Source organism: Streptomyces sp. NPDC002795, from assembly GCF_042888725.1.
Classification (GTDB): Bacteria; Actinomycetota; Actinomycetes; order Streptomycetales; family Streptomycetaceae; genus Streptomyces.
In genome coordinates, this window is record NZ_JBIAQB010000020.1 from 1 (window position 1) to 55,592 (window position 55,592).

54 protein-coding genes, 1 tRNA gene and 1 pseudogene (1 of these 56 running past the window's edge) are annotated in these 55,592 nt (G+C 70.0%); 18 read left to right on the forward strand and 38 right to left on the reverse strand.

From position 1 onward, the window contains the following. Positions 1-205 precede the first annotated feature (205 nt). The 4 genes from ACFYWS_RS38190 to ACFYWS_RS38205 all read left to right on the forward strand — a co-directional run bounded on the left by ACFYWS_RS38190 (position 206) and on the right by ACFYWS_RS38205 (position 4,141). Positions 206-1,243 carry an ABC transporter ATP-binding protein gene (locus tag ACFYWS_RS38190; protein ID WP_389284193.1) on the forward strand — a complete coding sequence of 346 codons (1,038 nt, stop codon included), beginning with the start codon at positions 206-208 and terminating at the stop codon, positions 1,241-1,243. Between the two features lies 1 nt (position 1,244). Continuing rightward, positions 1,245-2,015: an ABC transporter permease subunit gene (locus ACFYWS_RS38195; protein ID WP_389284195.1), complete on the forward strand. Its 771-nt coding sequence runs from the start codon at positions 1,245-1,247 to the stop codon at positions 2,013-2,015. 135 nt (positions 2,016-2,150) lie between these two features. Then, positions 2,151-3,311, forward strand: coding sequence for an ABC transporter ATP-binding protein (locus tag ACFYWS_RS38200; protein WP_389284197.1), 1,161 nt, complete (start codon positions 2,151-2,153; stop codon positions 3,309-3,311). Continuing rightward, on the forward strand, positions 3,308-4,141 hold the full coding sequence (locus ACFYWS_RS38205) for an ABC transporter permease subunit (protein ID WP_389284198.1): 834 nt from the start codon (positions 3,308-3,310) through the stop codon (positions 4,139-4,141). The genes ACFYWS_RS38200 and ACFYWS_RS38205 overlap by 4 nt, the downstream gene beginning before the upstream one ends. A gap of 29 nt (positions 4,142-4,170) precedes the next feature. Here ACFYWS_RS38205 and ACFYWS_RS38210 read toward each other — a convergent pair whose 3' ends face one another. After that, on the reverse strand, positions 4,171-4,512 hold the full coding sequence (locus tag ACFYWS_RS38210; protein ID WP_389284200.1) for an ATP/GTP-binding protein: 342 nt from the start codon (positions 4,510-4,512) through the stop codon (positions 4,171-4,173). A gap of 211 nt (positions 4,513-4,723) precedes the next feature. Here ACFYWS_RS38210 and ACFYWS_RS38215 point away from each other — a divergent pair, with 211 nt between their 5' ends. After that, on the forward strand, positions 4,724-5,758 hold the full coding sequence (locus tag ACFYWS_RS38215) for an LLM class flavin-dependent oxidoreductase (protein WP_389284202.1): 1,035 nt from the start codon (positions 4,724-4,726) through the stop codon (positions 5,756-5,758). A gap of 93 nt (positions 5,759-5,851) precedes the next feature. Here ACFYWS_RS38215 and ACFYWS_RS38220 read toward each other — a convergent pair whose 3' ends face one another. Then, complete coding sequence (locus ACFYWS_RS38220; RefSeq protein WP_389284204.1) at positions 5,852-6,244, reverse strand: SCO5389 family protein; 393 nt, start codon at positions 6,242-6,244, stop codon at positions 5,852-5,854. Between the two features lie 298 nt (positions 6,245-6,542). Here ACFYWS_RS38220 and nucS point away from each other — a divergent pair, with 298 nt between their 5' ends. Beyond that, positions 6,543-7,214 (forward strand): endonuclease NucS, encoded by a 672-nt coding sequence (gene nucS, locus ACFYWS_RS38225; protein ID WP_389284206.1) that lies wholly within the window; start codon positions 6,543-6,545, stop codon positions 7,212-7,214. 124 nt (positions 7,215-7,338) lie between these two features. Here the strand turns inward: nucS and ACFYWS_RS38230 are convergent, their stop codons facing one another. From ACFYWS_RS38230 to ACFYWS_RS38245, 4 genes are all read right to left on the reverse strand, one after another. Beyond that, positions 7,339-9,807, reverse strand: coding sequence for an ATP-binding protein (locus ACFYWS_RS38230; protein ID WP_389284207.1), 2,469 nt, complete (start codon positions 9,805-9,807; stop codon positions 7,339-7,341). Positions 9,808-10,037: 230 nt separating this feature from the next. Beyond that, positions 10,038-10,361 carry an STAS domain-containing protein gene (locus tag ACFYWS_RS38235; RefSeq protein ID WP_266714147.1) on the reverse strand — a complete coding sequence of 108 codons (324 nt, stop codon included), beginning with the start codon at positions 10,359-10,361 and terminating at the stop codon, positions 10,038-10,040. A gap of 203 nt (positions 10,362-10,564) precedes the next feature. After that, the gene (locus ACFYWS_RS38240) at positions 10,565-11,416 is read right to left on the reverse strand and encodes a 3-hydroxyacyl-CoA dehydrogenase family protein (RefSeq protein ID WP_389284209.1); all 852 of its coding nucleotides are present in this window, start codon (positions 11,414-11,416) and stop codon (positions 10,565-10,567) included. A 169-nt stretch (positions 11,417-11,585) separates the two neighbouring features. Next, on the reverse strand, positions 11,586-12,104 hold the full coding sequence (locus ACFYWS_RS38245) for a TetR/AcrR family transcriptional regulator (protein ID WP_389284302.1): 519 nt from the start codon (positions 12,102-12,104) through the stop codon (positions 11,586-11,588). A 215-nt stretch (positions 12,105-12,319) separates the two neighbouring features. Between ACFYWS_RS38245 and ACFYWS_RS38250 the strand changes: the two are divergent. The 3 genes and pseudogenes from ACFYWS_RS38250 to ACFYWS_RS38260 form a co-directional block, all read left to right on the forward strand. Further along, positions 12,320-12,973: pseudogene (locus ACFYWS_RS38250) on the forward strand (ABC transporter ATP-binding protein); the annotation flags it as partial. Positions 12,974-12,984: 11 nt separating this feature from the next. Continuing rightward, entirely contained in the window at positions 12,985-13,734 is a 750-nt protein-coding gene (locus ACFYWS_RS38255) for an ABC transporter permease (protein WP_389284304.1), read from the forward strand. Positions 13,735-13,747: 13 nt separating this feature from the next. Beyond that, a complete protein-coding gene (locus ACFYWS_RS38260; protein ID WP_389284211.1) occupies positions 13,748-14,320 on the forward strand; it encodes a cob(I)yrinic acid a,c-diamide adenosyltransferase in 573 nt (190 codons plus the stop codon). On the opposite strand, the gene ACFYWS_RS38265 is transcribed toward ACFYWS_RS38260, so the two are convergent. Further along, entirely contained in the window at positions 14,317-14,868 is a 552-nt protein-coding gene (locus ACFYWS_RS38265; protein WP_389284212.1) for a hypothetical protein, read from the reverse strand. The two genes, ACFYWS_RS38260 and ACFYWS_RS38265, sit on opposite strands and share 4 nt — an antisense overlap. A gap of 349 nt (positions 14,869-15,217) precedes the next feature. Here ACFYWS_RS38265 and ACFYWS_RS38270 point away from each other — a divergent pair, with 349 nt between their 5' ends. The 3 genes from ACFYWS_RS38270 (at position 15,218) to ACFYWS_RS38280 (ending at position 19,030) form a co-directional block, all read left to right on the forward strand. Next, complete coding sequence (locus ACFYWS_RS38270) at positions 15,218-16,390, forward strand: sensor histidine kinase (RefSeq protein WP_389284214.1); 1,173 nt, start codon at positions 15,218-15,220, stop codon at positions 16,388-16,390. Beyond that, positions 16,387-17,034, forward strand: coding sequence for a response regulator (locus tag ACFYWS_RS38275; protein WP_389284216.1), 648 nt, complete (start codon positions 16,387-16,389; stop codon positions 17,032-17,034). The genes ACFYWS_RS38270 and ACFYWS_RS38275 overlap by 4 nt, the downstream gene beginning before the upstream one ends. A gap of 136 nt (positions 17,035-17,170) precedes the next feature. Continuing rightward, entirely contained in the window at positions 17,171-19,030 is a 1,860-nt protein-coding gene (locus ACFYWS_RS38280; protein ID WP_389284218.1) for a glycosyl hydrolase family 18 protein, read from the forward strand. Positions 19,031-19,095: 65 nt separating this feature from the next. Here ACFYWS_RS38280 and ACFYWS_RS38285 read toward each other — a convergent pair whose 3' ends face one another. The 25 genes from ACFYWS_RS38285 to ACFYWS_RS38405 all read right to left on the reverse strand — a co-directional run bounded on the left by ACFYWS_RS38285 (position 19,096) and on the right by ACFYWS_RS38405 (position 45,398). Beyond that, positions 19,096-19,551, reverse strand: coding sequence for a DUF2550 domain-containing protein (locus ACFYWS_RS38285; RefSeq protein ID WP_389284220.1), 456 nt, complete (start codon positions 19,549-19,551; stop codon positions 19,096-19,098). Between the two features lie 160 nt (positions 19,552-19,711). After that, entirely contained in the window at positions 19,712-20,086 is a 375-nt protein-coding gene (locus ACFYWS_RS38290; protein ID WP_266714129.1) for a F0F1 ATP synthase subunit epsilon, read from the reverse strand. Positions 20,087-20,201: 115 nt separating this feature from the next. Continuing rightward, positions 20,202-21,638 (reverse strand): F0F1 ATP synthase subunit beta, encoded by a 1,437-nt coding sequence (gene atpD, locus ACFYWS_RS38295; protein ID WP_389284222.1) that lies wholly within the window; start codon positions 21,636-21,638, stop codon positions 20,202-20,204. After that, positions 21,638-22,564, reverse strand: a complete 927-nt coding sequence (locus ACFYWS_RS38300; protein WP_389284224.1) for a F0F1 ATP synthase subunit gamma — start codon at positions 22,562-22,564, stop codon at positions 21,638-21,640. The genes atpD and ACFYWS_RS38300 overlap by 1 nt, the downstream gene beginning before the upstream one ends. 20 nt (positions 22,565-22,584) lie before the next feature. Next, positions 22,585-24,177, reverse strand: coding sequence for a F0F1 ATP synthase subunit alpha (gene atpA / locus ACFYWS_RS38305; protein ID WP_389284226.1), 1,593 nt, complete (start codon positions 24,175-24,177; stop codon positions 22,585-22,587). A 120-nt stretch (positions 24,178-24,297) separates the two neighbouring features. Beyond that, the gene (locus ACFYWS_RS38310; RefSeq protein ID WP_389284228.1) at positions 24,298-25,119 is read right to left on the reverse strand and encodes a F0F1 ATP synthase subunit delta; all 822 of its coding nucleotides are present in this window, start codon (positions 25,117-25,119) and stop codon (positions 24,298-24,300) included. Beyond that, entirely contained in the window at positions 25,116-25,673 is a 558-nt protein-coding gene (locus tag ACFYWS_RS38315; protein ID WP_389284230.1) for a F0F1 ATP synthase subunit B, read from the reverse strand. The genes ACFYWS_RS38310 and ACFYWS_RS38315 overlap by 4 nt, the downstream gene beginning before the upstream one ends. A gap of 37 nt (positions 25,674-25,710) precedes the next feature. Next, positions 25,711-25,950: an ATP synthase F0 subunit C gene (gene atpE / locus ACFYWS_RS38320; protein WP_266714117.1), complete on the reverse strand. Its 240-nt coding sequence runs from the start codon at positions 25,948-25,950 to the stop codon at positions 25,711-25,713. Positions 25,951-26,025: 75 nt separating this feature from the next. Next, entirely contained in the window at positions 26,026-26,796 is a 771-nt protein-coding gene (gene atpB, locus ACFYWS_RS38325; protein WP_389284232.1) for a F0F1 ATP synthase subunit A, read from the reverse strand. A 273-nt stretch (positions 26,797-27,069) separates the two neighbouring features. Further along, on the reverse strand, positions 27,070-27,528 hold the full coding sequence (locus tag ACFYWS_RS38330) for a hypothetical protein (protein WP_389284234.1): 459 nt from the start codon (positions 27,526-27,528) through the stop codon (positions 27,070-27,072). 273 nt (positions 27,529-27,801) lie between these two features. Continuing rightward, positions 27,802-29,148, reverse strand: a complete 1,347-nt coding sequence (locus ACFYWS_RS38335) for an MraY family glycosyltransferase (protein ID WP_389284236.1) — start codon at positions 29,146-29,148, stop codon at positions 27,802-27,804. 139 nt (positions 29,149-29,287) lie between these two features. After that, positions 29,288-30,550, reverse strand: a complete 1,263-nt coding sequence (gene glyA, locus ACFYWS_RS38340; protein ID WP_389284237.1) for a serine hydroxymethyltransferase — start codon at positions 30,548-30,550, stop codon at positions 29,288-29,290. Between the two features lie 209 nt (positions 30,551-30,759). Then, complete coding sequence (locus ACFYWS_RS38345; protein ID WP_389284238.1) at positions 30,760-31,422, reverse strand: protein-tyrosine-phosphatase; 663 nt, start codon at positions 31,420-31,422, stop codon at positions 30,760-30,762. Then, the gene (locus tag ACFYWS_RS38350) at positions 31,419-32,066 is read right to left on the reverse strand and encodes an L-threonylcarbamoyladenylate synthase (protein WP_389284240.1); all 648 of its coding nucleotides are present in this window, start codon (positions 32,064-32,066) and stop codon (positions 31,419-31,421) included. The genes ACFYWS_RS38345 and ACFYWS_RS38350 overlap by 4 nt, the downstream gene beginning before the upstream one ends. 74 nt (positions 32,067-32,140) lie before the next feature. After that, a complete protein-coding gene (gene prmC, locus ACFYWS_RS38355) occupies positions 32,141-32,980 on the reverse strand; it encodes a peptide chain release factor N(5)-glutamine methyltransferase (protein ID WP_389284241.1) in 840 nt (279 codons plus the stop codon). A gap of 88 nt (positions 32,981-33,068) precedes the next feature. Next, a complete protein-coding gene (gene prfA / locus ACFYWS_RS38360) occupies positions 33,069-34,145 on the reverse strand; it encodes a peptide chain release factor 1 (protein ID WP_389284243.1) in 1,077 nt (358 codons plus the stop codon). Between the two features lie 106 nt (positions 34,146-34,251). Further along, a complete protein-coding gene (gene rpmE / locus ACFYWS_RS38365) occupies positions 34,252-34,473 on the reverse strand; it encodes a 50S ribosomal protein L31 (protein ID WP_389284245.1) in 222 nt (73 codons plus the stop codon). A gap of 132 nt (positions 34,474-34,605) precedes the next feature. Continuing rightward, positions 34,606-35,709 carry an LCP family protein gene (locus ACFYWS_RS38370; protein WP_389284247.1) on the reverse strand — a complete coding sequence of 368 codons (1,104 nt, stop codon included), beginning with the start codon at positions 35,707-35,709 and terminating at the stop codon, positions 34,606-34,608. 331 nt (positions 35,710-36,040) lie between these two features. Then, entirely contained in the window at positions 36,041-38,143 is a 2,103-nt protein-coding gene (gene rho / locus ACFYWS_RS38375) for a transcription termination factor Rho (protein WP_389284248.1), read from the reverse strand. Between the two features lie 397 nt (positions 38,144-38,540). Then, entirely contained in the window at positions 38,541-39,458 is a 918-nt protein-coding gene (gene thrB, locus ACFYWS_RS38380) for a homoserine kinase (protein ID WP_389284250.1), read from the reverse strand. Positions 39,459-39,793: 335 nt separating this feature from the next. Beyond that, positions 39,794-40,852, reverse strand: a complete 1,059-nt coding sequence (gene thrC / locus ACFYWS_RS38385; RefSeq protein WP_389284306.1) for a threonine synthase — start codon at positions 40,850-40,852, stop codon at positions 39,794-39,796. Positions 40,853-40,866: 14 nt separating this feature from the next. After that, on the reverse strand, positions 40,867-42,159 hold the full coding sequence (locus ACFYWS_RS38390; RefSeq protein ID WP_389284251.1) for a homoserine dehydrogenase: 1,293 nt from the start codon (positions 42,157-42,159) through the stop codon (positions 40,867-40,869). Between the two features lie 112 nt (positions 42,160-42,271). Continuing rightward, the gene (gene lysA / locus ACFYWS_RS38395; protein ID WP_389284253.1) at positions 42,272-43,666 is read right to left on the reverse strand and encodes a diaminopimelate decarboxylase; all 1,395 of its coding nucleotides are present in this window, start codon (positions 43,664-43,666) and stop codon (positions 42,272-42,274) included. Between the two features lie 32 nt (positions 43,667-43,698). After that, positions 43,699-44,781 (reverse strand): ArgS-related anticodon-binding protein NrtL, encoded by a 1,083-nt coding sequence (nrtL, locus tag ACFYWS_RS38400; protein ID WP_389284254.1) that lies wholly within the window; start codon positions 44,779-44,781, stop codon positions 43,699-43,701. Positions 44,782-44,873: 92 nt separating this feature from the next. After that, positions 44,874-45,398, reverse strand: a complete 525-nt coding sequence (locus tag ACFYWS_RS38405; RefSeq protein WP_389284255.1) for a response regulator — start codon at positions 45,396-45,398, stop codon at positions 44,874-44,876. Positions 45,399-45,513: 115 nt separating this feature from the next. On the opposite strand from ACFYWS_RS38405, the gene ACFYWS_RS38410 reads away from it, so the two are divergent. Next, positions 45,514-45,585, forward strand: a tRNA-Arg gene (locus tag ACFYWS_RS38410). A 73-nt stretch (positions 45,586-45,658) separates the two neighbouring features. Here the strand turns inward: ACFYWS_RS38410 and ACFYWS_RS38415 are convergent. The 4 genes from ACFYWS_RS38415 to ACFYWS_RS38430 are packed head-to-tail and all read right to left on the reverse strand — an operon-like array spanning position 45,659 to position 49,444. After that, on the reverse strand, positions 45,659-46,117 hold the full coding sequence (locus ACFYWS_RS38415) for a MaoC family dehydratase (RefSeq protein WP_389284257.1): 459 nt from the start codon (positions 46,115-46,117) through the stop codon (positions 45,659-45,661). A gap of 5 nt (positions 46,118-46,122) precedes the next feature. Beyond that, a complete protein-coding gene (locus tag ACFYWS_RS38420) occupies positions 46,123-47,616 on the reverse strand; it encodes a long-chain fatty acid--CoA ligase (RefSeq protein ID WP_389284258.1) in 1,494 nt (497 codons plus the stop codon). Between the two features lie 11 nt (positions 47,617-47,627). Further along, positions 47,628-48,503: an amidohydrolase family protein gene (locus ACFYWS_RS38425; RefSeq protein ID WP_389284259.1), complete on the reverse strand. Its 876-nt coding sequence runs from the start codon at positions 48,501-48,503 to the stop codon at positions 47,628-47,630. Then, on the reverse strand, positions 48,503-49,444 hold the full coding sequence (locus ACFYWS_RS38430; RefSeq protein ID WP_389284261.1) for an SDR family NAD(P)-dependent oxidoreductase: 942 nt from the start codon (positions 49,442-49,444) through the stop codon (positions 48,503-48,505). Before ACFYWS_RS38430 ends, ACFYWS_RS38425 begins: the two co-directional genes overlap by 1 nt. 112 nt (positions 49,445-49,556) lie before the next feature. Between ACFYWS_RS38430 and ACFYWS_RS38435 the strand changes: the two genes are divergently transcribed. Next, positions 49,557-50,018, forward strand: coding sequence for a MarR family winged helix-turn-helix transcriptional regulator (locus ACFYWS_RS38435; RefSeq protein WP_389284263.1), 462 nt, complete (start codon positions 49,557-49,559; stop codon positions 50,016-50,018). A gap of 228 nt (positions 50,019-50,246) precedes the next feature. Next, entirely contained in the window at positions 50,247-51,398 is a 1,152-nt protein-coding gene (locus tag ACFYWS_RS38440; RefSeq protein ID WP_389284264.1) for an acyltransferase family protein, read from the forward strand. Positions 51,399-51,485: 87 nt separating this feature from the next. On the opposite strand, the gene ACFYWS_RS38445 is transcribed toward ACFYWS_RS38440, so the two are convergent. Continuing rightward, complete coding sequence (locus ACFYWS_RS38445; RefSeq protein ID WP_389284265.1) at positions 51,486-52,436, reverse strand: Ku protein; 951 nt, start codon at positions 52,434-52,436, stop codon at positions 51,486-51,488. A gap of 72 nt (positions 52,437-52,508) precedes the next feature. Between ACFYWS_RS38445 and ligD the strand changes: the two genes are divergently transcribed. After that, positions 52,509-53,390: a non-homologous end-joining DNA ligase gene (ligD, locus tag ACFYWS_RS38450; RefSeq protein WP_389284267.1), complete on the forward strand. Its 882-nt coding sequence runs from the start codon at positions 52,509-52,511 to the stop codon at positions 53,388-53,390. Positions 53,391-53,528: 138 nt separating this feature from the next. Here ligD and ACFYWS_RS38455 read toward each other — a convergent pair whose 3' ends face one another. Then, positions 53,529-54,332 (reverse strand): nuclease-related domain-containing protein, encoded by an 804-nt coding sequence (locus ACFYWS_RS38455; protein ID WP_389284268.1) that lies wholly within the window; start codon positions 54,330-54,332, stop codon positions 53,529-53,531. Positions 54,333-54,443: 111 nt separating this feature from the next. On the opposite strand from ACFYWS_RS38455, the gene ACFYWS_RS38460 reads away from it, so the two are divergent. Beyond that, positions 54,444-55,109, forward strand: a complete 666-nt coding sequence (locus tag ACFYWS_RS38460; protein WP_389284270.1) for a hypothetical protein — start codon at positions 54,444-54,446, stop codon at positions 55,107-55,109. Beyond that, positions 55,106-55,592, forward strand: the beginning of a protein-coding gene (locus ACFYWS_RS38465) for an ATP-binding protein (RefSeq protein ID WP_389284272.1). It continues 797 nt past the right edge of the window; the window shows 487 of its 1,284 coding nt (coding positions 1-487); its start codon is at positions 55,106-55,108; the stop codon falls past the right edge of the window. Before ACFYWS_RS38460 ends, ACFYWS_RS38465 begins: the two co-directional genes overlap by 4 nt.

Genomic DNA, 55,592 nt, shown 5'->3' on the forward strand with positions numbered 1-55,592 from the left:
GGGGTGTTGCGCCCCGGGGGGGCGGGGGGCCCCCCCCCGGAGCGCAACCCCTCCCCGGGGCTGAGGCCGCGGGGCTCCGCCCCGCACCCCGCGCCTCAATCGCCGGCGGGGCTTGATTCGCCTCGCCGCACGCTACGGGCGGGCTTGATCGGCCCCCGGTCCCACTTAAGTGGCCGGGGGCTTTGTCACGTTCTAGCGTGGCCGCATGATCGAGCTCTCGGGGCTGACCAAGCGCTACGGCGAGAAGACAGCCGTGGACGACCTCACCTTCTCCGTCCGGCCAGGGATCGTCACCGGGTTCCTGGGCCCCAACGGCGCGGGCAAGTCCACCACGATGCGGATGATGCTCGGCCTCGACAACCCGACGGCGGGCGACGTCCGGATCGACGGCAAGCACTACGCCCAGCTGAAGGACCCGCTGCGCTACATAGGCGCGCTGCTGGACGCGAAGGCGATGCACGGCGGCCGCAACGCCTACAACCACCTCCTCTGTCTGGCGCAGTCCAACGGCATCCCCAAGAGCCGCGTGGACGAGGTGCTGGACACGGTCGGCCTCACGGCCGTGGCCCGTAAGAAGGCGAAGGGGTTCTCGCTCGGCATGGGGCAGCGGCTCGGCATCGCAGGCGCACTCCTCGGCGACCCGCGGATCCTGATGTTCGACGAGCCGGTCAACGGGCTCGACCCCGAGGGCATCCACTGGATCCGCAACCTGATGAAATCCCTCGCGACCGCGGGCCGTACGGTCTTCGTCTCCTCCCACCTGATGAGCGAAATGGCGCTCACCGCCGACCACCTGGTGGTCATCGGGCAGGGCCGCCTCCTTGCCGACATGTCGATGCCGGACTTCATCCGGCAGAACTCGCGCTCGTACGTCCGGCTGCGCTCGCCGCAGCGCGAGCGCCTGCTCGACGTGCTGCACCGGGCCGGCATCACGGTCGTGGAGTCCGGCGGCGCCCTTGAGGTGGACGGCCACCCCGCCGAGGAGCTCGGCGAGCTCGCCGCACGGAACCAGCTCGTCCTGCACGAACTGAGCCCGCAGCAGGCATCCCTGGAAGAGGCGTTCATGCAGCTGACGGCGGAGTCGGTGGAGTACCACGCGCACACGGACACACCGGAGCAGCAGAACCCGCAGGGCGGCCCTCAGGCCCCGCAGGCCCCGCAGAACCCGCAGAACCCACAGAGCCCGCCGCAGTCGGGCTGGGGTTCGAGCTGGAACCAAGCGAACCGAGAGAAGGGCGCCTGAGATGGCCGCGGCCCAGGTCCTCCGCTCCGAGTGGACCAAGATCAAATCGGTGAACTCGACGGCCTTCACGCTCGGCCTCGCGGTGCTCGTCTCCGTCGGCCTCGGCATGCTGATCAGCGCGTTCACCGGCAACGAGTTCGACAAGATGTCGACCGGGGACAAGCTGACCTTCGACCCGACCTTCATCTCCTTCTCCGGCCTCACCCTCGGCCAGCTCGCGATGCTGGTCTTCGGGGTCCTCGTGGTCGCGAGCGAGTACAGCACGGGCATGATCCGCACCTCGCTCGCGGCGGTACCGCAGCGCGGCACGTTCCTCTTCTCCAAGATCCTGGTCGCCGCGCTGCTCGCGCTCGTCGTCGCGCTGATCATCAGCTTCGCGTCGTTCTTCCTCGGCCAGCTGATGCTGGGCGATCACGGCACCGACCTGGGCGCCCCGAACGTGCTGCGCGCGGTGTTCGGCGCCGCCGTCTACATGACGCTGATGACGATGTTCTCCATGGGCGTCGCGGCGATGCTCCGCTCCCCCATGCTCTCGCTCGGCATCCTGATGCCGTTCTTCTTCCTGGTCTCGCCGATCCTCGGCAGCGTCTCGGCCACGAAGAAGGTCGCCCAGTACTTCCCCGACCAGGCGGGCCTGAAGGTCATGCAGGTGGTGGACCCGCCGAGCGACGACTCTCCGTACGGGCCGTGGGGCGGGCTCGCGATCCTGCTGGTGTGGGTGGCGGTGGCGCTGATCATCGGATACGTGCTGCTGAAGAAGCGGGACGCGTAGGAAAGGCCCCCGCCCCGCCCGACGCTCAACTCACTCTTGGCCGGAACCGTCAGCACACGTATACGCTCCTAACCCTTACGGGGGCGTCTGCCCCGACGTCCTGAAACTCTCAGAACCTTCCGATGGGTGCGGAGAATGATCGAGGCAGTCGGCCTGACGAAGCGCTATGGCGCGAAGACAGCCGTGTACAACCTTTCCTTCCAGGTGCGGCCGGGGACCGTGACCGGGTTCCTCGGGCCGAACGGCTCGGGCAAGTCCACGACCATGCGCATGATCCTCGGCCTCGACCGGCCGACCGCGGGCCATGTGACCATCGGCGGCTATCCGTACAACAAGCTCCCGAACGCGCCGCGCCAGGTCGGCGCGCTGCTCGACGCGAAGGCCGTGCACGGCGGCAGGACCGCCCGCAGCCATCTGCTGAGCCTGGCCCAGCTCTCCGGCATCCCGGCCCGCCGCGTCGACGAGGTGCTCGGCGTCGTCGGGCTTCAGGACGTCGCGAAGCGCCGCTCCAACGGGTTCTCGCTCGGCATGGGGCAGCGGCTCGGCATCGCCGCCGCGCTCCTCGGCGACCCGCAGGTGCTGCTCTTCGACGAGCCGGTCAACGGGCTCGACCCCGAGGGCATCCTCTGGGTCAGGAACCTGATGAAGACGCTCGCCGCCGAGGGGCGCACGGTCTTCGTCTCCTCGCACCTGATGAGCGAGATGGCGCTCACTGCCGAGCACCTGATCGTGATCGGGCGCGGGCAACTGCTCGCCGACATGAGCGTGCGGGACTTCATCGCGCACAACTCTGCCGGCTTCGCGCGGGTGCGCACCCCCGACAGCGAGCCGCAGCAGCGCGAGAAGCTCACGGCGTCGCTGACCGAGGCCGGCGGCCAGGTGATGCCCGAGCAGGACGGCGGGCTGCGCGTCACCGGCCTGACGCTGCCGCGCATCAGCGATCTGGCGCACGGCGCCGACGTACGGCTGTGGGAGCTGTCGCCGCACCAGGCCTCGCTGGAGGAGGCGTACATGCGGATGACGCAGGGCGCCGTCGACTACCGCTCGACCGCCGACCAGCGCACGGGTCTTCAGGAACCGGTGGCGCCGGGCATGATGCCGCCGCAGCAGATGCCGGTGCCGGGCCAGGGCCAGCCGGGCTGGTACGCCCCGCCGCCGCCCCAGGCGCCGGTCCAGCCGCCGGTCCAGCCGCCCGTCCAGCCGCCGGTTCAGCCCGTCGCGGACCAGAACCCGTACGCGACCCCGATGGCCCCGCCGGCCCCGCCCGCCCCGCCGATGGACAAGGACGCCCGATGAGCACGCCGCCCCCGCCCCTCGCCGCACCCGGCGTCTCGTACGCCTCGCCCATCCCGGCCCGCAAGGCGCACCTCGGCGACGCGCTCGCCTCGGAGTGGACGAAGATCCGTTCCGTGCGCTCCACGATGTGGACGCTGGGCGTGATGATCGTGCTGATGGTCGGCCTCGGTCTGGGCTCGGCCGCGGTGGTCGCCGCCGACGACGGCTCGTCGCCGAGCAGCAACCAGGTGCTCGGCCTCGGCTTCTTCGGCACGCTGCTCGGCACCATCTGCGTGATGACCCTCGGCGTCCTGACCATCGCGTCCGAGTACGGCACCGGCATGATCCGTACGACGATGACGGCCTGCTCCAGCCGGAGCCGGGTGCTCGCCGCCAAGGCGATCGTCTTCTTCCTGCTCGTCGCGGTGCTGACCACCGTGTTCGCCGCGCTCGTCGGGGCGCTCCAGGTGGGCATCGTGGGCGTGGACTCGCCCGAGGCCGGCACGTGGGCGAAGTCGACCTTCGGCGTCGGCCTGTTCGTCGCGCTGCTCGGCCTGCTGGGCCTCGCCGTCGGCACGCTCGTACGGCACTCGGCGGGCGCGATCACCATCATGGTCGGCGTCGTGCTGCTGCCGCTCGTCATGGCGATCTTCATGTTCTCGCAGTCGCTCAGGGACCTTCAGCAGGCGCTGCTCGAGTACTCGATCCCCAGCCAGCTCGCCGTGCTCTACGACAACTCGGTGACCGCGGGATCGGGCCCGACCGGCTGGCAACCGCTGTGGATCATGGCGGCGATCACCGCGGTGGCGCTCGGCGGCGCGTTCCTGTCGCTCAACAACCGCGACGTATAGGGGGCTTGGGGCCCACAAGCCCGGGCCCTTCAGTACCTCGGCGCGTTCCTGGACCGCTGCACCTTCGTGGTGCGGCGGTCCTTCGCGTTCCAGCACGCCTTGTGCCAGTGCCGGCGATCGTCCACTCCCCCGTACTCAGGCCAGGCCACGACATGGGCGACCCCAGAGGGGATCTGCTGGTCGCAGCCGGGGCAGCGGTACGTCTTCCCGGCCGCGCTCGCGCCCGCCACATGGCGCACACACCACTGATCGCCCTGCCAGCTCTCCGTGGACTGGAACCCGCCGTAGCGCCTCGCTTCGTCCCCACTGCTGGTGGACTCGCTGCTGCTGGACGATCCGCCTGCCTTGGGACGGTTGCGGCGCGGAGACACGTCTCACCTCGGGTTGTCTGAACGGAGCGGGAGGGCGTATCCAGCCTACGCCGACGGGTGGGGGGTACCCGGAGACCGTGCTGCGGGGACCTCGTCAAGACTTGCCGGAAAATCTGCCAATCTTCTTGGGAGGCCGTGTCCTTGGCACTTGCCAACCGTTATTGCCTTCAGGGGGAGTGCCCGCGTCGGCGCCAAGGAAGGCAGGAGTGCGATGCGTGTAGGGACGTTTGTACTGGCGGCCCAGTTTCCGGGCCAGGGGCAGGGAGAGGCACTGCACCGCGCGGTGCGGTCCGCCGAGGTCGCCGAAGAGGCGGGCCTCGACTCGGTGTGGCTCGCCGAGCACCACTTCGTGCCGTACGGGACCTGCCCCTCGGCCGTGACGCTGGCCGCGCTGCTGCTCGGCCGGACCAACACCCTGCGGGTCGGTACGGCGGTCAGTGTGCTGCCGACCGCGCACCCGGTCGCCCTCGGCGAGCAGGCGGCGTTGCTGCACGTCACATCCGGCGGCCGGTTCTCGCTCGGCGTCGGCAGGGGCGGGCCCTGGGTGGACCTGGAGGTCTTCGGGGCGGGCGTCGAGGCGTACGAGAAGGGGTTCCCGGAGTCCCTCGACCTGCTCCTCAAGTGGCTGCGGGACGAGCGCGTCGGCGGCGCCGGGGAGCGCTTCGCCTTCCGCGAGGTCCCGGTCGTTCCGCGCTCGACCGAGGCGATCGGCGGGGCGGCCCAGGAAGGGCCGGAAGTGATCGTTGCCTGTACGTCACCGAAGAGCGTGCGGCTCGCCGCCGAGCGGGGTCTGCCGATGCTGCTCGGCATGCACATCGGGGACGAGGAGAAGGCCGAGATGGTCGGCCTGTGGCGGCGCTGCGCGCGCGAGGCCGGGCGCTCGGTCGAGGAGATCTACGCGGCGGGGCACGTGTCCGCCGGTGTCGCCCAGATCGGTGACAGCGAGTCGGAGGCCGCGGAGACACTCCTGAAGGCGATGCCGGGCTGGCTGAAGCAGGGGCTTGACGCCCATGTGACGGTGGACGGCAGGGCGCGGACGATGCGCGACCCGCACGCGTACACCGAGCTGCTGTGCTCCCTGCACCCGGTCGGTACCCCGCAGTTGTGCGCCGACCGGCTCGCGGCCACATCGGAGCGGACGGGGATCACCCGGTTCGCCCTGCTCGTCGAGGGCTCGGGGGATCTCACGGCGACGGAGGAGAACGTGCGGCGCCTGGGAGCCGAGGTACTGCCGCAACTCGACTGAGGCTGTGGGTATTTCGCCTCGGCGCCCGCCGGCCCGTACAGATGCACCTCCCGCGTACGGGCCGACAGGCAAAGGCTGTTACGCCCTCAACGCTCAGCAGTCACGCAGTTCCGGTGACTGGTTGAGCAGCTGGTTGCGAGCCGAGGTGAAGCGGGCGAGCGTCTCGTCCACCGACGGGTCCTGCGGGAACACCGCGACCCGGTGGCAGTTCTGGAACGCGAGGCGGACACCGAAGTGCCGCTGCAGCGCCCCGCGTATCGCGTCACTCGCGAGCGCACGCAGAAGCTGTCCACGTGCCTGCTCGTCCGGGGGCGGCGTCTGGTTGTCGGCGAACGATCCGCCGTCGACCTTCAGCTGAGCCACCAGGGAGCTGATCATCTCCCATGCGTATGGCAGGGAGGTCCGGACGCAGTCGACGAAGTCCTTTTCGTCGACCTCGCCTCGCTCGGCCTGATCCAACAGTGCCGGTGAGACGTCGAGCGACATGGGTTCTCCTCTCGCACCCCCGGGGAGCGGGGGCTGACGGACAGGGCAGAAGTCCTCGGCACGCACGGGCCCGTGGAACACGCAGCGTGCACGCGCCGCGACCTCCTGTCTTCTACGGTAGGCAACGTGTCCGAACCGCAACAGGGCGTAGGGGTAATCGTTCGTACACAACCGGCCAATGGCGAACGCGTGCTTACTGGAATTAAAGGGGCGCACGGCAGGGGCTCGGGTAGGGCGGTGGGGGGAGACGGGAGGGAGAAGTGCATAGCCCGGTGGGGTTCGAGTAGCGTTGCCGACCATGCGTCTCGTCATCGCCCGTTGCTCCGTGGATTACGCGGGCCGGCTCACCGCCCACCTCCCGTCGGCGCCTCGCCTCATCCTCGTGAAGGCGGACGGCAGCGTCTCGATCCACGCGGACGACCGCGCCTACAAGCCCCTCAACTGGATGTCACCGCCCTGCACCCTGAAGGAGGGCAGCGGAGACGACGAGGGCAAGTGGACCGTCGTCAACAAGGCGGGTGAGAAGCTCATCATCACGATGGAGGAGATCCTCCACGACTCCTCGCACGAGCTCGGCGTGGACCCCGGCCTCATCAAGGACGGCGTCGAGGCCCACCTCCAGGAGCTGCTCGCCGACCGCATCGACACGCTCGGCGAGGGCTACACGCTCATTCGCCGCGAGTACATGACGGCGATCGGCCCGGTCGACATCCTGTGCCGGGACGGCGACGGGCAGACCGTGGCCGTCGAGATCAAGCGCCGTGGCGAGATCGACGGGGTCGAGCAACTCACGCGCTACCTGGAGCTGTTGAACCGGGATCCGCACCTCGCCCCGGTGCGGGGTGTCTTCGCGGCGCAGGAGATCAAGCCGCAGGCGCGGGTGCTCGCGGCGGACCGGGGTATCGGTTGCGCCGTGCTGGATTATGACGGGCTTCGGGGTATCGAGGACGACAAGCTGCGGCTCTTCTGAGGGTTGCGGGGGTCCGGGGTTGACGCCTCGGGGCTCCGCCCCGGACCCCGCGCCTCAAACGCCGGCGGGGCTTGGATGTCCCCCAGCCAACGCTGGGAGGTGCCCCCTGCCGGGCTGGGAAACCTCACATGACGGAGCCGCTTCCGCTCGGTGTCGTCGTGATCGGGCCGCTTGCCGTGTCCGACGTGTCCGGGGTCGTCGGCGGGGCCGTCGTCGTCGGAGTGGTGGACGTCGGCGGCGGCTCGCTCGTCGGCGGGGGCGTCGTCGGAGGCGTAGTAGGCGGCTTCGTCGGGGACTTGGTCGGCGATTTCGTCGGGGACTTCGTGGGCGACTTGGTCGGCGACTTCGTCGGGTCGTCCGGGGTCTTGGAGCCGCTCGGCGTACCGGAGGGCTTCCCGCTCGCACCGCTCGACGAAGTCGGGTCGTCCGCCGTGCCGAGGACGCCGTCCTCACCCGGGTCGGTCGGCGCCGCGCTCGTCCTGCCGTCGCCGCCGCCCGCCTCGTCGGCTCCGAGGTCTCCGCCGTTCTCCCCCGCCGTCGCCGACGGTTTCGTGTCGACCTTGTCCGACGGCGGGTCGTCGTTGCCCGACGTGGCGCCGAGCGTGACGACCGTGCCGAGCACCGCCGCGAGCAGCGCGCCCGCGCCCGCCGCCACCATGTTGCGCCGGGCTCCGCCGGCCACCGATGTGCGTGAGGGCGCCTTGCCTCCGACGACGGTCGGGGCGGGCGGCGTGGGAGCGGCGGCCTTGCGGGTCACCAGGGTGTCGGGCTCGCTCGGCGGCGCTTCGGACTGTGCGTACGCGGGGACTCCGCCGGGCGGCGAGGCCGACTCCTCGTACATCGCGTCCGGGACCTCCTCCCCCGCCGCCGTACGCCCGCCGGGCAGCGCGCCGCCCGAGCGGTCGGCGACCAGGGCGAGGGCCCGGCGCCCGGCGATCGTGCCGCGCTTGTCGGCGACGGCGCCGCGCAGCGCGATGGAGGCCTCCAGCTCGACGCGGGCCCGGTCCAGCTGCCCGCCGAGGAGCGCGAGGATGCCCAACTCGTGGTGGAAGTACGCCTCTTCGGCAACCTGCCCGGTGGCGCGCGCCGCTTCGAGGCCCGCCCTGAGCGCGCGCTCCCACGCGCTCCAGGCGAGCCCGGCGGCGAAGGCGGGCGCGGCCGCGCGGGCCAGCTCCACGGACGCGTCGAGGGCCGTCGTCGCCGCGAGAGCGGCCAGCACCGCGTCGGACTCCGCGGCCACCCGCTCGGGCCCCACCGACGGGTGCGCGGCCCACCAGGCGTAGTGCTGGGCGGCGGTGCGCCCGCGTCCGGCGGAGTCTGCGCCGTAGCCCGCGGTCTCCAATTGCTGCCGTACTCCGGCCGCGAGGCGGTAGCGGCCGCCGACCGGGGTGACGAGCGCGGAGGAGACGAGTTCGGCGAGGGCCGCGTCGGCGTGCGTGTCACCGACGAGCGCCGGCAGATGCGCCTGGTGCGGGATCTCGCCGCCGAGCGCGACCGCGAACTCCAGCGTGGCGCGCGCGGACGCGCCGAGCCGGGACGCGAGCAGCGCGGCGGGCGCCGCGGCCTCGGCGAGCGCGGGCAGCGGCACGTCGTGCCCGTCTGCGTCGAAGGGCGCGTCGATCGGTGCCGCGTCGGGACCCTCGTAGTACCCGAACGCGTCGAACGCCTCGGGGTCGGAGCGGAGTCGGTCGCGCTGCCGGAGCAGGGCGCCAGCCTGTACGAAGCGCAGCGGCAGGCCCTCGGACTCGAACCAGAGGTCGGCGGCCCACTGCGCCTCCTCGTCGGTGAGCACCCGGCCGACGGCCCGCTCCAGGAGCTCCTGTCCGCCACCGCGGCCGAGCCCCGCCAGGAAGACCTCCTCGACGTGCGAGTCGGCCGACGGCGCCGGTACGTCGGGCGTCGCGGACAGCAGGAAGGCGCACTCGGGTGTCGCTTCGAGGAGTTCGTCGAGCGCGGCGCCGCCGAATTCGAGGTCGTCGAGGACGACGACGGCGCCGATGTCGTGGACGAGTTCGAGCAGCAGCGCGCGGTCGGGGCGGTGCAGCGGCGCCTTGTGGATCGCGCCGAACAGGTCGTACAGCAGGTCGTCCACGGAGCGCCGGTGGCCGCAGAGGCGGATGACGCCTTCGGGCGCGATGTCGGCGCAGTCCTGGGCGATCTGGTCGAGCAGCGCCGTGCGCCCGGAGCCCGCGGGCCCTGTGAGCCGTACGGAGCGGCCGCGCGCCAGGAGCCGCACCAGGCGCTCGCGCTCCTCCTGCCGCTCCAGGAGCGGCAGTTGCGGCTGCGCGGGGCCGGGCGGCAGCGGAGGCCGGGCGGCGCGGGTGAGCGCCGCACGCTCCGTGGCGTCGTACTTGGCGGGCCGGCCCGGGCGCTCGCCGGGCGGGCAGGGTTCGATCTCGCTGCCGTCGACGGGATTGACGGTCAGCAGGTGGTCGCCCGAGACGAGTCGCACGGTGCGGGCGAGCGCGGGTGACGCCTGGCCGTAGTCGGGCGTCAGGGGATCGCGGGGCGGGCGCTGGCGTGCTCCGCCGCTCCCCGCCCCGTCGTGCCTTTCCTGGCTGGAATCTTCCGGTCCCCGGTTCATCGGGTCCATCGTCAAAGCCCCCCAAAAGCGTGATGCGCCGCTTGCCCCTCCCGGCCTGTGCGCACCGCGCTGTCGCTTGGCTCAGTATCTACGAAGCCGGGAGGTACCGCGCCGCCCGAGACGTCACAGTCTCGTGAGGATTGTCGGCGGTTCCCGCCGGAATGACTGGTTCACCCCTTCCGGGGTCATACCTTCCGGTTCAGCCGCGCGGCTCCCGGCCGTGCGCGCGGCCTTCCGCCTCAGACGCGCGGCAGGGACTCGACGCCGATGCCACCTTCGATGGCCAGGATCCGGTGCAGTCTGGTGGCGACGAGCAGGCGCTGCATCTGGGGCGGTACGCGGCGCAGCACGAGCCTGCGTCCGCAGCGGCCCGCTCGGCGGTGGGCGCCCATGATGACGCCGAGGCCCGTCGCGTCCCAGGAGTCGAGTTCGGACAGGTCGAGCACCAGGTCGCCGATTCCGTCATCGACGGCGGTGTGCAGGACCGAACGGGCGTCCGCCGCGCTGCGGACGTCGAGGCGGCCCCCGACGACCAGCTCGACGTGGTCGCCCCTGATGTACATATGCGCTCCCCGTGGGAAATACAGAAGTGCTCGGCGTGGTCGGAGTACGCGACTGCTTCTGAGCCGGTACTCAGCTGTTCATGTGATCCGGGTGATCTGGGTATGTCACTGCAACTGACGTGCCGAGGAGGCCGAAAGTTGCCGTCTGTAAGCGAACCGATACCGAATTCACCCCGAGGGGTGACATGGCATCAGCTGTACGGTCAAGCGTGCTTGTAAAAGCCCTGCCCGCTCTTGCGGCCGATGTCACCGGCGTCCACCATCCGGCGCATCAGCTCCGGCGGCGCGAACTTCTCGTCCTGCGACTCGGTGTAGATGTTCTCGGTCGCGTGCAGCAGGATGTCGACGCCCGTCAGGTCGGCGGTGGCGAGCGGCCCCATCGCGTGCCCGAAGCCCAGCTTGCAGGCGACGTCGATGTCCTCGGCGGTGGCGACCCCCGACTCGTACAGCTTCGCGGCCTCGACGACGAGGGCGGAGATGAGGCGGGTCGTCACGAACCCGGCGACGTCCCGGTTCACCACGATGCAGGTCTTGCCGACGGACTCGGCGAACTCCCGCGCCGTGGCGAGTGTTTCGTCGCTCGTCTTGTAGCCGCGCACCAGCTCGCACAGCCGCATCATCGGCACGGGTGAGAAGAAGTGCGCGCCGACGACGCGCTCCGGGTGTGCGGTCGCCGCCGCGATCTTGGTGATCGGGATGGCCGAGGTGTTCGAGGCGAGCACGGTGTCGTCCCGCACGATCTTGTCGAGCGCGCGGAAGATCTCGTGCTTGACCTCGAGCTTCTCGAAGACGGCCTCGACGACGACGTCCGCGTCGGCGGCGGCGTCCAGGTCGGTGGTCGCGGTGATGCGGCCGAGCGCGGCCTCGGCATCGGCGGCGTCGAGCTTCCCCTTGCCGACGAACTTCTCGTACGAGGCCTTGATGCCGTCGGTGCCGCGCGTGAGCGCTTCGTCGGTGACGTCGCGCAACACGACGTCCCAGCCCGCCTGGGCGGAGACCTGCGCGATGCCCGACCCCATGAGGCCGGCTCCGATGACGGCGAGCTTCCCTGCCACGTACGTCCCCTAACCGCGCGTCCCGCGCGACCGCATTACCGCTGTTTACGTTGCTCTCCGGCGGACACTAGCGCCAGTGAGCGGCCTCGTGACCGCTAAGAGATGCGCGTCACGTCCCACATGACGGACATCACACCGGCGCGACCCGGTGATCGATCATCCATGGTCATCAGGCGTCACGGACGGCGTAGTTGAGCACCTTCTCGCTCAGAAGTTCTTCCATCACGTCGAGCATCTCGCGGGAGACCTCGGCGGGGGTGCCGCCCTCGACCATCCGGCGTCCGATGCCCGCCATGGCGGTCTGGTGGACCCAGCCGATCTGACCCGCGATCAGGTCCGGCAGCGGGTCGTCCGCCGCGGCGCCGGTCTCCTCACGCAGTGTCTCCACGAGGTTGTCGTGGACCTCCTGCTGGATGGCCCACAGCCGGGAGCGCAGGGCCGGGGCGGCGTGCACCACGCGCATGAACTCGCTGTAGCCGTCCATGAGCCCGACGCGCGGCGAGACCGACTCGACCTCCTCGCGCAGCTCGCGCAGCACGGCCGCCGCCGCGGACTCCCCCGCGCCCCGGCCGCGCACCCAGCGGGACATCCGGTCGACGACGCCGGAGGCCCGGTCGAGGAACAGGTCCTCCTTCGCCGGGCTGCATCTCCCGGGGGCCAACCCCCGGACCCCCGGCCGGGCAAGCAGGCCACCCGGCGCGGCCGGAGGCGTCACCCGCGCCTCCGGTGGGCGAGCGTTCACGGAGCGACCTCAGCCTCCGAAGCGCGAGGGAACGTCTCGGCAGGGCAGCAGTGTGGCCCCGCCACGGCCTCAGCCAGGCCCCACCCGCCAACACCCCCGCCGTTCGAAACCCGACACCTCATGGCCGGCCCGCGCCTGCCACCCGCTCCCCGGAGGCCCTCGCGGGCAAGACCACGACCCTGCGGATGCTCACCACACTGCTCACGCCCACCGGCGGCGCGGCCACCGTCGCGGGGCACGACCTGGCGAACGACCCGGCGGGCGTACGGAGCGCGGTCGGTTACGTCGCGCAGTCCGGCGGCGTCGACCCGGGCGTCTCCGTGCGCGAGGAACTCGTCACACAGGGCCGCTTGTACCGCCTGACGAAGCATCAAGCGACCGACAGGGCAAAGGAATTGGCGGCCGACCTGGGGCTCACCGACCTCCTGGACCGCAAGACCGGCGCGCTCTCCGGCGGTCAGCGGCGCCGCCTCGACATCGCGATGGGGCTCACCCACCGGCCGCAGGTGCTCTTCCTCGACGAGCCGACGACCGGGCTCGACCCCGCCAGCCGCGCCGACCTGTGGGACCTGGTCCGCCGGCTGCGCGCCGAACACGGCACGACCGTCTTCCTCACCACGCACTACCTCGACGAGGCGGACGCGCTCGCGGACCGCGTCGTCGTCGTGGACAAGGGAGTCGTGGTGGCCGACGGCACGCCGAGCGCGCTGAAGCTGGCGCACGGCGGGTCGATCGACGCGACGCTCCAGGACGCCTTCCTGGCGATCACCGGACGCGGTCCCGCGCCCGTGGACACGACCCCGGTGGCGGTGTGAGCGCGATGAGGATCCTGATCTCCGACACGTCCCTGATCTTCGGGCGCTACGCCCGCCAGACCCTCTCCTCCCGGTTCCAGATGCTCTTCGGCATCCTGATGCCGCTGCTGTATCTGGTGCTCTTCGGGCCGCTGCTCACCGGCCTCCCGCTCGGCACGAACGGCAGCTCCTGGCAGGTACTCGTCCCCGGACTGCTGCTCCAACTCGGCCTGTTCGGGGCCGCTTTCAGCGGTTTCGGCATCATCGTCGAGAAGAACTACGGCGTGGTGGAGCGGATGCAGGTCACGCCCGTGAGCCGGCTCGCGCTGCTGCTCGGCCGTGTGCTGCGCGACACCGCGCTGTTCGCCTTCCAGGCCGTGCTGCTCGTGCTCGCCGCGCTCGCGATGGGCCTGCGGGCGCCGCTCGCGGGCATCCTGATCGGCTTCGCCTTCGTGGCGCTCCTGACCGTCTCCCTGGCCTCGCTGTCGTACGCGCTCGCCTTCAAGGCACGTACACCGCAGGAGTTCGGGCCCGTGATCAACGCGGTCACCATGCCGTCGATGCTGCTGTCGGGCCTGATGCTGCCGATGGCGCTCGCGCCCGGCTGGCTGGACGCGCTGTCGCACGTCATGCCGCTGCGCTATCTGGTGGACGCGATGCGGGACGCGTACGTCGGCCACTACGCGACGGCGAACATGCTCTACGGGGTGCTGGTCGCGCTCGCCTTCGCGGCGCTCGCCGTGACGGTCGGCACACGCGGCTTCCGGCGGGCCGCCGCGTAACTAGGGTGGTCGCATGGTCAATCTGACGCGTATCTACACCCGTACCGGAGACAAGGGCAGCACCGCCCTCGGCGACATGAGCCGCACCGCCAAGACCGATCTGCGGATCTCGGCGTACGCGGACGCCAACGAGGCCAATGCCGTCATCGGCACGGCCATCGCACTCGGCGGCCTCGACGAGGAGGTGGCGAAGGTGCTCGTGCGGGTGCAGAACGACCTGTTCGACGTCGGCGCCGACCTGTCGACTCCCGTCGTCGAGAAGCCCGAGTTCCCGCCGCTGCGCGTCGAGCAGTTCTACGTCGACAAGCTGGAGGCGGACTGCGACCACTTCAACGATCAGCTGGAGAAGCTGCGGTCCTTCATCCTGCCGGGTGGCACCGCGGGTGCCGCGCTCCTGCACCAGGCGTGCACGGTCGTACGGCGGGCGGAGCGCTCGACGTGGGCCGCGCTGGAGGTCCACGGCGAGTCGATGAACCCGCTCACCGCGACCTACCTGAACCGCCTCTCCGACCTCCTGTTCATTCTTGCCCGCATCGCGAACAAAGAGGTCGGGGACGTCTTGTGGGTACCCGGAGGCGAGCGCTAACCCTTGTTCGCCGTCAGGGCGGGGGCCTTCTTCGGGAAGACCGTGTAGCCCAGCGCGATGATCACGTTGAGCGCGATCAGGAAGAGCATCTTCTCCTGCCACACGGTCAGGGAATCGGTCGCCCCGCCCTCGCCGACGTACCAGATCGCGCCCTGCAGCAGCCCGATCGCGATGACCGCGGCGAGGATCCAGCGGGCGGCCAGTTTCCACTCGTGGATCGCGCGCGGCATCCCGTACTTGGGGGTCGACGGCGGCGGGCCGCCCGCGAAGCGGTGGGCGACGCGGACGTCGGCCCACTTGATGGTGTAGTGGCCGAGCGCGACGGAGTAGCCGATGTAGACGGCGGCGAGGCCGTGCTTCCAGTCGGGTTCGGCGCCGTTCTTGAGGTCGATGGCCGTGACGACGAACAGCACGACCTCCAGAAGTGGCTCGCAGAGCAGCACGGCCACGCTCGCGCGCGGCATCCTGGCCCAGTAGCGCAGGGCGAGGCCCCCGGCCAGCAGCACCCAGAAGCCGACCTCGCAGGCGACGATCAGCGTGACGATCACGACGGACTCCTCTCGTTCCCCGCTTCAAGGCTCCCTGCCGCGCGGCGCGTGATCGTCGTCGTACATGACGAAGTGGGACTGCATCCTTCGATGTAGTGGCGCCTGTCCCCCGCTCGTCCCGCCGCACCATGGCTAGGGCCCTTCTGACGGATCTTGCTGGAGTCGCGGGCCCTGGCACGCGCATCTGCGGCGTTGTCGTCGGTTGCCAACGCTCCGCGTTGACGCCCTCCTCCGCCTTGCACCTGCACGCACCAGACCCCACTCGCCGGAACCGGCCATTGCGGCCACCCGGATCCAGCCTGATCCGTCAGAAGGGCCCTAGGCCGCTCCGGCCGTGTTGGATGGGGGCATGCAGGCCGCCGCTTCCCTCCGTCCGCACCGCGACGACGTGCGCATCGCCGTCGGCGGGCTGCTCGGCGGGCTCGCGCTGTGGGGCATCGGCCTCGGGATGAACTCGGGGCGCGTCTTCGACGGCGACTGGCTGCTCGTCCCGCTCGTCGTCATGGCGGCCCTGGAACTGCTGCGCCGCACCCGGCCCCGGTTCGCGGTCATCGTCGGCACGGTCACCGTGATCGCCGACCAGTTCACGCAGGGCAGCCTGGCGACGATCCTGATGTTCACGGACCTGATGTACGCGGGCGCGCTGTACGGGACGCCGGCCGCCGCGCGCCGCCTCCCCGTGGTCACCGGCCTGCTCACGGTCGCCGTCACGCTCGGGTTCCTGGCGTGGCTGCGGCAGCCGGAGGCCATCCTGATCGGCGTCGCGACCGGGCTCGTCTCGTTCGGCCCCGCCGCGACCGGCCTGCTGGTGCGCGGCCACCGCGAGGCCGCGCAGACGGAGCGGCTGCGGGCCGGGCAGACCGCGCTGCTCGCCGAGCTCGACCGGACGCAGGCGGTGACCGCGGAGCGCGCGCGGATGGCCCGCGAGCTGCACGACATGGTGGCGAACCACCTCTCGGCGATCGCGATCCACTCCACGGCCGCGCTGTCCCTCGACGATCCGGACACCACGCGTACGGCGCTGAAGACGATCCGCGAGAACAGCGTCGACGGCCTCGCCGAGATGCGCCGCCTCATCGGCATCCTGCGGGACCCGGGCGATGACCCCGAACCGGTCGCCGCGCCCACCCTGGCGGGCCTCGGCGCCCTCGTCGAGCAGTCCCGTGCGAACGGGCTGGACGTCCGGCTGACCGTGTCCGGAGCGGTCACCGACCTGCCGGCGCCGGTCGAGCTCGCCGCCTACCGCATCGTCCAGGAATCCCTCACGAACGCGCTCAAGCACGCGGCGAAGGGCCTGGTCACGGTGGCCGTCGACCGCTCCGACGAACGCGTCGAGGTCCGGGTCCACAGCCCGTACGGTGACCGGGACGGGCCGCGCGCGCCGGGTTCCGGGGCCGGACTCGTCGGGATGCGGGAGCGGGCGGCGCTGCTCGGCGGCACGTTCGAGGCGGGGCCCGACGCCCCGGGCGGCAAAGTCTGGCGGGTGTGCGCCCGCCTCCCCCTGGAAGGAGTCACCGAGTGATCCGCGTACTCGTCGCCGAGGACCAGTCCGCCGTGCGGTCCGGGCTGGTCCTCATCCTGAACAGCGCGCCCGACATCGAGGTCGTCGGCGAGGCGGAGGACGGCGAGCGGGCGGTGGAACTGGCCCGGGAGCTGCGGCCCGACCTGGTCCTGATGGACGTACAGATGCCGCGGCTCGACGGCGTTTCGGCCACGCGGACGGTGGTCGCGGAGGGGCTCGCGGACGTGCTGGTCCTGACCACCTTCGACCTCGACGCGTACGTGTTCGGGGCGCTGCGCGCGGGCGCGGCCGGGTTCCTGCTCAAGAACACGGACGCGAAGGATCTGCTGTCGGCCGTCCGCACGGTCTCCCGGGGCGAGGGCCTGATCGCGCCGGCGGTCACCCGCCGCCTGATCGCCGAGTTCGCGCGGCCCTCCGAGGGCGAACCTGCCGACGCTCCACCGGAGTTGGAGACCCTCACGCGCCGGGAGCGGGAGGTGCTCGACCGGCTGGGCGACGGCCTGTCCAACGCGGAGATCGCGGACCGGCTCGACATGGCCGAGGCCACGGTGAAGACCCATGTCAGCCGTCTGCTGGGCAAGTTGAATCTGCGCAGCCGGGTGCAGGCTGCCGTGCTGGCGCGGGAAGTTGGCCGAAAGCCGTGATTGGTTTAGACCTTGACCGCTGGTCCAGACCTTTCTATTCTCGCCGCACTGCGGTGAGCACACCCCCCACTCCGGTGCTCATGGGCGTCGCAGGGTTCCACCCCCTTACGAACCCCGGACCTCCCTAGGAGCACCGATGCACCCGACCGACCTCCCCAGAAAGAGACTCCGGCACAGAGCGACCGCCGCACTCGCGACCCTCGCCCTCCCCGCCGCCGCCCTCGTCGGCCTCGCCACCCCCTCCCACGCCGCCGCCGAGGCCACCACCGTCACCGCCACGTACGCCAAGACCCAGGACTGGGGCAACGGCTTCGAGGGCAAGTGGACGATAAAGAACTCCGGGACCACCACGGTGAACTCGTGGAACGTCCAGTGGGACTTCCCCTCCGGTACGAAGGTGACCTCGGCCTGGGACGCGACCGTCACCAACTCCGCCGACCACTGGACCGCCAAGAACCTCTCCTGGAACGGGTCGCTCGCCCCCGGCGCCTCGGTCTCCTTCGGCTTCAACGGCACCGGCTCCGGCGCCCCCACCGGCTGCAAGCTCAACGGCGCCTCCTGCGACGGCGGCGACGTCCCCGGCGACGCGGCCCCCTCCGCACCGGGCACCCCGACCGCCTCCGGCGTCACCGACACCTCCGCCAAGCTGTCCTGGCCGGCCGCCACCGACGACAAGGGCGTCAAGAACTACGACGTGCTGCGCGACGGCGCCAAGGTCGCGACGGTGACCGGCACTTCGTACACCGACACGGGCCTGAGCGCGGGCACCGACTACTCGTACACGGTGCAGGCCCGAGACACCGCCGACCAGACGGGACCCGTGTCCGGCGCGGTGAAGGTCCACACCACTGGCGGCGGCACCGACCCGGGGCCCGGCCCCGGCTCCAAGGTGAACCTGGGCTACTTCACCAACTGGGGCGTGTACGGCCGCCAGTACTACCCGAAGAACCTGGAGACCTCCGGGTCGGCCGCCAAGGTCACCCACATCAACTACGCCTTCGGCAACGTCCAGGGCGGCAAGTGCACCATGGGCGACGCCTACGCCGACACCGACATGGCGTACACGGCCGCCAACTCCGTCTCCGGGCAGGCCGACACCTGGGACCAGCCGCTGCGGGGCGCCTTCAACCAGCTGCGCCAGCTGAAGGCCAAGAACCCCAACCTCAAGATCCTCTGGTCCTTCGGCGGCTGGACCTGGTCCGGTGGCTTCGGTGAGGCCGCGAAGAACCCGGCCGCGTTCGCCGACTCCTGCTACAAGCTGGTCGAGGACCCGCGCTGGGCCGATGTCTTCGACGGCATCGACATCGACTGGGAGTACCCGAACGCGTGCGGCCTGAGCTGTGACACGTCCGGCCAGGACGCGCTCAAGAAGCTGTCGACGGCGCTGCGTTCGAAGTTCGGCTCGCAGAACCTGGTCACGGCGGCGATCACGGCCGACGCCTCCGCCGGCGGCAAGATCGAGAAGAACGACTACGCGGGAGCGGGCCAGTCCTTCGACTGGTACAACGTCATGACGTACGACTTCTTCGGCGCCTGGGCCGCGAAGGGCCCGACGGCCCCGCACTCGCCCCTCAACTCGTACTCCGGCATCCCGCAGCAGGGCTTCACCTCCGCCGAGGCGATCGCCAAGCTGAAGGCGCAGGGCGTCCCCGCGAGCAAGCTGTTGCTGGGCATCGGCTTCTACGGCCGCGGCTGGACCGGCGTCACGCAGAAGGAGCCGGGCGGCACGGCGACAGGGCCCGCCGCGGGCACGTACGAGCAGGGCATCGAGGACTACAAGGTCCTCAAGACCAAGTGCCCGTCGAACGGCACGGTGGCCGGGACGGCCTACGCGCACTGCGGCTCCGACTGGTGGTCCTACGACACACCGGCGACGATCGGCTCGAAGATGTCGTGGGCCAAGTCGCAGGGCCTGGGCGGCGCGTTCTTCTGGGAGTTCTCCGGAGACACGTCCAACGGCGAACTGGTCACGGCCATCAACTCCGGCCTGAAGTAGCCACCCCCTGAAACCGAAGCCGGGCCTACGGGAACGCCCCCCGTGAGCCCGGCTTCTTCAGTGCCTCACGCCACATTCACCCGCTGGCCGGGAGGCGCCGCCTCCAGCCACGCCAGGAAACCGGTCAGCGCGTCCTCGCTCATGGCCAGTTCGAGCCGGGTCCCGCGGTGCGTACACGCGAGGACGATCGCGTCGGAGAGGAGCGCGAGCTCCTCCTCGCCCTCCGGGGCCCGCCGGCCGGTGACCTCGATCGCCGCCCGCTCCAGGACCCGCTTGGGACGGGGCGCGTACGAGAAGACGCGGAACCACTCGATCCGGTCGCCGTTGTAGCGGGCGATCCCGTAGCCCCACCCTTTGCCGGACACGTCGGCCGCATCGGGCGCCGGCGCGTCCCAGCGCAGCGAGCAGTCGAACGTACCGCCGGAGCGCTGGATGAGCCGACGACGCACGCCGAAGGCGACAAGCCCCACCACGACGAGTACGACGATCGCGACCACGCACAGCACGGATGCGAGGACCATCTGCACCGACCTCCTCGCTTCTCGACCGATCAGGCGCCGAATGCCTGATAACGGAACAGCAAAAACAGCAACTACCGGTAGATCGCCTCAGCCGCGACCCGGTCCGGAGATCATCTCCGGCCTGGGCCGCGGCTGAGGTACATCATGTGGCTCGCTGGATTCAGCGCGCCGCCACCGTACGAAGTCGCACGTCGGCGCGACGCTCGGCGGACGCGTCAGCGTCCGACTTCGCGCGCTCCAGCGCCCGCTCCGCCCGCTGGGCGTCGATCTCGTCCGACAGCTCGGCGATCTCGGCCAGCAGGGACAGCTTGTTGTCGGCGAACGAGACGAAACCGCCGTGGACAGCCGCCACGACCGTTCCCCCGTCCGTCGTACGGATCGTCACAGGGCCCGACTCCAGCACACCGAGCAGCGGCTGGTGACCGGGCATGACGCCGATGTCGCCGGACGTGGTACGCGCGACGACCAGGGTGGCCTCGCCGGACCAGACACTGCGGTCCGCGGCGACGAGCTCGACGTGCAGCTCAGCAGCCAAGGTGGGCTCCTCGGGTCACCACCCGGCGGCACTCGCTGCCGGGTGTCGGTTCAAAGTCTAGTGGGCGATGCGGGAGGACCGGGACACGCCCCGGTCCTCCCTGTGAGCACGGGGCTCAGGAGACGCCGAGCTCCTTGGCGTTGGCCTTGAGGTCCTCAATGCCACCGCACAGGAAGAACGCCTGCTCCGGGAAGTGGTCGTAATCGCCGTCGATGATCGCGTTGAAGGCCGTGATCGACTCGTCCAGCGGGACGTCCGACCCGTCGACGCCGGTGAACTGCTTGGCGACGTGGGTGTTCTGGGACAGGAAGCGCTCCACGCGACGGGCACGGTGGACGGTGAGCTTGTCCTCCTCGCCCAGCTCGTCGATACCGAGGATCGCGATGATGTCCTGAAGGTCCTTGTACTTCTGGAGGACCGTCTTGACGCGCATGGCCGTGTTGTAGTGGTCCGCCGCGATGTAGCGGGGGTCCAGGATGCGGGACGTCGAGTCCAGCGGGTCCACGGCCGGGTAGATGCCCTTCTCGGAGATCGGACGGGAAAGCACCGTCGTCGCGTCGAGGTGGGCGAAGGTCGTCGCCGGGGCCGGGTCGGTCAGGTCGTCCGCGGGCACGTAAATGGCCTGCATGGACGTGATCGAGTGACCACGGGTCGACGTGATGCGCTCCTGGAGGAGACCCATCTCGTCGGCCAGGTTCGGCTGGTAACCCACGGCCGAGGGCATGCGACCCAGCAGGGTCGAGACCTCGGAACCGGCCTGCGTGAAGCGGAAGATGTTGTCGATGAAGAACAGCACGTCCTGCTTCTGGACGTCGCGGAAGTACTCCGCCATCGTCAGACCCGCGAGGGCCACGCGCAGACGGGTGCCCGGCGGCTCGTCCATCTGACCGAAGACAAGCGCGGTCTTGTCGATGACGCCCGACTCGGACATCTCCTCGATGAGGTCGTTGCCCTCACGCGTGCGCTCGCCGACACCGGCGAACACGGAGACACCGTCGTGGTTGTTGGCGACGCGGTAGATCATCTCCTGGATGAGCACCGTCTTGCCGACACCGGCACCACCGAACAGGCCGATCTTTCCACCCTTGACGTACGGGGTGAGAAGGTCGACGACCTTGATGCCGGTCTCGAACATCTCGGTCTTCGACTCGAGCTCGTCGAAGTTCGGAGCCTTGCGGTGGATACCCCAGCGCTCGCCGGTGTACTGCTCGTCGGAGTTCAGCACCTCACCAAGGGTGTTGAACACCTTGCCCTTGGTGAAGTCGCCGACGGGCACCGTGATGGAGGCGCCGGTGTTGGTGACCGGGGCCTGGCGGACCAGACCGTCGGTGGGCTGCATGGAGATGGCGCGGACCAGGCCGTCACCGAGGTGCTGGGCGACCTCGAGCGTCAGGGTCTTCTTCTCGCCGTCCTTCGCCGGGTCCGCGACCTCGACGTGCAGGGCGTTGTAGATGTCCGGCATCGCGTCGACGGGGAACTCCACGTCGACGACCGGGCCGATCACCCGGGCGACGCGGCCCGTGGCAACGGCCGTCTCAACAGTGGTGGTCATTACTTGTCACTCCCCGCGGTCGCGTCGGCCAGGGCGCTGGCGCCACCGACGATCTCGCTGATTTCCTGGGTGATTTCGGCCTGGCGGGCCGCGTTGGCAAGTCGGGAGAGGTTGTTGATCAAGTCTCCCGCGTTGTCGGTCGCCGACTTCATCGCGCGGCGGGTGGCGGCGTGCTTGGAAGCAGCCGACTGGAGCAGCGCGTTGTAGATCCGGCTCTCGACGTAGCGCGGCAGCAGGGCGTCGAGGACGTCCTCCGCCGACGGCTCGAAGTCGTACAGCGGAAGGATCTCGTCGCCCTTACCGGACGCCTTCGACTCCTCCGCCACTTCCTCGAGGCTGAGCGGCAGCAGCCGGCCGTCGATGGCCGTCTGCGTCATCATCGAGACGAACTCGGTGTAGACGATGTGGAGTTCATCCACGCCGCCCTCCGCCGTCTCCTTCTCGATGGCCTCGATCAGCGGCGCCGCGACCTTCTTGGCGTCCGCGTACGTGGGCTCGTCGGTGAAGCCCGCCCACGACTCCGCGACCTTGCGCTCGCGGAAGTTGTAGTGGGCCAGACCGCGGCGGCCGACGATGTACGTGTCGACCTCCTTGCCCTCGGCCTCAAGGCGCGCCGTCAGCTGCTCGGCGGCCTTGATCGCGTTCGCGTTGAAGGCGCCGGCCAGACCGCGGTCGCTGGTGAGCAGCAGAACCGCGGAGCGGGTCGGCGTCTCGGCCTCGGTCGTCAGCGGGTGCTTGGTGTTCGACCCCGTCCCCACCGCCGTGACCGCGCGCGTGAGCTCGGTCGCGTACGGCGTGGAGGCCGCCACCTTGCGCTGCGCCTTGACGACGCGCGAGGCAGCGATCATCTCCATCGCCTTGGTGATCTTCTTGGTCGCGGTGACGGATCGGATGCGACGCTTGTAGACCCGGAGCTGGGCTCCCATGAGTCAGGTCCCTTCCGTCGTCACTTACCGGCAGCTGCCGGGGCGTCCTCGCCGAGAAGCTTCCCGTCCGAGGTCTCGAACTGCTTCTTGAACTCGGCGACGGCCTCGGCGACAGCCTGGATGGTGTCGTCCGACATCTTGCCGCCCTCCTTGATGGAGGTCATGAGGCCCTGCTCCTTGCGGTGCAGGTACTCCTGGAGCTCCTTCTCGAAGCGGCGGATGTCGGCGACCGGCACCTCGTCCATCTTGCCGGTGGTGCCGGCCCAGATGGAGACGACCTGGTCCTCGGTGGCCATCGGCTGGTATTGAGCCTGCTTGAGCAGCTCGACCAGACGCTGACCGCGCTCCAGCTGCGACTTCGACGCGGCGTCCAGGTCGGAACCGAAGGCGGCGAACGCCTCCAGCTCGCGGTACTGGGCCAGGTCGAGACGCAGTCGGCCGGAGACCTGCTTCATGGCCTTGTGCTGGGCGGAACCACCCACACGCGAGACCGAGATACCGACGTTCAGGGCCGGACGCTGGCCGGCGTTGAACAGGTCGGACTCCAGGAAGCACTGGCCGTCGGTGATGGAGATGACGTTGGTCGGAATGAACGCCGACACGTCGTTCGCCTTCGTCTCGACGATCGGCAGACCCGTCATCGAACCGGCGCCCATCTCGTCCGAGAGCTTCGCGCAGCGCTCGAGCAGACGCGAGTGCAGGTAGAAGACGTCACCCGGGTAGGCCTCGCGCCCCGGCGGGCGGCGGAGCAGCAGGGACACGGCGCGGTAGGCGTCGGCCTGCTTCGAGAGGTCGTCGAAGATGATGAGGACGTGCTTGCCCTCGTACATCCACTGCTGGCCGATGGCCGAGCCGGTGTACGGCGCCAGGTACTTGAAGCCGGCCGGGTCGGACGCCGGGGCGGCGACGATGGTCGTGTACTCCAGCGCGCCGGCCTCTTCGAGGGCGCCGCGCACGGAGGCGATGGTGGAACCCTTCTGACCGACGGCGACGTAGATGCAGCGGACCTGCTTCTTCGGGTCGCCGGTGCGCCAGTTGTCACGCTGGTTGATGATCGTGTCGACGGCCAGGGCGGTCTTGCCGGTCTGGCGGTCACCGATGACCAGCTGACGCTGACCACGGCCGACGGGGGTCATCGCGTCGACGGCCTTGTAGCCGGTCTCCATCGGCTCGTGCACCGACTTGCGGTCCATGACCGTGGGGGCCTGCAGCTCGAGGGCGCGGCGGCCGGTCGTCTCGATCTCGCCGAGACCGTCGATCGGGTTGCCGAGCGGGTCGACGACGCGGCCGAGGTAGCCCTCGCCGACGCCGACGGACAGGACCTCACCGGTACGGCTGACCGGCTGGCCCTCCTCGATACCGCTGAACTCGCCGAGGACGACCGCACCGATCTCGCGCTCTTCCAGGTTCAGCGCGAGGCCGAGGGTGCCGTCCTCGAACTTCAGCAGTTCGTTGGCCATGGCCGAGGGAAGACCCTCGACCTTCGCGATACCGTCGCCGGCGACGGTGACCGTACCGACCTCCTCGCGCGAGGCCGCGTCCGGCTTGTACGCCTGGACAAAGTTCTCCAGCGCGTCCCGGATCTCCTCCGGCCGGATCGTGAGCTCCGCCATCTGGGTTCCCTGCTCTCCTTGTTGGGCCCGAAGTGTTCTTGGGGGGTCTGGGGTCAGCCCCCAGGAATCCTCTGCACGGCCCAACTAGGGCCGTAGTCGTACGTATTGAGCTTGTTGCGGTCAGCCGGCCATACGGCGGCCGGCCTCCTCGATGCGGTCCGCGATGGAGCCGTTGATGACCTCGTCGCCCACCTGCACCTTGATCCCGCCGAGGACCGAGGGGTCCACGTCCAGGTTCAGGTGCATCTGACGCCCGTAGAGCTTCGCCAGGGACGCACCCAGGCGCTGCTTCTGCGCGTCGCTCAGCGGGACCGCCGTGGTGACGACCGCCACCATGCGCTCGCGACGCTCCGCGGCGAGCTTGGAGAGGGACTCGAGTCCCGCTTCCAGGCTACGTCCACGCGGCGCGGTCACAAGACGGCCGACGATCCGCTCGGTGGCGGACTTGGCCCGACCGTCGAGCAGCTGCTTCACGAGGTCGCCCTTGGCCGAGGCCGAGGCCGTCTTGTCGGTCAGTGCGGCGCGCAGCTCGGTGTTGGAGGAGACGATCCGGCCGAACCGGAACAGCTCGTCCTCGACGTCGTCGAGTTCACCGCTCTTCTGCGCCGCGGTCAGGTCCGCGGTGTTGGCCAGCTCCTCCAGGGAGTCGACCAGGTCGCGGGAGGCCGACCACCGGGAGCGGACCAGGCCGGACACCAGGTCGACGGTCTCGCCGCCCACCTGGCCTCCCAGCAGCCGGCTCGCGAGCTCGGCCTTGGCCTCACCGGCCTGCGCCGGGTCGGTCAGGACCCGTCGCAGGCTGACCTCGCGGTGCAGCAGCGCGGTCACCGAGGCCAGGTCGCCTGCGAGCGCCTTGGCGTCGACCGAGGTGTTGTCGGTCAGCGCGTCCAGACGCTCACGCGCGGCGACGAGGGCCTCGCGGCTCGCTCCGTGGGCGGTCATCGTGCAGCCTCTGCCTTCGTCGCGGTCTCGTCGAGGCCGTCGAGGAAGCGGTCGATCGTGCGCGACTGCCGGGCGGAGTCCTCGAGGGACTCGCCGACCAGCTTGCCGGCCAGGTCGGTGGCCAGCAGGCCCACGTCCTGACGCAGCGCCTGAGCGGCGGCCTTGCGGTCGGCCTCGATCTGCGAGTGACCGGCGGCGATGATCTCCTCACGCTGCCGCTGGCCTTCCGCACGCATCTCGGCGATGAGCGAGGCACCCTGCTCCTGCGCCTCCTGGCGCAGCCGCGCGGCCTCGTGCCGGGCCTCGGCGAGCTGAGCCTTGTACTGCTCGAGCACGCTCTGGGCCTCGGTCTGGAGAGCCTCGGCCTTCTCGATACCGCCTTCGATCTTCGCGTGGCGCTCTTCCAGCGTCTTGTTGATACGCGGAAGGAGCTTCTTGGCGAAGACGAAGAAGACGATGGCGAAGGCAAGGGTGCCAATGAGCAGCTCAGGGCCGGGGGGCACGAGCGGGCTCTGCTCCTCCTCGGCCGCCAGCTGTACCAGGTTGGCGATCACATCAGTGCCTTTCGTCGAATCGTGTCAGGTATAGAAATCAGATACCGAACACGAACGGCATGACGATGCCGATGAGGGCGAGCGCCTCACAGAAGGCGAAGCCGAGGATCTGGTTGGCGCGGATCAGGCCGGCGGCCTCGGGCTGGCGGGCCAGGGCCTGGGTGCCGTTACCGAAGACGATGCCGACGCCGATGCCGGGGCCGATCGCGGCGAGACCGTAACCGATGGAACCGAGGGAGCCGGAAACGCCAGCGGCGAGTTCGATGGACGCGGACATGCCGTTACTTCCTTTTCTTTACGAACCGGTGGGGGTTGTCCACCGGACGACCTGGAGTGGTTGGACGGGTGGGGCTCAGTGGTGCTCGGCGAGAGCGCCCTGAATGTACGAGCAGGCCAGCAGCACGAAGACGTATGCCTGGACGGCCTGCACGAAAAGCTCGAAGAGGATCATGACCATCGTCATGACGAAGGAGACGCCGGCGGCCGGGATCATCCAGCTGTTCAGCAGGTACCAGGAGGCGACGGTGAACATCACCAGCATCAGGTGACCCGCGAACATGTTCGCGAAGAGTCGGACCGCGTGCGTGAACGGGCGGACCAGCAGGTTCGAGAAGAACTCGATGAACGAGACCAGCCACTTGATCGGGCCGAGCGAGTTGTCGTAACCGGTGAGGTTCTTCCAACCGCCCACGAAACCATGGCGCTTGAAGGTCAGCGGCACCCAGATCAGGTACACGATCGCCGCGAGGACGATCGGGTAGGCGATGACCGATCCCACCGGGAACTGAGCCAGCGGGATGACCGACCAGACGTTCATGATCCAGATGAAGAAGAACAGCGAGACCATGATCGGGACGTACTTCTCGCCTTCCTTCTTGCCCAGCGTCTCGTAGACGATGTTGCGGCGAACGAAGTCGTAACCGGCCTCACCGATCATCTGGATCTTGCCGGGCACGACCTTCGAGCGGCCGAACGCGACGTAGAAGAACCAGCAGATGATGACCGTGGTGATGAGAGCGAGCAGCATCACCTTGTTGAAATAGAACCAGCCGAAGTCGGCAATCGGTTCGAACAGGAAGGAGTGCAGGCCCGGCGCCGGGAAGCCGCATCCGTTGTCGGACATGATCCGACAGCTCCAGTCAAAGGCGAGCTGGGTCGTGTCAGCACTCACCGCGGGCTCCTTCGGCGTGACGCATAAGTACGGCAACCTCGTTGTGTCGGTGCGGCGCGCAGCCGCGGATCGGCACCGGTCTGGTGATTCGGGCGTGGGGGCGGCGGGCAGGCAGTGAGCCTCGCGATCGTGCAGGCGTCAGCTCTCGTGCCCGCGCCGGCGATGCCGCAGTTGGCACCGGACGATAGCAGCCCGCCGAACGGGCGCTTATCCCGGCCCTACCTCTCACGATGACGACCCGGTCTTCTCGTCCCTTTCGCTGGTTCCGGACCCCTTGGATCCGGGCGCCGACTCGGGATCGATATAGAAAATCTTGGCCTTCATGTGAGCGCGGGCCTGTGCCGCCATCCACACGACCGTCGAGACGACCAGTGCGATGGCAAAGGCTTTGGGATTGAAGAGAGTCGTGTCCTTGAAGATGGCCACGAAGATCAAGAGCAGCAGCAGCTGGGCGACGTAGAGCATCAGCCCCATCGCCTGGAACAGCTGCGGAAGCGATTTTGCCGTGCGGATCAGCACAAGCTGTCCGAGACCCATGAACACGATCACCACCAGAGCACCGACCAGCGCACCGATGGCCCCCTTGCCGCCCGCAACCACACCACTGATCACCGCGGCAATCACGCCCGCGGCAGCGGTGGGTACGACGGCTTGAAGAAGGGTCCGTGCGTCATTGGACGGCATGGCGGCAACTCCGCTTACTGGTGTGGGGCAGGGTGTCGTCATGGACGAGCGTAGTCCGGGGATTCAGCAGTCCGATTCGGGCCAAATGACCGTCGCACTACGGTCTTTCGGTCCTTCCCCCGGCTTCGTGAACGGTATCACAAACTATTTGATGCGGTCTTTACCTAGAAAGTGTGCCAACCGTCACACGTGAGGGGGATCCTGCGCGTCTGTGCGGGCGCGAGCCCAACATGTCTGATATTGGGGCCATTTCGGTCTGAGAGGACGTCCACGTCAACGGGACGTTCCCGCCTTACGCCGGTCCGTGAAGCGCGAACGGGCGCCGATCGCCGTCGCCCCGTTGACCCCCGCGGGGATCCGGTCGCGGTCCGGTTCGCCCTCGGAACTCCCGGAGCCGTCGGAGCCCTCGGACGGCTCGGCCGCCCCTTCCGCTTCCGCGCCGCCGGCCGGCCGCCGGTAGCGCGGCGGCACCAAGTGCTGGGCCCAGCGCGGCGCGTGCGGCGTGAAGCGCGGCAACAGCAGCATCACGAGCCCGACGAAGCTCAGCGCGACGACGGTGAGCATGACCCACATACCGGACGCGGAGTGCACGGAGTAGGCGACCGCGCCGAAGGCGATGAGGCCCGACCAGAAGTACATGATCAGCACCGCGCGGGAGTGCGAGTGGCCGATCTCCAGGAGCCGGTGGTGCAGATGCCCGCGGTCCGCGGCGAACGGCGACTGCCCGTTCCAGGTGCGGCGCACGATCGCGAGGACGAGGTCGGCGAACGGGATCGCGATGATCGTCAGCGGCATCAGCAGCGGGAGGAAGACGGGGAGCATCGCGTGCGTGGTGTCACGCGTCGAGCCACCGAGGTTCAACTTGAGCGCGTCCGGGTCGACCTGTCCCGTGATGGAGATCGCGCCGGCCGCGAGGACGAGGCCGATGAGCATGGAGCCCGAGTCGCCCATGAAGATTCTGGCCGGATGGATGTTGTGCGGCAGGAAGCCCAGACACATGCCCATCAGGATCGCCGCGAACAGCGTGGCCGGGGCCGCGGACTCGATGCCGTAGCCGTACCAGATCCGGTACGCGTACAGGAAGAACGCCGCGGCGGCGATGCAGACCATGCCCGCCGCGAGACCGTCGAGGCCGTCGACGAAGTTCACGGCGTTGATGGTGATCACGACGAGCGCGACGGTGAGCAGCGTCCCCTGCCACTGGGTGAGGGACACCGTCCCCACACCCGGGATCGGGAGCCACAGGATCGTCAGGCCCTGCATGACCATCACGCCCGCGGCGATCATCTGGCCGCCGAGCTTGATGAGGGCGTCGATCTCGAACTTGTCGTCCAGGACGCCGATCAGCCAGATCAGCGCGGCGCCGGAGAGCAGCGCCCGCGGTTCGTTCGAGGACTCGAAGACCTTGTCCAGGTTGGTCAGGTGATCGGCGACGAGCAGGCCCGCGCACAGGCCGAAGAACATGGCGATACCGCCGAGCCGCGGCGTGGGTTCCCGGTGCACGTCGCGTGCACGGATCTCCGGCATGGCGCCGGCCACGATCGCGAACTTCCGCACCGGGCCTGTGAGCAGATAGGTCACCGCGGCCGTGATGCAGAGCGTCAGCAGGTATTCACGCACGGGCTTCCCCACAGGTATCGCTGGCCATCTCAGCCCCACACCCTAGTCTCGCGTGCTTGGGGTTGGGGACTTCCGGGTAGCGACGATGGTTGCACGGCTGACGGTTCCGGAGGTGCACTGGTGCGGCTCAGGGGGTGTCTTATCGGGCGCCTACCCCGTTCCAGGCGGGGTACGGGGGGAACCTTCCGGCCAGTTCGCGCACCTCTTCGCGGACCGTGCCCGCGTCGAGAACGCCCCGTACGACACCCGACAGGAGCACCGCGATGCGAGCCATCTCTCCTTCCCCCATGCCCTGTGTGGTGACGGCGGCGGTACCGAGGCGCAGGCCGCGGCCGCCCTCGTAGGGCAGCGCGCATGTGTCGAGGATCATGCCCGCCGAGGCGAGCCGGCCGCGCGCCACCGTGCCCGTGACGCCGAGCGGGGCCGGGTCCACGGTCAACAGATGGGTGTCGGTGCCGCCCGTGGTGACGCCGAAGCCCTCCGCCGCCAGCGCGCCCGCGAGCAGCCGGGCGTTGGCGACGACCTGGTGGGCGTACGCGGTGAAGGCCGGCCGCGCCGCCTCTCCGAACGCGACGGCCTTGGCGGCGATCGTGTGCATCTGGGCGCCGCCCTGGGTGAAGGGGAAGACGGCCCGGTCGACGCGGTCCGCCAGCTCCGCGGCGCACAGCAGCATCCCGCCGCGCGGTCCGCGCAGCACCTTGTGCGTGGTGGCGCAGACGATGTCGGCGTACGGGACCGGGTTCGGGGCCGCTCCCCCGGCGACCAGGCCGATGGGGTGCGCGGCGTCGGCGATGAGGTGGGCGCCCACGTCGTCGGCGATCTCCCGGAAGGCGGCGTAGTCGATGTGCCGGGGGTACGAGATCGAGCCGCAGACGATGGCCTTGGGGCGGTGGGCGCGGGCCGCCGCGCGGACCTGCTCGTAGTCGATGAGCCCGCTCTCCGCGTCGACGCCGTAGGGGACGAAGTCGAACCAGCGGCCGGAGAAGTTGGCCGGTGAGCCGTGCGTGAGGTGGCCGCCGGACGGCAGGCCCATCGCGAGGACGGTGTCGCCGGGCTTCAGCAGTACGGCGTACGCGGCGAGCACGGCCGAAGAGCCGCTGTGTGCCTGTACGTTGACGTGTTCGGCGCCGAAGAGGGCCTTGGCCCGGTCGATCGCGAGGCGTTCGGCGACGTCGACGAGTTCGCAGCCGCCGTGGTGGCGTGCGCCGGGGTAGCCCTCCGCGTACTTGTTGGCGAGCGGGGAGCCGAGGGCGGCGAGGACCGCGGGTGACGTGAAGTTCTCCGCGGCGATGAGCTGCAGGGAGTCCGCCTGGCGGGCGGTCTCCCCGAGGAGGATCTCGGCCAGTTCGGGGTCTTGGCGCAGTAGCTCCGCTGTGGGTGCGGGTTCTGTCATCACCGGCATGGTCGGCTCCGGGCCTCGCGTCGGGGAGGTAGGTGCCTTCCAATGTAGATCCGTGTGGTTGCGGCCGCCCGTGCTCACGTCACGGGGCTCCGCCCCGAACCCCGCGCCTCAAACGCCGGCGGGGCTGGATGGATCAAGCCCCTGCGGCGATTGAGCAGCGGGGTCCGGGGCAGAGCCCCGATCTTTTCGGCCGCTCGGCGTTCAGGGAACTACTTGGTGACGCCCGTCAGCGCTGTGACCACCGGGGCCAGCGCCTCGTTGATCTCGCCGCCCACCGACTGGAAGAACGGGAGGGGTGCGCCGTACGGGTCGTAGACCTCGTCCGCTTCGACGGAGGGGGCCAGGAGCCACCCGCGTAGAGCGGCCGCCGCGCGGACCAGGGAACGGGCGCGCTCGACCACGCCGGACTCCACGGCGTCCGGGAGCGTGGCCGGGTCTATGGCCTGCACGAGCCGCGTGAACTCCTTCAGCGTGAACGTGCGCAGGCCCGCGCTGTGGCCCATGGAGATGACCTGCGCACGGTGGTCGCGGGTCGCGGTCAGGACCAGGTCGGCCCTTATGACGTGGTCGTCGAGAAGCTCGCGGCCCACGAAGCCGGAGGCATCCGCGCCGAAGTCGGCCAGGACCGTTTCCGCGTTGGCCTCCATGGGCGCGCCCTCGTGGCCCCAGGTGCCCGCGCTCTCCACGACGAGACCGCCGGCGAGCGGCGCGCCGAGCCGGTCCGCGAGGGCGTGCCTGGTCAGCCGCTCGGTGATCGGCGAGCGGCACACGTTGCCTGTGCTGACGTGGAGGATGCGGAAGGTGTCGCCGGGGAGTGCCGGCGTGCGTACGTACCCGTTGCCTATGCCACGCCCCGTCTCAGGGGCTGTCAATTCGCCACCTCGAGGTCGGGTACGACCTTGCGCAGCTCGTCCGCGGTCAGCGCGCCCTCGCGCAGCAGGACCGGGATCTTGCCGGTGACGTCGACGATGGATGACGGGATGTTGCCGGGCGTCGGCCCCCCGTCGAGGTAGACGGAGACGGAGTCGCCGAGCATCTCCTGCGCGGCGTCGCAGTCCTCGGGGGCCGGGTGTCCTGTCAGGTTCGCGGAGGACAGCGCCATCGGGCCGACCTCGGTGAGCAGTTCGATGGCGACGGGGTGCAGCGGCATGCGCACGGCGACGGTGCCACGGGTGCTGCCGAGGTCCCACTGCAGCGACGGCTGCTGCTTGGCGACGAGGGTCAGGCCCCCCGGCCAGAACGCGTCGACCAGTTCCCAGGCCATCTCGGAGAAGTCCGTGACGAGCCCGTGCAGTGTGTTCGGCGACGGGATGACCACCGGCGTCGGCATGCTGCGCCCGCGGCCCTTCGCCTCCAGGAGGTCACCGACCGCCTCGGGCGTGAAGGCGTCCGCACCGATGCCGTACACGGTGTCGGTGGGCAGCACGACCAGCTCGCCGCGGCGGACTGCGGAGGCGGCTTCACGCAGGCCGGTAGCGCGGTCGACTGCGTCATTGGTGTCGTAACGCCGTGCCATCTAGCGGGCCTCCTGCTCGGTGCGCCGGTCTGCGGATCGCTCGAATTCATCAAACTCAATGGACAACGCGTCGGTCACGGCAGCGCCTTGCGGGCGGTCGCGAACCTCGGGCGGTTGTTGAGGTCGGGGTGGTCGGCGGCGTCCGCCCAGCCCCGCTCCTCGGTGAAGATCCACGGCACCTGGCCGCCCTGCGTGTCCGCGTGCTCGATGACGACGATGCCGCCGGGGCGCAGCAGACGGTGGGCGGTGCGCTCGATGCCACGGATCAGGTCGAGCCCGTCCTCACCGGAGAACAGGGCGAGTTCCGGGTCGTGGTCGCGGGCCTCGGGGGCGACGTACTCCCACTCGGTGAGCGGGATGTACGGCGGGTTGGAGATCACCAGATCGACCTGGCCGTCGAGGTCGGGGAAGGACGTCAGGGCGTCGCCCTGGCGCAGGTCGACCCTGGACCCCTCGACGTTCTTGCGCGTCCATTTGAGCGCGTCCTCGGACAGCTCCACGGCGTGCACGCGCGAGCGCGGCACCTCCTGGGCGAGCGCGAGCGCGATGGCGCCGGAGCCGGAGCACAGATCGACGATCAGCGGCTCGACGACATCCATCGCGCGCACGGCGTCTATGGCCCAGCCGACGACCGACTCGGTCTCCGGGCGCGGCACGAACACACCGGGGCCGACCTGGAGCTCCAGATAGCGGAAGTAGGCGTGCCCGGTGATGTGCTGGAGCGGCTCGCGGGCCTCGCGGCGCGCGATCGCCTCCCAGTACCGGGCGTCGAAGTCCACGTCCTTGACCGAGTGCAGCTCGCCCCGCTTGACGCCGTGCACGTAGGACGCGAGTTCCTCCGCGTCATTGCGCGGCGAGGGCACGCCGGCGTCGGCGAGGCGCTGAGTGGCCTGCGCGACTTCCGCGAGCAGCACGCTGCGGGGGTTCGGGGGTCGCCCCCCAAAATGTTGCTGCACGCTGATCCTCCGGGCTGAGCTGTCGTACGGGGCGGGCGGTGCGGTTCTACGCGGCGGCGAGCTTGGCGGCCGAGTCCGCGTCGACGCACGCCTGGATCACGGCGTCGAGCTCACCGTCGAGCACCTGGTCCAAGTTGTAGGCCTTGAAGCCGACGCGGTGGTCCGAGATGCGGTTCTCCGGGAAGTTGTACGTACGGATCTTCTCGGAGCGGTCGACGGTGCGGACCTGGCTGCGGCGGGCGTCGGCGGCTTCCTTCTCCGCTTCCTCCTGCGCCGCTGCGAGGAGCCTGGAGCGCAGGATACGCATCGCCTGCTCCTTGTTCTGCAGCTGGGACTTCTCGTTCTGGCAGGAAGCCACGACGCCCGTGGGGATGTGCGTGATGCGGACGGCGGAGTCGGTCGTGTTGACGGACTGCCCGCCGGGGCCCGAGGACCGGTACACGTCGATGCGCAGATCGTTCGCGTGGATCTCGACGTCGACCTCCTCGGCCTCGGGCGTGACCAGCACGCCGGCGGCGGAGGTGTGGATGCGGCCCTGCGACTCGGTCGACGGCACACGCTGCACGCGGTGCACGCCGCCCTCGTACTTGAGGCGGGCCCAGACACCCTGGCCCGGCTCGGTCGCGCCGTTGCCGCCCTTGGTCTTCACGGCGACCTGGACGTCCTTGTAGCCGCCCAGCTCGGACTCGGTGGAGTCGATGATCTCCGTCTTCCAGCCGACGCGCTCCGCGTAGCGCAGGTACATGCGCAGCAGGTCGCCCGCGAACAGCGCGGACTCGTCACCGCCGGCGCCGGCCTTGACCTCGAGGATCACGTCCTTGTCGTCGGACGGGTCGCGCGGGACCAGGAGGAGCCGCAGCTTCTCGGTGATCTCCTCGCGCTGCTGCTCCAGGTCCTTGACCTCGGCCGCGAAGTCCGGGTCGTCGGCGGCGAATTCCTTGGCCGTCTCGACGTCGTCCCCGGTCTGCTTCCAGGAGCGGTACGTGGCGACGATCGGGGTCAGCTCGGCGTAGCGCTTGTTGAGCTTGCGCGCGTTCGCCTGGTCGGCGTGGACCGAGGGGTCCGCGAGCTTCTGCTCCAGATCGGCGTGCTCACCGATCAGTTCCTCGACGGCCTCGAACATCTCCGGCTCCTGCAGTTACGGGTTCGAAAGGGGGCTGCACCGCAAAGCGCCGGTCCCGGTGCCCCCGCGTGAAACAGGGGCACCGTGGACCGGCGCTTGAGCTTCGCTACTTGTTGGCAGCGGCAGCCTTGCCGAAGCGGGCCTCGAAGCGGGCCACACGGCCACCGGTGTCGAGGATCTTCTGCTTGCCCGTGTAGAACGGGTGGCACTCGGAGCAGACCTCGGCACGGACGGTGCCGGACGAGATGGTGCTACGGGTGGTGAACTCGGCGCCACAGGTGCAGCTGACCTGGGTCTCGTGGTACTCGGGGTGGATCTCGCGCTTCAAGGTGTCTCCTAGGTTCGGGAGGGCGCCGGGTCGCTGACGCGGGATGCGGGAGCGTGAACCGGGGCCGACGTACCAGTCTGCCAGGACTGGCCGTATCCCCCAAAACCGGGGAGGGTCCTGAAGTATTCCCGGCTACTTCACGACGCTGTCGGCGGAGCCCTTGGCGGAGTCCTTCGTGGCCGACTTCGGGATGGTCCTGTCGGCCTCCAGCGCCTTCCAGACCTTTTTCGCGTTGGTCTTGTCCAGGAGCACGCGGTTGGCGTCCATCGGGTCGTACCGCACCGGCAGCGTCACCATGTTCATGTCGCCGGAGCCGATGCCCTTGAGGCCGCTCGCGAACGAGGTCAGGTCCTTGACCGAGGCCAGCTGCGAGTCCGTGGTCACCGTCTTCGTCGCGGTGTTCGCGAGTGCGTACAGCTTGTTCGGGCTGGTGAAGACGCCGACGTTCTTGATCTGGTCCATCAGGGCCTTCATGAACGACTGCTGGAGCTGGATGCGCCCCAGGTCACTGCCGTCGCCGACGCCGTGCCGGGTACGGACGAGGCCGAGCGACTGCTCGCCGCTGAGCTTGTGCGTACCGGCGGTGAGGTTCAGATGGCTGTCGGGGTCGTTGATCGCCTTCGTGGTGGTGACCTTGACGCCCCCGAGGTCGTCGATCAGCCTCTGGAAGCCGCTGAAGTCGACCTCGACGTAGTGGTCCATCCGGATTCCGCTCATGGACTCGACGGTCTTCACCGCGCAGGCCGCGCCGCCCGTCGAGTACGCGGAGTTGAACATGGCCTCGTTCTGCGCCGGGTACTCGTTGCCGTTCTTGTCGGTGCACAAGGGCCGCTCGACGAGGGTGTCGCGGGGGATGGAGACGACGCTGGCCCGCTTGTGGCCCTTGTAGACGTGGACGACCATCGCGGTGTCCGAGCGCGCGGAGCCCTCGTCGGCGCCGCCGCCGACCTTCTCGTTGTCCCCGGCCCGGGTGTCGGAGCCGAGGACGAGGATGTCCTGGGAGCCGTTGTCCACGTCCTGCGGACGGTCGGTGCCGAGCTGCGAGTCGATGTCGACGCTCTTGATGTTGCCGTTGAGCTGGAAGTAGACGTACCCCAGGCCGGTGCCACCGAGGACGACGACGCCCGCGGCACTCCACGCCGCGATACGCAGCGCCTTGCTGCGCCCACTGCGCGTCTTGCGGCGGCTGCCCTTGGCGCTGCGATGGCGCCCGGGCTTGCTGTCACGGTCCGGCATAGCTCCTCGCGGGTTCGTCTGCTTCTGGTCCTTCGGTCCGCTTCTTCGTTCACTCGGTGTGACGGCGGACCGCCAAGAAGGGTTGCACAAACACGTGTGCGCATTCTGGGACGAAGGAGCGACCGTACGTAGCGGTACCAACGGCCCGCAACCCTCTCACCTGCACTTTCACGCCCATGTGCCCCAAGCTTCACAGAGGGCACAGATCCTTATACGTGTGGTGAAGGTCTCTGGCCGTCGAGTGCCCCGATCCGTCCCGACCAGGCACGGAAAAGGGCCGGGCCCCGCCGCACTAAGCGGCGGGGCCCGGCCCCTGGATCCCGGTGAAGCGTCAGTCGTTGCCGTTGCCCGGCGTCGGCGTCGTCTTCTGGATCTGCAGCAGGAACTCCGCGTTGGACTTCGTCTGCTTCATCTTGTCGAGCAGCAGCTCGATCGCCTGCTGCTGGTCGAGCGCGTGCAGCACGCGGCGCAGCTTCCAGGTGATCGCCAGTTCGTCGCTGCCGAGCAGGATCTCTTCCTTACGGGTGCCGGACGCGTCCACGTCCACCGCCGGGAAGATGCGCTTGTCGGCGAGCTTGCGGTCGAGCTTGAGCTCGGCGTTGCCGGTGCCCTTGAACTCCTCGAAGATGACCTCGTCCATGCGGGACCCGGTGTCCACCAGCGCGGTGGCGAGGATGGTCAGCGAGCCGCCGTCCTCGATGTTGCGGGCCGCACCGAAGAAGCGCTTCGGCGGGTACAGGGCGGTCGAGTCGACACCACCGGACAGGATGCGTCCGGAGGCCGGCGCCGCGAGGTTGTACGCGCGGCCCAGGCGGGTGATCGAGTCGAGCAGCACGACGACGTCGTGACCCAGCTCCACGAGGCGCTTGGCGCGCTCGATGGCGAGCTCGGCGACCGTGGTGTGGTCCTCGGCCGGACGGTCGAAGGTCGAGGAGATGACCTCGCCCTTCACCGACCGCTGCATGTCCGTGACCTCTTCCGGACGCTCGTCGACGAGGACGACCATCAGGTGGCACTCGGGGTTGTTGATGGTGATCGCGTTGGCGATCGACTGCAGGATCATGGTCTTGCCGGTCTTCGGCGGGGCCACGATCAGACCGCGCTGGCCCTTACCGATCGGCGCGACGAGGTCGATGATGCGCGTCGTCAGCACACCCGGGTCCGTCTCCAGGCGGAGGCGGTCCTGCGGGTAGAGGGGCGTCAGCTTGTTGAACTCCGGGCGGCCGCGGCCGGAGTCGGCCGCCATGCCGTTGGAGGAGTCCAGGCGGACCAGCGCGTTGAACTTCTCGCGGCGCTCGCCGTCCTTGGGCTGCCGTACGGCACCGGTGACGTGGTCACCCTTGCGCAGGCCGTTCTTGCGGACCTGGGCCAGGGAGACGTAGACGTCATTGGGGCCCGGAAGGTAGCCCGACGTACGGATGAAGGCGTAGTTGTCGAGGATGTCGAGGATGCCCGCGACGGGGATCAGGACATCGTCCTCGGAGATCTGCGGCTCGTTGCCGAAACCCTGCTCGTCGCGGCCACGACGGCCACGGCGGTCGCGGTAACGGCCACGGCGCCCGCGGCGGCCACCGTCGTCGTCGAAGCCGTCGTCCTGCTGGTTGCCGCGGCCGCCACCACCCTGCTGGTTGCCTCGGCCGCCGCCCTGGCTGTTCCCGCCCTGGTCGTCGCCCTTGCCGCCGCGGCGGTCACGGTCGCGATCGCGGTCGCGGTCACGCCCACCACGGCCACCCTGACGGTCGCCCTGTCGGTCGCCCTGTCGGTCACGGCGGTCGCGACGGCCCTCGGGGTTGCCGTCCTGGCCGCCGTCGCCCTTGTTGCCGTCGCCGCCGTCCTGACGCTCCTGCTTGTCCTGCTGGCGGTCCTGCTTGTTGTCCTGGCGGTCCTGCCGCGTGTCGGACTTGGCCTCGGCGGTGACCGTCTCGGGGCTGCCCGCCTCGGACGTGGCACGGCGGCGACGACGCTCACCGGCCGGCTGCTCGTCACTGGCGCCCTGGCCGGGGATCTCGATCTGCTGCTGGGCGGTGGCCTTCTTCGCCTTGGCGTCGGCCGCCTCGGCCTTGTCCGCCTTGGCGCCCGACTTCGCGGGCGCGGCGTCGGCCGCGGGCTCGTCGCCGGTGCGGGCCTTCGAGGTGGCCCGCCGCTTCGGCTTCGTCTCGGCGGCGTCTGCGCTCTTCGCGGAGGCGGCCTGGGAGTTGCCTCCCCCGGACTGCGCCTCCTTGATGACCTCGATCAGCTGGCTCTTGCGCATCCGCGCGGTGCCCTTGATACCGAGGCCCGATGCGACCTGCTGCAGCTCGGCCAGCACCATGCCGTCAAGGCCGGTACCGCGGCGCCGCCGCGCGGGCGCGGCGGAGGCGTCCGCAGAGGACGCGGCGGGCGCGGCAGCAGAGCTGTCGGCAGTCACGCCCATCAGATCGGTGGTGTCGCTCACGAAGGGTCCTTCCCTGGAGCGGACGTCGGCCTGTCTGGCTCGGCGACCGGTTGTGCTGTCCGGCGGAGGTCCTGCCTGTACGGACCGTGCCGGGGCGGTTGTCCGCCGAAGAGGCGGAAGAATTCGGTGGTGACGGCAATGGCCGATTCCGCGGGTGCACTGGATTTCTGTGTCACGCGGCTCGATCACGCCGGTTCCGGAGCGTGCTCGCCACTCTTCAGCGCCACGTCTCGACATGCGAGGACGCTGCACAGAATCGCTGGGGAGGCTCCCGGAAGAATGGTTGTCCCTGACGGGGACACACAGCACCTCGCCATGGTAGGGCCGGGTGCAGACTTGAGGTTAACACTACCGGATCCAACAAACATTCCCCCTCTCGTATTCCGGCAACCGGGTGTCAGGAGCCAAGCGGCAGCACGCTCGCTCCGTCGACATCGAGGTCAAGGCGGTTCGCCGCCCAGCCCTCCCCGGCCAGCCGGGCGACCTTGTCGGCCGTTTCCTCGTCCACCAGAGCGAGGACCGTCGGCCCCGCTCCGGAGATCATCGCGGGCACCCCGTCGGCCCGCAGCCGCTCCACCAGGGCGGCGCTCTCCGGCATCGCCGGCGCCCGGTACTCCTGGTGAAGGCGGTCTTCCGTGGCCGGGAGCAGCAGCTCGGGGCGCCTGGTCAGGGCCTCTACGAGCAGGGCCGCCCGGCCCGCGTTGGCCGCGGCGTCCACGTGTGGGACGGTGCGCGGCAGGAGTCCTCGCGCCATTTCGGTGAGGACCGGCTTTCCGGGGACGAAAACCACCGGAACGATGGAACTGGCCGCGTCGAGACGGACCGCCCGGCCCGCGCCGGTCTCGGTCCACGCGATGGTGAAGCCACCGAGCAGGCACGGGGCCACGTTGTCGGGGTGGCCCTCGATCTCGGTGGCGAGTTCGAGCAGCGCGGCGTCGTCGAGCAGTGCGGCGCCGCCTGTCGTCACGGCGCGTGCCGCGACCACGGCCGACACGATCGCGGCGGACGAGGAGCCCAGGCCACGGCCGTGCGGGATGCGGTTGGCGCAGACGATCTCAAGGCCGCGCGGCTGTCCGCCGAGGGCGTCGAAGGCCGTGCGCAGGGACCGTACGAGAAGGTGCGACTCGTCGCGGGGCAAGGTCTCGGAGCCCTCACCCGCGATGTCGATGTTCAGCCCGGAGTCGGCGACCCTGACGACCACGTCGTCGTAGAGCCCCAGCGACAGGCCGAGGCTGTCGAAGCCCGGGCCGAGATTGGCGCTGGTGGCGGGGACGCGCACCCTGACGGCGGCGGCGCGGAAAGCGGGACCGGCCATCGCTCGATGACTCTCCTTGAGCTGCGGGATGTTTCGAGAACTTCCGAAGGCTGCTGTGACTGACAAGAGGTACGACAGTCGAGGTTTTCGAGAACTTCCGAGACTTCCGATGTCTTGTGATGCGTACGTCGACACCCGGGCCGCGATCGACGGAACGGCGGCGGCACCACGGCATATGCGGTGGGCGGGTTCGATACAGCCTATCGAAGGAAGGTTCAGTGGCGACATAGGGCGCACAGGAGGCGCACGATGCGTGTCGCAAGCCCCCCTGTGCACCCCCTGTACGGAAACGCCCAGTTGATGAGGCGTCAGTGCCGTCTGAAGCGTGGTGTGACTCAGGCGAGACCGAGGCGCTCGGCGGCCGCGGCGGAGTCGACCGGCACGGTGACGGGCTGCGGGGCGCCGGCGACGGCCCAGTCCGGGTCCTTCAGACCGTTGCCCGTGACGGTGCAGACGATCTTCTGGCCGGGGTCGACCTTGCCCTGCTCCGCGGCCTTCAGCAGACCGGCGACGGACGCGGCCGACGCGGGCTCGACGAAGACACCCTCCTGGGACGCCAACAGCTTGTAGGCGCGCAGGATCTCACGGTCCGTCACCTCGTCGATGAAGCCGCCGGACTCCTCGCGCGCGGCGAGCGCGTGCTGCCACGAGGCGGGGTTGCCAATGCGAATCGCGGTGGCGATCGTCGAGGGGTCCTTGACGACCTCGCCGCGCACGATCGGCGCGGAGCCGGAGGCCTGGAAGCCCCACATGCGGGGCGTACGGGACGAGACCTTGTCGGCCGCGTACTCCTTGTAGCCCTTCCAGTAGGCCGTGATGTTGCCGGCGTTGCCGACCGGGAGGACGTGGATGTCCGGCGCGTCGCCGAGGGCGTCCACGATCTCGAACGAGGCCGTCTTCTGGCCCTCGATGCGGAACGGGTTCACCGAGTTCACCAGCGCCACCGGGTAGTTCTCGGAGAGGCTGCGGGCGAGGTTCAGGCAGTCGTCGAAGTTGCCGTCGACCTGGAGGATCTTCGAGCCGTAGACGAGCGCCTGGCCCATCTTGCCGAGCGCGATCTTGCCCTGCGGCACGAGGACGGCGCAGACCATCCCGGCGCGCACGGCGTACGCGGCGGCGGAGGCCGAGGTGTTGCCGGTGGAGGCGCAGATGACGGCCTGCGCGCCCTCCTCCTTGGCCTTCGTGATGGCCATGGTCATGCCGCGGTCCTTGAACGAACCGGTCGGGTTGGCGCCCTCGACCTTCAGGTGCACCTCACAGCCGGTGCGCTCGGAGAGCAGCCGCGCGGGTACGAGCGGCGTACCGCCCTCGCGCAGTGTCACGACCGGCGTGGTGCCGGTCACCGGGAGCCGGTCCCGGTACTCCTCGATGATGCCGCGCCACTGGTGGGTCATTCCGGTCATCCCTGCTACTCCCCTTCAACACGCATGATGCTGGCGACACCGCGCACGGTGTCGAGCTGACGCAGCGCGTCCACGGTCCCGGTGAGGGCCGCGTCGGCCGCGCGGTGGGTGACGACGACGAGGGAGGCCTCGCCGTCCTTCCCCGACTGACGCACGGTGTCGATGGAGACACCGTGCTCGGCGAAGACCGTCGCCACCTGCGCGAGAACGCCGGGCTTGTCGGCCACGTCGAGGCTGATGTGGTACCGCGTCACGACCTCGCCCATCGGTGAGACGGGCAGCTGTGTGTACGCGGACTGGCCGGGTCCCGTCGCGCCGTTGAGGCGGTTGCGGCAGACGGCGACGAGGTCGCCGAGTACGGCGGACGCGGTGGGCGAGCCGCCCGCGCCGGGCCCGTAGAACATGAGCTGCCCCGCGGCCTCCGCCTCGACGAAGACGGCGTTGTACGCGCCGCGCACGGAGGCCAGCGGGTGGGACAGCGGGATCATCGCCGGGTGCACGCGCGCGGTGACGGACTGCCCGTCTGCGGCCCGCTCGCAGATGGCGAGCAGCTTGATGGTGCAGCCCATCTGCTTCGCGGAAGCGAAGTCGGCGGCGGTCACCTCGGTCATGCCCTCGCGGTACACGTCGTCGAGGCGGACGCGGGTGTGGAAGGCGATCCCGGCGAGGATGGCGGCCTTGGCGGCGGCGTCGAAGCCCTCGACGTCGGCGGTCGGGTCGGCCTCGGCGTACCCGAGGGCGGTGGCCTCGTCGAGCGCTTCCTGGTAGCCGGCGCCGGTCGTGTCCATCGCGTCGAGGATGAAGTTCGTCGTGCCGTTCACGATGCCGAGGACGCGGTTGACCTTGTCACCGGCGAGAGATTCGCGCAGCGGCCTGACCAGCGGGATCGCGCCCGCGACCGCGGCCTCGTAGTAGAGGTCCTCGCCGTGCTCGACGGCCGCGGCGTGCAGGGCCTCGCCGTCCTGGGCGACGAGCGCCTTGTTGGCGGAGACGACGGAGGCGCCGTGCTCGAAGGCGGTGGTGATGAGGGTGCGAGCGGGCTCGATGCCGCCGATGACCTCGACCACGACATCAATGTCGCCGCGTTTCACGAGCGCGGTGGCGTCGGTGGTGACCAGGGCAGGATCGATTCCCTCGCGCACCCGGGAGGGCCGCCGCACGGCCACACCCGCGAGTTCGACGGGGGCGCCGATCCTGGCGGCGAGGTCGTCGGCGTGCGTCGTCATGATGCGCGCCACCTCTGAGCCGACAACCCCACAGCCCAGCAGCGCCACCTTCAGTGGACGCGTACGCATCATGCGACCTCGTTTCCTTCTACGTACTTACTCAGGTACTTCTACGGTGGGTCCAGTCTCACCCACCGGACCGGGGTTTCAGCCCACGGTCCGGATCGTGAGACGTAGATTTCATTTATCCGACGTCGAGCCGCAGGAGATCTTCCTCCGTCTCGCGCCGGACGATCACCCGGGCCTCACCGTCGCGTACGGCGACGACGGGCGGGCGAAGCGCGTGGTTGTAATTGCTGGCCATGGAGCGGCAGTACGCGCCGGTGGCCGGCACGGCGATCAAATCACCGGCCGCGACATCGGAGGGCAGGAACGCGTCCTTCACGACGATGTCGCCACTCTCACAGTGCTTGCCGACGACGCGGACGAGCATCGGCGCGGCGTCGGAGCGGCGGGAGACGAGGGCGACGGTGTACTCGGCGTCGTAGAGGGCGGTACGAATGTTGTCGGACATGCCGCCGTCGACGGAGACGTAGGTCCGCAGTCCTTCGAGCGGCTTGACCGTGCCGACGGTGTAGAGCGTGAAGGCGGTGGGGCCGACGATGGCGCGCCCCGGCTCCACGGAGATACGGGGGGTGCGCAGGGAGGCGGCCTCGCACTCGCGGCCCACGATCTCGTTCAGCGCCTTCGCGATCTCGTGCGGCTCGCGGGGGTCGTCGTCGCTGGTGTACGCGATGCCGAGCCCGCCGCCGAGGTCGATCTCGGGCAGCTCGATCCCGTGCTCGTCGCGCACCTCGGCGAGCAGCCCGACGACGCGGCGCGCGGCGACCTCGAAGCCGGCCATGTCGAAGATCTGCGACCCGATGTGCGAGTGGATGCCGATGAGCTCGATGCCGTCGAGCTTCAGCGCGCGCCGCACGGCCTCCGCCGCCTGCCCGTCGGCGAGGGCGATGCCGAACTTCTGGTCCTCGTGCGCGGTGGCGATGAACTCGTGGGTGTGCGCCTCGACGCCCACCGTGACGCGGATCTGTACGCGCTGCCGCTTGCCGAGTCCGTCGGCGATGTGGGCGACGCGGGCGATCTCCTGGAAGGAGTCGAGCACGATGCGCCCGACGCCCACCTGGACCGCGCGGCTGATCTCTTCCTCGGTCTTGTTGTTGCCGTGGAAGGCGATGCGCTCGGCGGGCATGCCGGCGGAGAGCGCGGTGGCGAGCTCACCACCGGAGCAGACGTCCAGATTGAGCCCCTCCTCGTCCAGCCACCGCACGACGGCACGGGAAAGGAAGGCCTTGCCGGCGTAGAAGACATCGGCGTCGGGGCCGAAGGCGTCGCGCCAGGCGGCGCACCGGGCGCGGAAGTCCGCCTCGTCGAGGAAGTACGCCGGGGTGCCGAACTCCTCGGCGAGCCGGGCGACTTCGAGCCCGCCGACGCTGACGGCGCCTTCGCCGGTACGGGCCACGGTCCGCGCCCACACCTTCGGGTCGAGGACGTTGAGGTCGTCGGGCGGGCCGCTGTTGTAGTGGCCCTCGGGCAGGACGTCGGCGTGACGGGGACCGGCGGGGTGTGCTGAACGGCTCATGTCTGCGATGGCTCTCTTCGTCTACTTCTGTGTCACAGATGTTCGGGTGCGTCGATGCCGAGCAGGGTCAGGCCGCCTGCGAGCACCGTCCCGACGGCTTCGGCGAGCGCGAGCCGGGAGCGGTGGGCGGCCGAGGGTTTCTCCTCGCCTTGAGGCAGTACGGCCGGGTGGAGCGAGGCCATGAACGTGTCGGCGACGCCGACGAGGTGCCGGGCGAGGCGGTCGGGGGCGTGCTGCTCGGCCGCGGCGCGGAGGATGCGCGGGTGGTCGGCGAGCGCGGCGACGAGGTCTTCCTGACCGGGTACGTCGTGTCCGGTGGGGTCGGCGGCGAAGCCGAGGTCCGCGGCGCCGCAGGTCAGGGCGCGGGTGCGGGCATGGGCGTACCGGACGCGGAAGAGCGGATTGGTCTCGCGCTGGGCGAGGTGCTCGTCGTACGCGTCGCCGATCCGGGGCCGGTCGTGGCCGGCGGGGTGGAGCAGGGCCCACCGGGCGGCGTCGCGGCCGAGCGGCAGCGGGTCGGCGGGGGCGGGCACGGGCCGGACGTTGATGTCGGGGGAGCCCGCGGATTCGGGGCCGTCGCTCGCGTCGACCTGGACGCCGAGAACGCCGACCCACTCGGGCCGGGGGCCGCCTGCGCAGCTGGTCCGTACGAGGGCGCCCTGAGCGCGCAGCAGACGGGCGACGGAGTCCATGACGACGAGGGCGCGCACTTCGCGGGCGGCGTGCAGCTGAACGACCTGTCCGGTGCCGCCTTCGGCGAACCCGTACCGCTCCCCGTCGCGCAGGATCTCCGCGACGAGCGCACCGGACGCGGACGCGGATTCCAGCAGCGTGACGTTGAGAAAACCGGGACCTGTGACGGCGACCTCGGCGATGCCGGGGCTCTCCCCGAGCCGCCGGGACAGGATCTCGGCGACCTGGCGCGGGGGCCGTCCGGCGGGGCCGGCGAGCTGTAGCGCGATGTTGGTGGCGTAGTCCCCGCGCCCGCCGGGCCGCGGCCGCTCGACGACGATCCGCTCCTCGCCCGCCGTGCGCACGGCAGCGTCGAGCTCACCGTCGTCGACCGCGCGACGGACGGCGCGCAGGACGGTGCGGGAGAGCTCGGCGGGGGTCACGGGACAAGCGTATGGGAGGAGGGGGGTGGGGAGGCGACCCGGTTTCCCGGAAGGTCCGGGATGCGGACGGGGCGGCCGGGGCCGCGGGACGCTCAGGCGTCGGCGGTGCGGGTGGCCTGCTCGGCTTCGTCGGCGGCGCTCACGGCGCGCGCGGCGCCCGCCCGGGAGGCACCGGCGGGGCCTGCCGCCGCGCGCCCCTGCTCGCTCAACCGCCGTACGACACGCACCAGTTCGCTGGGCTCGAAGGGCTTGGCGAGGAACGCGTCGACGCCGACGTCGAGCCCGCTCTCGACCTCGTACTGGGTGCAAGCGCTGACGACGGCGATGGGCAGCGCGCGCGTCCGGGCGTCCGCCCGCAGCCGGGCGGCGGTGCGCAGTCCGTCGAGCCGGGGCATGACGATGTCCAGCGTGACGACATCGGGACGCACCTGGTCGATCACGTCCAAACATTCGGCACCATCGGCCGCGGTCACGACCTCGAAGCCCTCCAGCTCGAGATTGACCCTGATCAGCTGCCGAATGACCTTGTTGTCGTCCACGACAAGGACTCGGCCGGACGCGCCTGGCACAACTCGAGAGTAGGTCGGCACCCGCCACCGCGTCCGGGTTTTCCCCACTTCCGCCCCGTACAGGCGCCCCGAACCCGGCCGTCCCCGCGGGCGATAACCCGTTCCTGAGTACCTCGAAGGAGCTGGTAGTGTTCTACCCGTCGCGACACACAGTGCGGCGCACGCCCCCGTAGCTCAGGGGATAGAGCATCGGCCTCCGGAGCCGGGTGCGCAGGTTCGAATCCTGCCGGGGGCACCTTGAATTAGGTGCCTGAAGACCCCGTCAGCAGCGGAGACGCTGTCGGCGGGGTCTTTTTTACGTCCACGGGTCAGGCGTAGAAGCGGGACACGCTCTGGAGGACCGCCGCCGGCTTCGGGGCGCCTTCTATCTCTACGGTTCCGTCGATCGTGATCTGGGCCCCTCCCCCGGGCACCTCCTCCACCGATGCCACCCTCGCCGCGAGGCGGATGCGGGAGCCCGCCTTCACCGGGGACGGGAAGCGGACCTTGTTGAGGCCGTAGTTGACCTTGGTGGTGACGCCCTGGACGTCCAGGAGGTCGGTGAAGAGGGGGATGAAGAGGGAGAGGGTCAGATAGCCGTGGGCGATGGGGGCGCCGAAGGGGCCCGCCGCGGCGCGTTCGGGGTCCACGTGGATCCACTGGTGGTCGCCCGTCGCGTCGGCGAACGTGTTGATGCGGTCCTGGGTGATCTCGAGCCAGTCGCTGGTCCCGAGGTCGGTTCCGGTGAGCTTCGCGAGTTCGGCCAGGCCGTTCACCGTGAGGGACATTCTCGTCAACCGTTCTGTGCGTAGGTTTCCCGCAGGCGGGACTTGATGAGCTTTCCGGAGGCGGTGCGCGGGAGTTCGCGGGCCAGGACCAGGGATTTGGGGATCTTGTACTTCGCCAACCGGCCGGAGAGGGAGGCGAGGAGGGACTCGGGGCGTGGGGCCGTGCCCGGGTGCGGGACCACGATGGCGCGGGGGACCTCGCCCCATTTCTCGTCCGGGACGCCTATCACCGCGCACTCCGCCACGTCGGGGTGGGCGAGCAGGGCGGCCTCGATCTCGGCGGGATAGATGTTCTCGCCGCCGGAAATGATCATGTCCTTGAAGCGGTCGACGATGGTGACGTAGCCGTCGGCGTCGACACGTGCCGCGTCTCCGGTGCGGAACCAGCCGTCGGAGAAGGCGGCCTCTGTCTCGGTCGGCAGGCCCCAGTAGCCCGGCATCACGTGCGGGCCGCGGACCACCACCTCGCCCGTCTCGCCGGTGTCCACCGGGGCGAGGTCCGGGCCCACGACCTGTACGTCGCTGAAGAAGTGCGGCACACCCGCCGACCCCGCCTTGGTCACCGCGTGTTCGGCGTCGAGGAAGAGGGTGCCGGGGGCCGCCTCCGTCATGCCGTAGCCCTGGAGGAAGGTGAGGCCGCGTTCCTGGTAGGCCGCGATCAGCGGGGGCGGTACCGGGGCGCCGCCGCAGGTCAGGATGCGCAGCGAGGACAGGTCGGCGGTCGGCCAGGCGGGCTGGCGGGTCAGCAGGTCGAACATCGTCGGGACGCCGAACATGAACGTGACGCCGTACCGCCGCACCAGGTCGAACGTGGCCGCCGGGTCGAAGGCGCCGACCAGGACGCATGTGCCGCCCTTGAGCAGCACCGGCAGCGTCAGCATGTTCAGGCCCGCCGTGTGGAACAGGGGCGCCGAGACGAGGGCGACCTCGTCCGCGATCAGGTCGTGGTCGACCAGGACGTTGATCGCGTTCCACGTCAGGTTGGCGTGGGTGAGCATGGCGCCCTTGGGGCGGCCCGTCGTGCCCGAGGTGTACATGATGAGGCAGACGTCGTCCGCGCCGACCGCCTCGTCGACCGGGTCCGGCGGGGCGGACGCGAGCAACTGCTCGTACCCGCCTCCCTCGGCCTCGATCGTCAGGGGGACGGAGAGCGCCTCGGCGGGTTCCCTGCCGCCGGTGTGCAGGAGGGTCTTCGCTCCCGAGTCCCTTATCTGGTAGGCGAGTTCGGCTGTCGACAGGCGCGTGTTGAGCGGGACGAAGACCGCGCCCAGGGTGCCGGCCGCGAACAGCGTCTCCAGGTACGAGGGGTGGTTCGGGCCGAGGTAGGCGACGCGGTCGCCGCGGCGTACGCCCTGTGCTCGCAGGGCGTGTGCCAGGCGGGTCGTACGGTCGTGCAGGTCGGCGTACGAGTACGTCGTGCCGTTGTGGATCAGGGCGGTGCGGTGCGGGGTCTTGCGGGCCCGGCGGGCGGGCCACGAACCCAGTCCCTCGTTGCGCATACCGATCCCCTTCAGGGCTTGGTGAGACCGAGCAGGCGGGCCGCGTTCTCCTTGAGGATCTTGGGGCGGACCGCTTCCTTGATGTCCAGCTTCGCGAAGTCGGCGAGCCAGCGGTCCGGGGTCAGGACCGGGTAGTCCGAGCCGAAGAGGACCTTGTCCTTGAGGAGCGTGTTCGCGTACTGGATCAGCTGGGGCGGGAAGTACTTCGGGGACCAGCCGGAGAGGTCGATGTGCACCCCCGGCTTGTGGGTCGCCACGGCCAGGGCCTCGTCCTGCCAGGGGAACGAGGGGTGCGCCAGGATGATTTTGAGGTGGGGGAAGTCGGCCGCCACGTCGTCCACGTGGAGGGGGTTGCTGTACTTCAGGCGGATGCCGCCGCCGCCCGGGACGCCCGCGCCGATGCCCGTCTGGCCGGTGTGGAAGAGGGCGATCGTGCCCGTTTCCTCGATCAGCTCGTAGAGCTCGTAGGCCACGGAGCGGTCGTTCGGGTAGAAGGCCTGGATGGAGGGGTGGAATTTGAAGCCCTTCACCCCGTACTCCTCCACCAGGCGGCGGGCCTGCTTCACGCCCGCCTTCCCCCGGAACGGGTCGATCGAGGCGAACGGGATCAGGACGTCCGGGTGGGCGGCCGCCGCCTCGGCGACCTCCTCGTTCGGCACGGGTTCGGTGCCCGTCGCGGACTCGGCGTCGACCGTGAAGATCACGGCGGCCATGTTCCGCTCGCGGTAGTACGCGGCCGTCTCCTCAAGGGTCGGCTTCCGGTTGCCCTCGGTCTTGAAGTACGCGGAGGACGCCTCGTGGAGCTCGTCGTCGAGGGAGGACTTTCCCTTGGAGGAGACCTCGGCGTGGGTGTGTACGTCGATCGCCGCCAGCTCGTCGATGTTCATCACGCCTCCGGGAGCTTCGGTGCGGGGATGCCGACCGTCTGGAGCTCGGCGCCGACCGACGTCGGCCACGCCTGCGCCAGCGTGTCCGGGGTCCAGCCCCCGTCCGCGTAGGCCGACTTGATCTCCTGCGGGTGCGACCAGAGCGTGAGCCGGTCGCCGCCGATGCCGATCGCCTGGCCCGTCACGGAGCGGGCCGCTTCGGAGGCGAGGAAGGGGACGAGGGCCGCGCAGTCCTCCGGTGTGCCGAAGCCCTCGCCCTTGCGCAGGAAGGACGGGAGCGGTTCGCCGCCGCGCAGGGCGTCCACGTACGGGGCGAAAGCCGGGATCGTCTCCGTCATGGCCGTCGCGGCGACCGGGACGATCGCGTTGACCGTGATGTTCGCGCGGGCCAGCTCCATCGACCACGTACGGGCCATGGCGACGATTCCGGCCTTCGCGGCGGCGTAGTTCGTCTGGCCGAAATTGCCCCGTTGCCCCGCGGGCGAGCCGACGAGGACGAGCGTGCCGCCCTCGCCCTGCTCGCGCATGCGGACGGCTGCGGCGCGGGCGCAGGTGAAGGTGCCCTTCAGATGGGTGGTGAGCACCGCGTCGAAGTCGTCGTCGGTCATCTTCCACAGGACCTTGTCGCGCAGGATGCCGGCGTTGGTGACCAGGACGTCGAGGCGGCCGAACTCGCTCACCGCACGCGCCACCAGGCGGTCCGCGGCCTCGGCCGTGCCGACCGGGACCACCTCGGCGACGGCCGTTCCGCCCGCCTCCCTGATGGACTTCACGGCCGCTTCGGCGACGGCCTCGTCGACGTCGTTGACGACGACCGAGGCGCCGTGGGCGGCGAGGGCATGGGCGTAGGAGAGGCCGAGGCCACGGCCGCCGCCGGTGACGACGGCCGCCTTTCCGGTGAGATCGATGGACACGTGCGGGTCCCTTCCTGCCGGTGACATGCGGGGCAAGAAGGAAGCTAAGAACAATAATTGGTGACGTCAATAGTTGTAGCTGACCCGTACATGCGAGAGACTGGCGCGGCACACCGCAGGCCCACCCCAGGGAGACCTCATGACCCCCGCCCCGATCGACGCGCACGAGCCATGGATGCGCGGGCTGCACGCCGACACGGGCTATCTGCTGTACCGGCTCGGCCTGCGTTCGGGGCAGCTGTTCAACGCCTCGCTCCAGGAGTCGGGGCTGCGCCTGCGCCACTACGCGGTGCTGCGCTTCCTGGCCACGGGCGAGGGCGCGCTCCAAAGGGAGTTGAGCGCGCGGCTCGGCTACGACCCGAGCGCGATCGTGGGCCTGGTCGACGACCTGGAGAAGGCCTCGTTCGTCGAGCGGCGGCCGTCCCCCGGCGACCGGCGCAGCCGGATCGTGGTGCTCACGGACGACGGCCGGGACTTCCTGCGCGGCTCGGACGAGGCGGGGTCGCGCGTGACGAGCGAGCTGCTCGCGCCGCTGGACGCGGACGAGTGCGAGACGCTGCACGGGCTGTTGCGGCGGGTCGCGGAGGCCGGGCTCAACTGACGCACCCTTTCGGCCGTTGTCGACTTCTCGCTACGGAGACCGGCAGGGAACGCGTTTGAGCGGTTGTCATTCCTGATCAGGACTGTGAGAGCCGCCACGCCCACCCGATCCAGGTTTACTCGTGCCCCACCGCATGACTACGGTTCGGTCGATGTCTCGCAGCCACTTGAACCTCACGAATCCAGGAAGATGCGTATCCGGCAGCCGGGGTTCCCAACGGGAGGGATCGTGAGCGAACCGGTACAGCTCGCGGCTCATCGGGCCCCGCTGCCCGATCAGCAGGACACCGTCGCACCCGCGAGCACTCCGTCCAGGAGACAGGCGGCCACACCGGCCGCCACCGCGACACCGAAGACCGGCAAGGCCCGGGACGCGTTCTACGACAACGCCAAGTACCTGGCGATCGTCCTGGTCGCGATGGGCCACTCCTGGGAGCCGCTGCGCGACGGGAGCCGGGCGGCCTCCGCCCTCTACATCATCGTGTACACGTTCCACATGCCGGCGTTCATCGTGATCTCCGGCTACTTCTCGCGGTCGTTCGACGCGAGCCCTGGTCGGCTGAAGCGGCTGATCACGGGTGTGGCGGTGCCGTATGTGGTGTTCGAGGTCGTCTACACGCTCTTCAAGCGGTACGCCGGTGACGACCCCGGGTACGACTTCAGCCTCCTCGACCCCTGGTACCTGACCTGGTTCCTGGTGTCGCTGTTCGTATGGCGGCTGAGCACGCCGATCTGGAAGACGATCCGCTGGCCGCTGCCGGTGGCGCTCGCCATCGCGGCGCTCGCCTCCGTCTCCCCCAGCATCGGCGACGACCTGGACATGCAGCGCCTGTTGCAGTTCCTGCCGTTCTTCGTCCTCGGTCTGTGCCTGAAGCCGGAGCACTTCCAGCTGGTGCGCCGCAAGGAGGCGCGGATCATCGCGGTGCCGGTCTTCGGAGCCGCGCTGCTGTTCGCGTACTGGGCGGCGCCGCGGATGACCGCGGCGTGGACGTACCACCGGGACAGCGCACAGGAGTTGGGTGCGCCCGGCTGGACCGGCATCGTCATGACGCTGGCCATGTTCGGCTGTTCGGTGATTCTCACGGCGTGCTTCTTCGCGTGGGTGCCGGGCCGCAAGCTGTGGTTCACGGCGCTCGGCGCGGGCACGCTGTACGGCTACCTGCTGCACGGCTTCGTCGCCAAGGGCTCCCGCTTCGGGGACTGGTACGACGTGGCCTGGGTGCACACACCGTGGGGCCAGATCGTGGTGACGGTGCTCGCGGGAAGCCTGATCACCGTGCTGTGCACACCACCGGTCCAGCGGATGTTCCGGTTCGTGATGGAGCCGAAGATGGAGTGGGCGTTCAAGCGGGACGCCGCGAAGCTCGCGCGGGGGCGGTAGCCGCTTCTGCGTTCACCCGGCGACGGGGTTGCGGTCTCGGGGCTCTGCCCCGGGCCCCGCGCCTCAATCGCCGGCGGGGCTTAAAGCTCAAGCCGACGTCTTCTTCCGAGGCGTCGGCTTCTTCTTTGCCGAGGTCGACTTCGTGGACTTCTTGGTCGCCGTCGTCTTCTTCGCGGGTGTCTTCTTGGCGGTGGACTTCTTCGTACGGGGCCGGGACGCGAGCTCCGTCACCTCGGCGACGTCCTCGTCCCCCTTGTCCCGCGCCTTCTTGGCCGCCTTGACGCTGCTCTCAAGCGCCGACATGAGGTCGATGACCTTGCCGCCCCCGCCGCCCGACTTCTTGGGAGTCTCGGCCGGTTCGGCGCCGGAGGCCTTCGACTCGATCATCTCCTCCACGGCGTCCCGGTAGTCGTCGTGGAGGGAGTCCATGTCGACCTCGCCGAGCGTGTCCATCAGGGCGTCCGCCAGATCGAGTTCGGCGTCGCGGACGGTGACGTTCGAGTCGGGGGCGGCGTCCTCGGGGGCCCGAATCTCGTCCGGCCAGAGCAGTCCGTGCATCGCGATGACGTCGTCGACGACCCGCAGCATCCCGAGCCGCTCCCGGCCGCGCAGCGCGAACTTGGCGATGGCCACCTTGTTGCTGCGCTTGAGCGCCTCGCGCAGGAGCGTGTACGGCTTGGCGGCCGGGACGCCGTTGGCCTGGAGGTAGTAGGCCGTGCCCATCTGGAGCGGGTCGATCCGCTCGGCCGGCACGAACGAGACGATCTCGATGGTCCTGGCCGTGGGGATCGGGAGCTGGGCGAGGTCGTCCTCGGTGATCGGGATGATCGAGCCGTCGGCGTCCTCGTACCCCTTGCCGATCTCGTCGTTCGCGACTTCCTTCTCCTCCAGCTCGCACACCTTGTGGTAGCGGATGCGGCCGCCGTCCTCCAGGTGGATCTGGCGGAAGGAGATCGAGTGGTTCTCGGTGGCGTTGACCAGCTTGATCGGGATGCTGACCAGGCCGAAGGAGATGGCGCCGTTCCATATGGAGCGCACGGTGGACCTCCCGGTTCGCGCCGATGCGCGACATAGAGGACATAACGGGCTGGGTTGCCAGAGTATTACCGTATGGCGCCGATCACAGAAGTGGAGGGGCGGCGGCTCACGCTCAGCAATCTGGAGAAGGTGCTGTACCCCGACTCCGGATTCACCAAGGGCGAGCTGCTGCACTACTACGCGACGGCCGCGGAGGCCCTGCTCCCGCACCTGCGGGGCCGCCCGGTCTCCTTCCTGCGCTTTCCCGACGGGCCCGAGGGCCAGCGGTTCTTCGCCAAGAACGTGCCACCGGGGACGCCCTCCTGGGTGAAGACGGCCGAGGTGTCGCGCTCGGACGGGGTCTCGCGGCAGATCCTCGTGCAGGACCTGCCGACGCTGATGTGGGCGGCGAACCTGGTCACCGAGTTCCACACGCCGCAGTGGCGGGCGGACGCTCCGGGCCGCGCCGACCGGCTGGTCTTCGACCTGGACCCCGGGGCCCCGGCCGACATCGTGCAGTGCTGCGAGGTGGCCGGGTGGCTGCGGGAGCGGTTGGCGCGGGACGGGCTCGACGCGTACGCGAAGACCTCCGGGTCCAAGGGGCTGCATCTGCTGGTGCCGCTGGTGCCTACGGCGTCGGAGCGGGTCAGTGCGTACGCGAAGGGGCTCGCGCGGGAGGCGGAGGAGGCGCTGCCGGGGCTCGTGGTGCACCGGATGGCGCGGAACCTGCGGCCCGGGAAGGTGTTCGTCGACCACAGTCAGAACTCCGCCGCGAAGACGACGGCGGCGGCTTACACGTTGCGTGCGCGGGTGTCTCCGACGGTTTCGGCGCCGGTTACGTGGGGGGAGGTGGAGGGGTGCGGTGCTGCGGGGGATCTGGTGTTTGTCGCGGGGGACGTTGTCGCGCGGCTGGAGCGGGATGGGGATCTGCTCGCGGGGGTGTTCGACGGTGGGCGGGCCGGGGAGCTTCCTTGAGGCGGATGGCGTTGCGGTCGCGGGGCGCTGCCCCGGACCCCGCTGCTCAATCGCCGCAGGGGCTTAATTTGCCGAACCGGCGTTGCGGTCGCAGGGCTGAGCCTCAGGCGCCGCTGCGCTTGAAATGGGTTGAGGTGGTCACACTCGGCCCCACGTTCCCCTGTCCCGCGCCATCATGTGCAGCGCCTCCACGTCCGCCGGTTTGAGGAGGCCGCCCGTGCGGGCCAGGGGTGAGAGGTCCGTGTCGGTGAAGAGGTGGACGTTGCGCGGCGGTGTCGTCACCTCGACGGTCGCCGGTTCCACCAGGACGAGGCCCGCGCGGACCTCCGCGGTGAGGGCGAAGGAGGCCCGGGACGCGTCGGCCCGCACCCGGCGCAGCAGCGGCTGCCGCTCCCCGCGGCCCGCCGTCACCCAGGGGTCGCCGACCCGCACCCGTTGCCTGCGCACGGGCAGCGTGTGCAGCGCGAACAGGCCGCCGGGGCCGATCAGCAGGTGGTGGATGCGGGATCCGCCGGGCAGTGGCACCGAGTGCAGCACCCGCCAGCCGACCGCCTCAAGTCCGTCGAGGACCTCGCCCACCCGCGCCTGCGCGGCGAGCGCCCTGCGCCGCGGGTCGGTGCGCAGCCGGCGCTGCGGGCCCGGGTCGCGGTCCAGGGAGATGACGAGGGCCTCGCCGGGACGGTTCGGCGCGAGGTCGTCGTCGGGGTGGAGGGTGAGCCCGGCCAGTTCGGCGGGGGTCGGCACCGGGGGCGGGCCGACGGCGACCTGGCCGGTGACGAACGGGCGGAGCACGTCGAGCACATCCGCCCGCCGGGCCTCGCTCAGCAGGTTCACCCGGCCCGCGTCCCGGTCGTACCAGGCGACGTTCGTGCCGTCGTCCCCGCACACGTAGAGCCACTCCTGGCCGTGCCGCCAGGTCGGTATGACGCGCAGTCCGCTCATGCCCCATCACCCCACGACCATGGGAGCAGCAAGCCATGCCGCAGGGCAATAAGCCCGCAGGCCCGGCATGATGACCTTCGCAACCCGTTCGACCCGGCAGGCAGGAGTGCAGTGACGTCAAAGCTCCTCGGCGTATCGGCCCTCGCCGTACTGCTCTGCGCGTGCGCCGGCTGCGGGGACCAGGGCGGCCTGGAGAGCGCGGGCCCGACGCCGACGGCCGTCGGCCCGGAGCGGCTGTGGCCCACGCTGCCGTCCGCGACCCGCGCCACCGACGACTACGGCGCCGGGGACACCGCCGTCGTCAAGGGCGTCGAGGTGCCCGGCGGGAAGCTGCGCGCGGTCGACCCGGTGACGATCGTGCGGGCCCGCGTCGCCGCCGCGCCCGACGACTACAAGGACGTCGCCGCCGATGTCGCGGACTGCCCGGCGTCCAAGGACTGTCCCGTTCTCAGGGGGTACTACCGGGATCTGACCGGTGACGGACAGGACGATCTGCTCGTCGCCGTCCGCGCCCCGCACCGCGAGGCGTACCTCCAGGCGTACACGTACAGCGGCGGGAAGCTGACCCAGATCATGGACGACAGGGACGCCGTCATCAACGTGCATCTGGCGGGCCGCAACATCGTGGTGCGCGCCGCGGCCGACCTGTCCGGGTACGAGTACCGCACGTCCTGGTCGTACGACGGACACCAGAAGGCGATGCTGCCGACCCGCGACGAGATCCTGCGCACCGGGTCCTCGCACACTCCTGACACGCCGTCACCGAGCCGCTCATGAGTCCGCGCGCGCTGCGGCTGCCCGCCTGGACCGCGTCGCTGACGTGGAAGGCGACCGTGTTCATCACCGTGATGTGCTGCGCGCTCGCCGCGCTGCTCGGCGTCCTCGTGCACGTCTCGGTCACCGACCAGACGACGGGTCAGGCCCGCGAACGCGCGCTCGACCTCCTGAAGTCCACCACCAAGCGGTACGAGGCCGGGGGCAAGCTCGCGCCGGGCGCGGGCCTCGATCCGCCGGGCCTGCCCGCCGAGTTGCGCGCCCTCGCCGTGCGCGGGGAGCGCGGCACGATGATCGCGGCGCGCCGGGAGCGGCCGACGATGTGGGCCGCGGGCCCGGCGGCCACCGGCCGGGGCGGCGAGCGGGCCCTCGCGGTGCGGGTCGACTTCGCGCAGGGCCGGCGCACCATCGACGGGCTCGACGGGGCGATCCTCACCTCGTCCGTGCTCGCGATCGGGGCGACGCTGCTGGTCGGCGCGTTCGCGG

What these genes read in the sequence shown, in the direction of transcription:
- ACFYWS_RS38190 (WP_389284193.1), top strand. Translation starts at nt 206, where the DNA reads ATGATCGAGCTCTCGGGGCTGACCAAGCGCTACGGCGAGAAGACAGCC.
- ACFYWS_RS38195 (WP_389284195.1), top strand. Translation starts at nt 1,245, where the DNA reads ATGGCCGCGGCCCAGGTCCTCCGCTCCGAGTGGACCAAGATCAAATCG.
- ACFYWS_RS38200 (WP_389284197.1), top strand. Translation starts at nt 2,151, where the DNA reads ATGATCGAGGCAGTCGGCCTGACGAAGCGCTATGGCGCGAAGACAGCC.
- ACFYWS_RS38205 (WP_389284198.1), top strand. Translation starts at nt 3,308, where the DNA reads ATGAGCACGCCGCCCCCGCCCCTCGCCGCACCCGGCGTCTCGTACGCC.
- ACFYWS_RS38215 (WP_389284202.1), top strand. Translation starts at nt 4,724, where the DNA reads ATGCGTGTAGGGACGTTTGTACTGGCGGCCCAGTTTCCGGGCCAGGGG.
- ACFYWS_RS38220 (WP_389284204.1), bottom strand. Translation starts at nt 6,244, where the DNA reads ATGTCGCTCGACGTCTCACCGGCACTGTTGGATCAGGCCGAGCGAGGC.
- nucS (WP_389284206.1), top strand. Translation starts at nt 6,543, where the DNA reads ATGCGTCTCGTCATCGCCCGTTGCTCCGTGGATTACGCGGGCCGGCTC.
- ACFYWS_RS38230 (WP_389284207.1), bottom strand. Translation starts at nt 9,807, where the DNA reads ATGGACCCGATGAACCGGGGACCGGAAGATTCCAGCCAGGAAAGGCAC.
- ACFYWS_RS38235 (WP_266714147.1), bottom strand. Translation starts at nt 10,361, where the DNA reads ATGTACATCAGGGGCGACCACGTCGAGCTGGTCGTCGGGGGCCGCCTC.
- ACFYWS_RS38260 (WP_389284211.1), top strand. Translation starts at nt 13,748, where the DNA reads ATGGTCAATCTGACGCGTATCTACACCCGTACCGGAGACAAGGGCAGC.
- ACFYWS_RS38270 (WP_389284214.1), top strand. Translation starts at nt 15,218, where the DNA reads ATGCAGGCCGCCGCTTCCCTCCGTCCGCACCGCGACGACGTGCGCATC.
- ACFYWS_RS38280 (WP_389284218.1), top strand. Translation starts at nt 17,171, where the DNA reads ATGCACCCGACCGACCTCCCCAGAAAGAGACTCCGGCACAGAGCGACC.
- ACFYWS_RS38285 (WP_389284220.1), bottom strand. Translation starts at nt 19,551, where the DNA reads ATGGTCCTCGCATCCGTGCTGTGCGTGGTCGCGATCGTCGTACTCGTC.
- atpD (WP_389284222.1), bottom strand. Translation starts at nt 21,638, where the DNA reads ATGACCACCACTGTTGAGACGGCCGTTGCCACGGGCCGCGTCGCCCGG.
- ACFYWS_RS38300 (WP_389284224.1), bottom strand. Translation starts at nt 22,564, where the DNA reads ATGGGAGCCCAGCTCCGGGTCTACAAGCGTCGCATCCGATCCGTCACC.
- atpA (WP_389284226.1), bottom strand. Translation starts at nt 24,177, where the DNA reads ATGGCGGAGCTCACGATCCGGCCGGAGGAGATCCGGGACGCGCTGGAG.
- ACFYWS_RS38310 (WP_389284228.1), bottom strand. Translation starts at nt 25,119, where the DNA reads ATGACCGCCCACGGAGCGAGCCGCGAGGCCCTCGTCGCCGCGCGTGAG.
- atpE (WP_266714117.1), bottom strand. Translation starts at nt 25,950, where the DNA reads ATGTCCGCGTCCATCGAACTCGCCGCTGGCGTTTCCGGCTCCCTCGGT.
- atpB (WP_389284232.1), bottom strand. Translation starts at nt 26,796, where the DNA reads ATGTCCGACAACGGATGCGGCTTCCCGGCGCCGGGCCTGCACTCCTTC.
- ACFYWS_RS38330 (WP_389284234.1), bottom strand. Translation starts at nt 27,528, where the DNA reads ATGCCGTCCAATGACGCACGGACCCTTCTTCAAGCCGTCGTACCCACC.
- glyA (WP_389284237.1), bottom strand. Translation starts at nt 30,550, where the DNA reads ATGCCGGTGATGACAGAACCCGCACCCACAGCGGAGCTACTGCGCCAA.
- ACFYWS_RS38350 (WP_389284240.1), bottom strand. Translation starts at nt 32,066, where the DNA reads ATGGCACGGCGTTACGACACCAATGACGCAGTCGACCGCGCTACCGGC.
- prfA (WP_389284243.1), bottom strand. Translation starts at nt 34,145, where the DNA reads ATGTTCGAGGCCGTCGAGGAACTGATCGGTGAGCACGCCGATCTGGAG.
- ACFYWS_RS38370 (WP_389284247.1), bottom strand. Translation starts at nt 35,709, where the DNA reads ATGCCGGACCGTGACAGCAAGCCCGGGCGCCATCGCAGCGCCAAGGGC.
- thrB (WP_389284250.1), bottom strand. Translation starts at nt 39,458, where the DNA reads ATGGCCGGTCCCGCTTTCCGCGCCGCCGCCGTCAGGGTGCGCGTCCCC.
- thrC (WP_389284306.1), bottom strand. Translation starts at nt 40,852, where the DNA reads ATGACCCACCAGTGGCGCGGCATCATCGAGGAGTACCGGGACCGGCTC.
- ACFYWS_RS38390 (WP_389284251.1), bottom strand. Translation starts at nt 42,159, where the DNA reads ATGATGCGTACGCGTCCACTGAAGGTGGCGCTGCTGGGCTGTGGGGTT.
- lysA (WP_389284253.1), bottom strand. Translation starts at nt 43,666, where the DNA reads ATGAGCCGTTCAGCACACCCCGCCGGTCCCCGTCACGCCGACGTCCTG.
- ACFYWS_RS38415 (WP_389284257.1), bottom strand. Translation starts at nt 46,117, where the DNA reads ATGTCCCTCACGGTGAACGGCCTGGCCGAACTCGCGAAGCTCACCGGA.
- ACFYWS_RS38420 (WP_389284258.1), bottom strand. Translation starts at nt 47,616, where the DNA reads ATGCGCAACGAGGGACTGGGTTCGTGGCCCGCCCGCCGGGCCCGCAAG.
- ACFYWS_RS38425 (WP_389284259.1), bottom strand. Translation starts at nt 48,503, where the DNA reads ATGAACATCGACGAGCTGGCGGCGATCGACGTACACACCCACGCCGAG.
- ACFYWS_RS38430 (WP_389284261.1), bottom strand. Translation starts at nt 49,444, where the DNA reads ATGTCACCGGCAGGAAGGGACCCGCACGTGTCCATCGATCTCACCGGA.
- ACFYWS_RS38435 (WP_389284263.1), top strand. Translation starts at nt 49,557, where the DNA reads ATGACCCCCGCCCCGATCGACGCGCACGAGCCATGGATGCGCGGGCTG.
- ligD (WP_389284267.1), top strand. Translation starts at nt 52,509, where the DNA reads ATGGCGCCGATCACAGAAGTGGAGGGGCGGCGGCTCACGCTCAGCAAT.
- ACFYWS_RS38455 (WP_389284268.1), bottom strand. Translation starts at nt 54,332, where the DNA reads ATGAGCGGACTGCGCGTCATACCGACCTGGCGGCACGGCCAGGAGTGG.